This is a genomic window from Erysipelatoclostridium sp. MSK.7.34, from assembly GCF_019041935.1.
GTDB classification, from domain to species: domain Bacteria; phylum Bacillota_I; class Bacilli_A; order Erysipelotrichales; family Coprobacillaceae; genus Thomasclavelia; species Thomasclavelia ramosa.
Window position 1 is genome coordinate 1 of the sequence record NZ_JAHPYJ010000007.1, and the last position, 57,671, is coordinate 57,671.

Here is a 57,671-nt window from a genome sequence, read left to right on the forward strand (position 1 = left end):
ATCCTTCTGGATATTGACGTGTGTTTCTTAATTCTGTTTAGTTTTCAATGATCTCTCCGGCTTCTTTTGCCGACTTGAATATCTTACACTCTTTTCGCTTTTTAGTCAATCTTTTTTTTAACTTTTTTTGCTTTTTCTCTCCGGTCCTTACGTCCCTTTCCTCGAGTGCCTATTTAATTTACCATATCTCTTTTGTCTTGTAAAGCCTTTTTTGTCTTTTTTTGTAAAAAAATATAAAATCAATAAGTTTACTCAATTTGTTAATAAAATAACTCATTACTATCTAAGATAATTGTCACTGGCCCATCATTAATCAATGATACCTCCATCATTGCTCCAAATACTCCTCGTTCCACATTAATTCCCTTTTCTTCTAACTTTTTATTAAAAAAATCATAAAGCGGACTAGAAATATCTGGTTTAGCAGCATCGATAAAACTTGGTCTTCGTCCTTTTTTACAATTAGCATATAATGTGAACTGTGAAATTGATAAAACACTTCCTCCTACATCTAATAAAGATAGATTTAATTTATCATTTTCATCTTCAAATATTCTCAAATTCACTAATTTATCAACCATCTTTTCAACTAATAACTCGTCATCGCCATTAGTTATCCCAACTAAAACCATATATCCTTTATCAATAGCTCCTACAATTTCTCCTTCAATCTTAACACTACTTTGACTAACTTTCTGTACAACTAATCTCATTTTAATCCACCTATCTTTCAATCTTTAAAAATGTTATAATTATTATAACTGATTTTAAAAACGAAAGGAAGATAATATGTCATCAACCCTTGCCAATAGAATGCGACCTCAAAATTTAAAAGATATAATCGGACAACAACATTTAGTTGGACCAAATGCTATTTTAACTAAATTTGTTCAAAAAAGTCATCCATTTTCAATTATTTTATACGGTAGCCCCGGCTGTGGCAAAACAACAATTGCAATGGCCCTTGCAAATGATCTTGACATTCCATATCGCATCTTCAACGCTTCAACCGGAAATAAAAAAGAAATGGATGCAATTATTGAAGAAGCTAAGTTAAGTGGTAGTCTTTTTGTAATCATTGATGAAGTTCATCGACTTAATAAAGCGCGCCAAGATGATCTTCTTTCACACATGGAAAGTGGATTATTAATAGTCGCTGGATGTACTACAGCCAACCCATTTCATTCAATTAATCCAGCGATTCGTTCTCGTTGTCATATTCTCGAAGTTAGACCTTTAACTGTTGATGAAATTGTAGCTGGTTTAAATAAGGCAATGACTTCACCAAATGGTTTAAACAGCAAATATACGATTGAAAAAGAAGCATTGCATAGTATTGCAAAATTATGTAGTGGCGATATTCGCTATGGTTATAACTGTTTAGAAATTTGTACAATTGTTTGTGAAAATAATCATATTACTCAAGCTGATTTGAAAACTGCTGCTATTAAAACTAATGTTGTCTATGATAAAGACGAAGATAATTACTACGATACATTAAGTGGTTTGCAAAAATCAATCCGTGGTAGTGATCCTAATGGTGCTATGTATTATTTTGCTAAACTGATTGAATCAAAAGATATTGAATCTTTAGAACGGCGACTTATCACAACTGCTTATGAAGATATTGGTTTAGCCAATCCAAATGCGTGTATGCGTACGGTAATTGCTATGCAAGCCGCTAAAACAATCGGTTTTCCAGAAGCTCGAATTCCTATTGCTAGTGCAATTATCGATTTATGTTTATCACCAAAATCAAAATCTAGTGAAAATGCAATTGATGCTGCGTTAACTTCACTAAATGAACGTTCTTTAAAAACCCCTTCTTACTTACGTCTTACGCCGGTTGGTTTAGAAGATGATGAAAAGTATGATTATAGTCGGCCAGAATTGTGGGAATATATTCAGTATCTTCCAAAAGAACTAGGAAATACACAGTTCTATGTACCATGGATGACCAGTAATTATGAAAAAGCTTTAGCTGAGAATTATCGAAGAATTTTGAAACACGGGCGTACCAGTGATATAAAAAAACTAAATCAACAAAATAAGTAATAAAAATTGACATTTGCGTGCAGTAAAGGTAGACTTATTTATATAGAAAGGGAGCTCGTATGCGGGCTGAGAGGAAGTAATCTAACTTCGACCTGTATAACCTGATTTGGGTAATGCCAACGTAGGGATCTAGCCACTATTTTTGTTTATGTTCGGTTTGAACCTATTTTGGTCCAAACCTTTTTCTATACAAAAAAAGAATGGAGATAAAAAATGAATTACACAACACAAATGAATGCAGCAAAAAAGGGAATCATTACTCCTGAAATGAAAATTGTTGCGGCTAAAGAGAAAATGAATATTGAAGAATTGAAGACACTAATAGCCCAAGGAAAAGTTGTTATCCCAGCCAATAAGTATCATACCTGTATTAATGTAAATGGGATTGGTTCAATGCTTAAAACAAAAATTAATGTAAATCTTGGAACTTCTAGAGACTGGAAAGATTTAGATATGGAACTTAAAAAAGCTAATGATGCTGTCAATATGGGAGTTGAATCAATAATGGATTTAAGTTCATATGGCGATACTCAAAAATTCCGTCGCAAATTAACCAAAGAATGTCCCGCAATAATTGGAACAGTGCCAATCTACGATGCTGTAGTTTATTATCATAAGCCCTTAAAAGAAATTACTGCTCGACAATGGATCGATATTGTTGAGATGCATGCTCGCGACGGAGTAGATTTTATGACAATTCATGTAGGAATTAATAAAAATACAGCTCAACGTTTTAAAGAAAATAAGCGTCTTACTAATATCGTTTCTCGAGGCGGTTCAATTATTTTTGCTTGGATGGAAATGACTGGTCAAGAAAATCCTTTTTATGAATACTATGATGAAATCCTTGATATTTGTCAAAAATATGATGTAACAATAAGTTTAGGTGATGCTTGCCGTCCTGGTTCAATCGAAGATGCTGGCGATATAAGTCAAATTGAAGAATTGGTGACTTTGGGAGAACTTACAAAACGTGCATGGCAAAAAGATGTTCAAGTAATTGTTGAGGGTCCAGGTCACATGGCTTTAAATCAAATCGAAGCTAATATAAAAATTCAACAAACCATTTGCCAGGGAGCCCCATTTTATGTTCTTGGTCCACTAGTTACTGATATTGCCCCAGGTTATGACCATATCACAGCTGCAATTGGCGGTGCATTGGCTGCCGCTAATGGTGCTGCTTTTCTATGTTATGTAACTCCTGCTGAACATCTTCGTCTCCCTGATCTAAATGATGTTAAAGAAGGAATCATCGCATCTAAAATTGCAGCACATGCTGCCGATATTGCGAAAGGTATCAAAGGGGCAAAAGATTTGGACTACCAAATGAGTTGTGCCAGAAAAAATTTAGACTGGGAAAAAATGTTTGAATTAGCCATTGATCCTAAAAAAGCACGTACATACCGCCAACAAGCAAAACCTGAAAAAGAAGATACTTGCAGTATGTGCGGTAATTTCTGTGCTATAAAAAATATGAATCGAATTTTAAATGGAGAAATTGTTAATATTTATGATGAATAAAAAAGTCGTCTGTTTCCAGACGGCTTTTAATATATAAAGAGTAATAAAAATTCAACTATTTTAGCATTTAGATTATGCTGTCGCAAGATAAAATTACTAATCATTTCTAGTGAACAATTAGTGCTAACTAATGTATGAACACCATTTGCAGAACTTCCAATTGCAACATAACCATGAGCCATACCCCCAATTGCGAGTTTGGAGGCAATTGCCATACCTCCAATTGCATAGATTCCTATTGCCATTCCACCTACAGCAAAATAGCCAATACTTAGCCCTCCTAAGCTAATTCCCCCTATAGCAATTCCTGCTAATGTCAATAAACCAATTGCCAGACCGCCAAGACTAAATACACCAAGTGCTAAAGCCCCAAAACTAAAAAGCCCTACCGCAATATTGCCAATTGCAATAATTCCTTTCGCAATTCTAAAACCACGACCTAAATTAATATGAATTAATGGAACATTTCCAATTTTAAATTTACTCTTATATTCATAAGTAAAGAGATGACGCACTACACTTCTCAATTCTTCACGGTCAACTGTAACATAATCATTACTTTCATGTCTAATTAATTCATCTAAAGATATACCAAATAGATCAGCAATTTCAATTATTCGTTCTAATTCAGGTGTAGATTGACCTGATTCCCACTTACTTACCGATTGTCTCGATACTCCTAACCGAAAAGCTAATTCCTCTTGCGACAATCCCTTTTGTTTTCGATATTTATTTAAGTTGTCATTAAACATCATTTATTTCTTCCTCCTGACAACCATGATTATAGTTTTTTTATTCCAAATCACAATAAACTACGGCTAGGCAATCTGTCAACTAACAGTTGCATAAACAATAAAAGGGTATAATTACCCTTCTAATTCACTGATAACTGCATTAATCGTCTCATTAAAATTATTTAGATTCACATTAAACCAAATAACCGGAACTTGATTATTAAACCAAGTATATTGACGCTTTGCATAATTACGAGAATTCTTTTTTATCAACTCCAAAGTTTCATCAAGTGTTTGAGTTCCCTGATAATAAGCAAACCATTCCTTGTACCCGATTGCTTTCATGCTTTGCATTTCACGGGTATAATTCTTTTTCATTAAGCCATCTATTTCTTGAAGCAATCCCTGCTCCATCATCAAATCAACACGTTGATCGATCCGCTGATATAAACTTTCACGTTCTAATGTCAGCCCAATAAATTTAGCATTATAAATTAATTCATGATTTTGTTTGGCAAGTGTTTCACTTTTTTTTACCCCTGTACTTTCATAAATTGCAATTGCTCTTAAGACCCGTTGACGATTATTAGGATGAAGCTCTTTAGCACTTGCTTTATCAATCTCAATTAAATAATTGTATAACTCTTCATTTGAATAATCTTGATACTTCTCAACATATTCTTGATGATTAGTTTGACTTTCACTAAATTCATAATCATAAAGTGCTGCTTTAATATATAATCCTGTACCACCTACAATAATCGGCAATTTACCACGTGATATTATTTCTTTTATTTTTAAACGAACTTCATCTTGAAAATCTTTTACACTATAGCTTTCAGTTGGTTCCTTAACATCAATCAAATGATGAACAATACCTTCCATTTCATCATCTGTTACTTTAGCCGTTCCAATATCCATTGTTTTATATATTTGCATCGAATCACCGCTAATCACTTCGCCATTAAAATGCTTAGCTAGAGCAACGCCCATCCTAGTTTTTCCAACCCCAGTCGGACCAACTACAACAATAACTTTCTCCATTACACGACCCTCTTAAATAACTTTTCAATTTCATAAGTTGAATAATATATAATTGTTGGTCTTCCATGCGGACAAACGTATGGATTATCACAACGCATTAAATTATCAATAATATTTTGCATCCCCTCGGTTGATAAATGTGTATTTGCTTTTAATGAAGCTTTACAACTAAGCGTAGCAATTGCATGATCTTGTAATTTGATGACATCGATTTTATTATCATTTAATAACTGCGTCATCATATCTTCAATAAATACTTGCTCATCAATATTTTGCATCCATAACGGTAATTGCTTTATTACATAACCGCTATTACCAAAAACCTCAAGATTAATTCCAACTTTAGTCAATAAGTCTTTCCTTTCCTCAATAATCAAAAATTCACTTAAAGGATATTCAAGTGTGATCGGTACTAATAAATCCCGCATTGATAGATCAAGATTTTGATATTTTTCCAAAAAATACTCATAATTGATTCTTTCTTGCCCAGCATGCTGATCAACAATATACATTCCTGTTTCATCTTCACAAATTATATATGTACCATGAACCTGTCCTTTAACAAATAACTTCTTTTTCATTAATTTTTCACGTGGCTCAACTTTTGTCTCAATAATTTGTTGATCGGGGATAATGTATTCACTAGTTTCTTCCTTAACAAAAGTAAAATCATCGAAAGATGCGTCTTTAAAAACAACTTCTTGATCATTTTGAGGAAAATCAGCTTCAAATCGTGGTTGCTCTATTGTTTTAATGGGTACTGACTCATAAGTTAAATCAAGACTAGGTTGTTCCAAATTCAAAGGCGCCTTAGTTTTTTTATATTCAGCGGTCGCATCGTAAGTCAAATTAACTTTTGCAAGAGCATCACTAACACCTTGATAAATTAATTCACGTAATTGACTTTCTTTAGAAAAACGTACCTCCAGCTTTGAGGGATGCACATTAACATCTACTAAATAAGGATCTATTTCAATATTAACAATCGCAATTGGATAACGTTTATCAGCTAAATATCGACGATATGCATTATTAATACTATCAACACTCACTTTATTTTTAACTACCCGTGAATTTACCATTGTCACCATATGATTCTTACTAGCACGATTCACATCAATTTTTGAAACATAACCCGTCACATGAAATTCATCATCTTCAAAATCCACTGGAATCATTGCTTTGGCAACATTTAATCCATAAATGTTCGAGATAACTTCCAACAAATTACCATTTCCATTGGTCTTATAAATTGTTCTGCCATTATGAACTAACATAAAAGCAATGTGCGGATGAGATAAAGATAGCCGTTCCAAATATGTTTGAATATTAGCAAACTCAGCATTAGTCGATTTTATATATTTTAATCGAGCTGGGACATTTTGAAATAATTTTTCAACTTTGATATTAGTCCCTTTTTTACTATCACTTTCATTACACTCAACAAAGCGTCCATATTCATAAGTAACAGTTGTCCCTGTTCCTCCTGTACTCGTTTTCAATTCAAAATTACTAATTGAAGCAATCGAAGGAATTGCTTCACCTCTAAACCCTAAAGTTTGAATGCAAAACAAATCTTGATCATCTTTGATTTTACTAGTAGCATGACGTGAAAAACATAGTAAGGCATCTTCTTTGACCATTCCCTCACCATTATCAATTATTTGAATCAAGTTTAATCCACCTTCTTCAATAATCACATCTATCTTCGTACTGTTTGCATCAATACTATTTTCGACTAGTTCTTTAACTACATTTGCCGGTCTTTCAATCACCTCACCAGCAGCGATTTTATTAGCCAATACATCATCTAGCTGTCTTATTTTTTGCAAATATATCACCTACTTTTCATTTAATTTCTTTAATTCAATCAATGTTGATAAAGCATCAATTGGTGAAAGCGCCATTGGATCAATACCTTCTAAATATTTTTCCACTACACTTACGGTTACTGGTGGAGCTTCTTTTAAAGTATCATCGCTTAAATGATGCTCAATATTATTTTCCTCTAAAGCTTCTAATAGTACATTAGCACGATTTAATACTGCATCTGGTAATTTTGCTAATTTAGCAACATTGACACCATAAGATTTATTTGACCGTCCTGGTTTGATACGGTATAAAAAGACAAGATCATCATTTTCAATTGAAGCACTAGCATGGACATTTTTAATTCCAAGATTCTTTTCTTCTAAGAATGTTAATTCATGATAATGAGTTGAAAATAATGTAATACACTTAATCTTTGCAGCGATATACTCGATCATAGCTTGAGCAATTGCCATCCCATCAAAAGTTGCAGTCCCTCGACCTATCTCATCAAAAATAATCAATGAATTTTCTGTTGCAAAGCGTAAAGCATTATTAGCTTCTAACATTTCAACCATAAAAGTTGACTGCCCGGAAATTAAATCATCACTAGCCCCGATTCGAGTAAAAATTTGATCAAAAATTGGAATACAAGCTTCGCTACATGGAACAAAACACCCTATTTGTCCCATCAGTGCAATTAAAGCAATCGTTCGCATATAAGTCGATTTACCACCCATATTAGGTCCTGTAATCAACATCACTGGATTAGCAGCATCAATATTTACATCATTCGAAACATATGTTCCTTGTGCCATAACCCGTTCAATTACGCCATGACGACCATCAACTACTTTAAACACTTTATTATGATTGAAAGTTGGCCGAACATAACTATTCTCACTAGAAATCATTGCTAATGATTGAAAAACATCAATTTTAGCAATAATTTTAGCAACATCCTGAATAGCATGAACATCTTTTTTTATGTAATTTCTAATTTCTGTAAATAATGCATATTCTAGTTTTATCATTTTATCTTGTGCACTAAGTAATTTTGATTCCATCTCTTTTAATTCTGGTGTCACAAAACGTTCAGCATTAGATAAACTTTGTTTACGAGTATAATTAAATTCATCTTTAACTAATGATAGATTTCCTTTAGTCACTTCAATATAATATCCAAAGACACGGTTATATCCTACTTTTAATCCTTTTATTCCTGTTTTATCACGCTCATTTTGCTCAAATTGAGCTAACCACTGTTTACCATGATCACGGATATAACGAAGTTCATCAAGTTCTTCATTAAATCCTTCCTTGATTAAATTTCCTTCTTTTACAGTTAATGGCGGATTATCAACAATTGCTTGATCAATCAAATTAGTAATGTGACTTAAATCAGTAAAATGATCTGCCAAGGCACTAATTAAAGGTTCATCTAACGATAATAATTGATTTTTTAATTCTGGAACTACTTTTAAGGAACTGCTAATCCACTTTAGATCACGAGCATTAATATTTCCAAAAGCAATTCGTGAAGATAGTCTTTCAAGATCGTAAATATCTTTCAGAATTTCTTTAATACTTTCTCGTTGAATAAAATGATTAGTAAAGATCTCTACGATATCCAAACGTTCTTCTATTTGTTCTTGATTAATTAGAGGTCGTTCGATCCATTGTTTTAACATCCGTGATCCCATTGCTGTTTTAGTTTGATCTAAAAGCCAAAATAGACTTCCATATTTATCATTACTTTTAGCACTACTCGTCAGTTCTAAAGCTTTTTTTGTATAAAGATCCATTGTCACATAATCTTCATTATTAATTTCTTCAATTATCTGTAAATGTTCCAATTCTCTTTTTTGTGTATCTAATAAATAATTAAGCAGTAATGACGCTGTTTTAATTTGTTTTAAATCATTGATTTTGCTAAAAATCTTATCATACTTTTCATTATAATTATCGTGTGCAAATGGTGAAGATAAAATATCATCAAATTCACGTATTTGATTTGGTAAAGTGACAATTTCCTTAACTGCCATTGTTTCTAGCTGATTCAATAATAATTTCTCTTTCTTTTCAATATTGACCACACTAAATTCGCCGGTTGTGATATCACAAAAAGCTAAAGTATAAGTAAAATCAAATTCTTCTAAGGCAGCAATATAATTGTTTTTATTATTTGTCAGAGATTCATCAAAGATAGTTCCTGGAGTAATGATCTGTACCACCCCACGTTCTACGATTCCTCGTTTCCCAGGTTCTGTTAACTGTTCAACAATCGCAACCCGATGTCCATTATCAACTAATTTTTGAATATATCCACTAGCCGAATGGAAAGGTACCCCACACATTGGAACCCGTTCAGGAGCTCCAGCATTTTTCCCTGTTAAAGCAATTTCTAATTCTTTAGAAACCATTATGGCATCGTCAAAGAACATTTCATAGAAATCCCCTAATCTAAACATAACGATTGAATCTTGATTTTCTTCTTTTATTGATAAATATTGCATCATCATTGGACTATATTTTGGTTTCATCAATTAACCTCACTTCTAAAAAATTACTATCACATTATAACACAAGTAACCTCAAAAGAAAAAAGGCTTCCGCCTTTATTTGATAAAATTTTCATCGACTGTTAAATTTTCTAATTCATCCCATGTCTCATTCTCTGCTTTAGTTTCTACTCGCATTGTTGTTTTACCAACAACACTTAATGAGATTTCTTTTTCAATCTCAATGACAACTTTATCTTCCAACTTATTTACACTAATACATTTTGGTTCACGATTACAGGTAACCATTAATTCATCACCCTCATCAAAATTTCGGGTTTCTTTTTTCACTAAATCTAATTCGTTTAAGTAGCTTACAGTTTGCTTCAATAGACTACTATCATCATTGATACTGTACCATAGATGAACGTCAAAAGTTCCCAAAACAACAGGTTTCCCATCTTTAAAAGCTGCGTTATAACGATGGTTAGTAATCCAACACCCTAGAATTTTGTCATATCCTTCAATCGAAAACGGATATTTATTAAGGGTTCTTTTTTTCCCTTTAGCAATTACTGCCTGAGTAATGATTTCACGAATATTATTTGCCATGTTCTCACCTATTTTAATATATGTTGGAAATTAAAAAAAATGAACAAAAAAACGCGAATTAATCGCGTTTTAGTTTTGATGTCCATTTCCAGATGTAGAATCTTTTAAAACTACATCATGTGCGCCACCTTCAACAATACTAGTTGAGGAAACAAGCGTAATTTTTGCTTTCTCTTGTAATTCTGGAATAGTTAAGGCTCCACAGTTACACATTGTTGACTTGATTTTACTTAAAGTTAAACCAACATTATCTTTTAAGCTACCGGCATATGGTACATATGAGTCAACTCCTTCTTCAAAAGAAAGTTTAGAATCACCACCCATATCATAACGTTGCCAGTTACGAGCACGAGCAGAACCTTCACCCCAGTATTCCTTCATATACTGACCGTTGATACTAACTTTATTAGTTGGAGATTCATCAAATCTTGAGAAATATCTACCTAACATGATGAAATCAGAACCCATAGCTAAAGCCAATGTCATATGGTAATCATGAACGATCCCACCGTCAGAGCAGATTGGAATATAAATTCCTGTTTCTTTAAAATATTCATCACGTGCTTTAGCAACTTCAATTGTAGCCGTTGCTTGCCCACGACCAATTCCTTTTTGTTCACGAGTGATACAGATTGATCCACCACCAATACCAATCTTAACAAAATCTGCTCCAGATTCAGCTAAAAATCTAAAACCATCCGCATCAACAACATTACCAGCTCCAACTTTAACGCTATCACCATAATGTTCTCTGATCCAGTCAATCGTAATTTTTTGCCATTCTGTAAAGCCTTCTGATGAATCAATACATAAAACATCAGCACCTGCTTCTACTAAAGCCGGTACACGTTCGGCAAAATCACGAGTATTGATTCCAGCGCCTACCACATAACGTTTCGAATCATCTAATAGTTCGTTTGGGTTTGATTTTCTTGTTTCATAGTCTTTTCTAAAGACAAAATATGCTAATTTTTGATCATCATCAATAATAGGTAAAGCATTTAACTTATTATCCCAAATAAGATCATTTGCTTCTTTTAAAGTAATTCCAATGTGCCCACAGATTAATTTATCATATGGTGTCATGAACTCAGTTACTTTTGTATCTAAATCCATTCTAGAAACTCGGTAATCTCTGCCTGTTACGATTCCTAATAATTTTCCATTGGCACTACCATCCTCAGTTACTGCCATTGTTGAATGTCCAGTTTTCTCTTTTAAAGCAATTACATCTGCAAGTGTATCACTAATACTTAAATTAGAGTCACTTGGAACAAATCCTGCTTTATAAGTTTTAGCTCGTTTAACCATAGCTGCTTGATCTTCAATCGTTTGTGATCCATAAATAAATGAAACCCCACCCTCTCTTGCAAGAGCTACTGCCATTTTATCATCAGATACAGCTTGCATTACCGCTGAAACTAGGGGAATATTTAATGATAACGCAGGTTCTTCACCTTTTTTAAATTTAACTAATGGTGTCTTTAAGCTAACATTTTTAGCTTGACACTCAGCAGATGAATATCCAGGTACTAAAAGATATTCATTAAATGTGCGTGATGGTTCATCAAAAAAATATGCCATTTTCTATCTCCTTTTCTATGTCGTTTTGTGTAATATTTCATAAATTATAATTAGGATCAATCGTTAAGTCAAGCCCTATTTTAATAATTGTCCGTTTATATATGTATTTATCGATTGCAAAAGACTATCTACTTCTTCCTTCAAGTATAAATAATTAACAACTAATGGATGATTCTCAAATTCATCTTTAATTTTTTGATATTCTTCAATTGTTTTAACAACTGTTTCATCTTGTTTTGACTTTTGATTTACAATCTTCTTTTGATATGCTTTCATCTTTGCTTCAAGTTTTTCTATCTTATCATCCTGATGAATTAGCTGCTCATACTTTTGATATTCTTTAATGACATCAAGATTCAATAAATATTTATTTAACTGTTTAGCACAATCCAAACTACGATTCAATTGATTCACCTTTCAAAGCCCATGTTTTGGCTTCAGTTATTTTTACTTTAATAATTTTTCCAATATCTTTAGGATCACCTTTAAAGTTTACCAATTTTTGATGCCGAGTATACCCAGTCAACATTGAATCATCCTTCTTAGATGTTCCTTCAACTAATACTTCGACAATCTTATTTAAGAAACGTTGATTTTGCTTATACGCTTTTTCATTAACGATTTCATTCAATTTATATAATCGTTGGTCTTTTTCATCACTTGCTACATTATCAACCATTTTCGCGGCTGGTGTTCCTGCCCGAGGTGAGTAGACAAATGTATAAGCTAAATCATATTCACACTCTTGATATAAAGACAATGTATCTAGATATTGTTCATGAGTTTCATTTGGAAACCCCACGATAATATCTGTCGTGACTGTGCAGTCAGGAATATATTCTTTGATCTTATGGAATAATTCTAGATATTGTTCACGACTATAACGGCGCCCCATCAACTTTAATACTTCATTATTCCCCGATTGAACTGGTAAATGAATTGCCGGCATGATATTATCATATTTCGCAATAATTTTGATCATATCTTCACTAAAATCCCAAGGATGACTCGTTGTAAAACGAATTCGTGGAATATTTGTTTTAGCGACATCCTCAAGTAAGTTTGAGAAATTATAATCCTCACCTAAATCTTTACCATAACTGTTAACATTTTGCCCAAGAAGCGTTATTTCTTGATAGCCTTCAGCAACCAGTTCTTCAACTTCTTTGATAATATCTTTTGCTAAACGAGAACGTTCTTTTCCACGTGTATAAGGAACGATACAATAAGTACAAAATTTATTACATCCATACATGATATTTACCCATGCTTTATACTTGTTGTCCCGTCTAACTGGTGCATTTTCAATTACATCGCCCTCTTTAGACCAAACTTCAACAATCATCTCTTTACTATAAAGTGCATCTTTTAATAACTCAGGTAATCGATGTATGTTGTGAGTACCAAAAATCAAATCAACATGGGGATGCTTTTCCAATATCCGATTAACAACAACCTCTTCTTGAGCCATACATCCACACATTGCGAAAATTAGATTTGGATTAGTCTTCTTTAAATTTTTGACATATCCAACTTTTCCAAATACCTTTTCTTCGGCATTTTCACGAATTGCACAAGTATTTAAAACAATCACGTCAGCCTCTTTAATTTCTGTAGTCGGTTGATATGACATACTTTCCAATATTCCTGATAAAGTTTCACTGTCACGTTCATTTGCTTGACACCCATATGTTTGAATATAATATTTTTTTCCTAGTCCAACTTTGACCATATCTCCTGGAACATGATAGGCATCATCATAGCGACCAACTTCGTCACGACTTCTTCTTTTAGCCTCATTTAATGAAGGCCCTTTAAAATAATTACTATAATCTTTCATTTATTCACCACTTTTCTATCATATTATATACATAAATCTCTATTATTTCCACAAGAAAAAATTCATTTTTATTAAATCTAATTCTTGCTTTTATCGTAAATAAAAAAAATAAGGACTTACGTCCTTATTATCCGAAGAATCCATCTGGTTGAATAGAGAAGTATAAAACTGCTCCATCAGGTGTCTTTTTAAAAAGACTCTTACAATGTCCAGCTGCTTCATCTGGTGTAAGTTCTGTTTCACATTCAATTTCAGCCTTGATTCCAGTTTTTTTAATGAATTTACATTTTACTTTATCATCTTCATATCCATCAAAAAAATCGATTAATTTTTGTGTTTGTGCAGTTTGCATTAATAATTTACATTTTGCCATAATAAATCTCCTCCTATATCACGCCTACTATTATAACGCAAAACACTAAAAAAAGAAACCCTTTTCATCTAAAGTAGGGTTACTTTTTTTGTTAAGTTTTTATTACTTAAAATTATCGTAATTCTAACAATAACCTAAGTGCTGTGATTTCCTTATCATCAACAATTAGATCATGAAATGAAGGAATACAGACAATTTCATTTCCAGTTGGGATAATATAACCCCGAGCAATTGCAATTGCCTTAATTGCTTGATTTAAAGCAGCAGCTCCAATAACCTGAATCTGTAATTTAGATTCATTTCTAATCATACTAGCAATAGCGCCAGCCACATTATTAGGGCATGACGTTGATGATACTTTAATTGTTTCCATAATTTTCCTCCTAAAAAAATATATGAAAACATTTAATTATTATACCTAATATGGATGATCTTGATTAATTAAGATTCGTTCAATCGCTACAGGTGTATTTTCCTCAAAAGTAATTATTACTCCAGATAACTGACCACTACTTTCAGCTACGATAAATGGCGCTCCAAAACCTCTTAGCCTTGTGACGATTGCATCAAGATCGCAACCAATTGCGCTCATATACGGCCCCGTCATCCCTACATCACTGATGAAAGCTAATTTACTATCAATTATCTTTTCATCAGCAGTCTGGACATGAGTATGTGTTCCAAGAACAGCACTTGCCTTATCTTTAACATAATGTGCAAAAGCGATTTTTTCACTTGTTGCTTCACCATGAAAATCTATGATATGAATATCATGCGGTAAATCAAGATACTCATCAATTACTTCAAATGGATTTGAAGTACGACTATCCATAAAAGCAACACCTAATACGCTAGTTATCCTAATCAATTTACCTTTTACATTAAATACCCGTGATTTAACTCCAGGTAGTACTTTTGGCTGATTGATTGGTACAATCAATTTATCCGCTTCATCAATATAGTCATATAATTCCTTTTTATCAAAAGTATGATTTCCCATTGTCATGGCTTGAATTCCCTGAAATGATAACTCATCATAATGGCGTTTTAGTAAACCTTTTCCATGACTTGTATTTTCAACATTTGCTATTACAAAATCAATTTGATTATCTTTTACAATACGATGCAAATAATCTTCAATCATTTCACGTCCAATTGAACCAAATACATCACCAATAAATAATATTTTCATTTTATTTCCCTTTCAAATAAAAGGATAGGCTATGCCTATCCCTATTTAGCAACTTCACTTGCTCTTACTTCACGAATTACTGTAACTTTGATATGTCCTGGATATGTAAGCTCTTCTTCAATCTTCGTTTTAATATCACGAGCAATTTTATGAGACATCAAGTCATCTACTTTATCTGGCTTAACAACAATTCGAACTTCACGTCCTGCTTGAATTGCAAAAACCCGATCAACTCCATCAAAGCTTTTTGCCATTTCTTCAAGTTTTTCTAGTCGTTGAATATAGTTCTCAATTGTCTCACTACGACTACCTGGGCGTGCTGCACTCAAAGTATCAGCAGCAGCAACCAAAATTGATATTACACTTGTTGCAGGTACATCACCATGATGTGATTCAATTGCATTTACAACTGTAGCATGTTCACCATGTTTTTTAGCAAATTTTGCTCCTAATTCCACATGGCTCCCTTCCATTTCGTGGTCAACTGCCTTACCAAGATCATGTAATAAACCAGCCCGTCGAGCTAGTTGTTGATTTAAACCTAATTCAGCAGCCATGATTCCTGCTAAATGAGCAACTTCCAATGAATGTTGTAAGGCGTTTTGGCCATAACTAGTACGATACTTAAGTTTTCCTAACATCATGATAATATCTTTATCAATTTTTGAAATTCCTAATTCAAAAACGGCATCTTCACCTGTTTTGCGAATCACTTCATCTAATTCATTTTTAGTTTTTTGAACTACTTCTTCGATTCTACCTGGTTGAATTCGGCCATCACGAATCAAAGTCTCCAATGATAATCTAGCAATTTCTCTTCTAACAGGATCGAAGCATGAAATTGTAATAGCTTCAGGAGTATCATCAATTATTAAATCTACCCCAGTACATTGTTCGATTGCTTTTATATTGCGACCTTCACGTCCAATAATTCTTCCCTTCATTTCTTCACTTGGAAGAGCGACAACAGAAACTGTTCTTTCAATTGTTTCTTCTTGAGCATAACGATTAATCGCATTAGCGATTATATCACGAGAAAGCAGACTTGCTTTTGATCTAGCTTCCTCCTCTTGATCTTTAATATAAGCCGTCATCTCTGTAGCAGTTTGTTGTTCAACCTGCTTAAATAATTCTTGCTTAGCTTCATTTGCTGACATTGCAGCAATTTTTTCTAATTCACCAATTTTAGCATTGATTTTTTCTTTTAATTCAGCTTCTAGTTTACCTAGTCCGGCTTCTCTTTCGTCTAATTGTACTACTTTTTGCGCTAAAACATCTTCTTTCCCTTGAACAGCAATATCACGACGATCAACTGTTTGTTCACGTTGTAAAAGTTTATTTTCAAGTTCATTAATTTCTTGTTTTTGTTCTTTAGCTTCTTTTTCAGCTTGAAGTTTTAACTCATATGCTTCTGTCTTAGCATCTAAAATTGCTTCTTTAACAAGATTGTCCGCTTTGGCAGTTGCATCATCTATAATCTTTGCAGCACTTACGTTAGCTTTAGAGATTTTTAATTTATTAATTAAATAATTAATAAAAAAACCTAAAGCCACAGCTAGAACATAGGTTAAAATAGAAAAGGCAATATTTCCTGGCATATTTGTCCTCCATTTTCTTCTATGTAAATTATTTTTATGAATCTATAGGAATTCATTATGTGACAAGCACAATAATATTGTATAATATTTTGACATCATTTACAATGAAAAGTGTTTCGAGGATATTTTTTTGTTAAAGTCCTATAACAACAAATTTTAGGTGATTTTAAGATAATAATTTTTAAAAAGAGAAATATCTATGATTAAATCAACAAAAAAAGATAGCGGTATCATTTTATAATTTAGTTTCATATCAGTAGTTTATTATGATAGAATATTTAAGAAATGAGGTAAAAAAATGTCAAAAACACTAGTATTAGCAGAAAAACCATCAGTTGGACGCGATATTGCACGAGTTCTACAATGCAATAAAAATGTTAATGGTGGTCTTGAAGGAAATAAATATATTGTTACATGGGCTTTAGGTCACTTAGTAACATTAGCTGACCCTGAAAAATATGATAAACATTATCAAAAGTGGGATTTAAATGATCTTCCCATCATGCCTGAAAAAATGCAATTAGTAGTTATTGGTAAAACTGCTAAACAATATAATGCCGTCAAAAACCTTATGAATCGTAATGACGTTAAAGATATCATTATAGCAACCGACGCCGGTCGTGAGGGAGAACTAGTAGCTCGATGGATCATTAATAAAGCACATATTAAAAAGCCAATGCAGCGATTATGGATTTCATCAGTAACTGATAAAGCAATCAAAGAAGGGTTTAAAAAATTAAAAAATGCTCGTGAATATGAAGCTTTATATCATAGCGCATATAGTCGAAGTATTGCTGACTGGATCGTCGGAATCAATGCTACTCGAGCTCTTACCTGTAAATATAACGCTCAACTAGCTTGTGGTCGTGTTCAAACCCCTACACTAGCAATGATTGCAGCTCGTGAAGAAGAAATTAAAGATTTTGTTCCTCGCAATTATTATGGTATAGAAATCATTAGTAGCCAAATTAACTGGACTTGGCTATCTGCCAAAAAAGAAAAACATTTATTTAATGAAGCCAAAATAGATGAAACTATTAAGAAACTTCAAAATCAAAAATTAAAAATAGAAAAAATCTCAACTTTCACAAAAAAGAAATATGCTCCACAATTATATGATTTAACTGAATTACAACGTGATGCCAATAAACTCTATGGTTTTTCTGCTAAAGAAACTTTAGCAACAATGCAAGATTTATACGAGTATCATAAAGTATTAACTTATCCTAGAACTGATTCACGCTATTTAACCGATGATATCGTTCCAACATTAAAAGAGCGTCTAGAAGCTAGTCGCGGGGGGGATTATGACAATATAATTGATAAAATATTAAAAAGTCCAATAAGAAAACAAAGTCATTTTGTCAACAATAGTAAAGTTAGCGATCATCATGCGATTATTCCTACTGAACAGCCTGCTATGTTAGGTTCATTTACAGATCGAGAATTAAAAATTTACGAATTAGTTTTAAAAAGATTTTTGGCAGTTCTATTACCACCTTATCTATATGAACAAACAACAATTAATGCAATTGTAAATCAGGAAATTTTTACTGTTTCTGGTAAAATTGAAACCCAAATCGGCTGGAAAGAAGTCTATGGTCATGAAGAAGATAGTGAAGATCAAACATTACCATCATTAAAGCAAAATCAATTTTTACCAATCACTGAAATAACCAAAACAACTGGTCAAACAACCCCACCAGGTTATTTTAATGAAGCAACCTTATTATCAGCAATGGAAAATCCAGTTCGTTATACAAAAAACACTTCGAAACAATTAAGTTCTACTTTAGTCAACACAGGAGGTTTAGGGACTGTTGCAACTCGAGCAGATATTATTGAAAAATTATTTAATACCTTCTTAATTGAAAAAAGTGGTAATGATATTCATGTTACAAACAAAGGAAAACAATTGTTGAAATTAGTTCCACAAGATCTTAAAGAACCCGAGTTAACAGCAAAGTGGGAAATGGAATTAGCTAAAATTGCTAAAAAAGAACAAAAATCAAATATTTTTATTAATGAAATAAAAAAATATACTCGTTCTTTAATAGATGAAATAAGTTCTAGTGAAGCCAAATTCAAACACGATAATCTTACTACTAAAAAATGTCCAGAATGCAATCATTTCATGTTAGAAGTTAATGGAAAAAAAGGAAAAATGCTTGTTTGCTCTAACCCCGATTGTAAACATCGTGAATCTGTTTCCATCATCACAAATGCTCGCTGTCCTAATTGTCATAAAAAATTAGAACTTGTTGGTAAAGGTGACAAACAGATGTTTGTTTGTAAAACATGTGGTTATCGCCAACATATGAACGCCTTTAAAAAAGAACGAGAAAATAAAAATAAGCTGGCTCGTAAAAGTGATGTGAAAAAATATATGAATCAACAAAAACAACAGCAGACTGCTGTTGAAGATTCACCATTTGCTGCTCTTTTAAAACTCAAAGATGAATTAAAATAGTTCTTATCGTATTGATAAGAACTATTTTTACATCTAAATATTATTGACAAAACCATAAAAAGGGTAAAGCCGTCAAACAGCTCTAGCCCTATCTTTTCTTATTCTTGCTCACTTTTATTATCGCTCTCTAAGGAGTCTTTGATCGCCTGTGTAATTTCTTCCATAATTTCACTATGAGTACTTAAGAAAGTCTTAGCATTTTCACGCCCTTGACCTATTTTTTCACCTTTATACGCATACCATGCTCCACTCTTTTCAACAATGTCTTTTTCTACTGCCAAATCGAGTACTTCACCATCACGAGAAATTCCTTTACCATAAATAATATCTACTTGTGTAGTTTTAAACGGTGGAGCAACTTTATTTTTAACAACTTTAATATTCACTTTATTTCCAACAATTTCTGTTCCTAATTTAATTGCTTCACTACGACGAATTTCGACCCGAACAGAAGAATAGAATTTTAATGCTCTTCCTCCTGTTGTTGTTTCTGGATTACCAAACATAATCCCAATCTTTTCTCTCAATTGATTAATAAAAATAATCGTACATTCAGATTTATTTAATTCTGCCGCAATTTTTCTTAACGCTTTAGACATCAAACGTGCTTGAAGTCCCATTTGCGAATCACCCATTTCACCATCAAGTTCTACTTGAGGCACTAATGCCGCAACCGAATCGACAACAACTAAATCAATCGCACCTGAACGAACCAAAGTTTCAGCAATTTCTAGTCCTTGTTCTCCAGAATCAGGCTGTGAAAGAATTAATTCATCAATATTAACTCCCAAATTTTGCGCATAAACAGGATCAATAGCATGTTCTGCATCAATAAAAGCAGCACGTCCTCCTTGTTTTTGACATTCAGCAATGGCATGTAATGTCAATGTTGTTTTACCACTAGATTCAGGTCCGTAAATCTCAATAATTCTTCCTTTAGGATATCCGCCGATTCCTAAAGCTAAATCTAAAGTTAAAGAACCAGTAGGAATTACATCAACACTAACGGCAGCGCGATCACCTAATTTCATTACAGAACCTTTTCCGTATTTTTTTTCAATTTGCTTAATTGCATCATCCAAAGCTTGGACTTTTTTAGCTTCTTCTTTATTCTCTTTAGTCTTTGCTTCTGCCATAATATTCATCCTCCTACTATTATATACCTATATAAATACTAATTTACTTTTATTTTTTCATTCAATTTTCGAATTACAAAATCAATTGCCTGTTTCTGGATTTCTTCACGAGTTCCCTTTAAATTCAATTCATAGATATTGACACCTTGGTATAAAATCCCAATATAAACTAATCCTACTGGCTTCCCTTCCATTGCATCAGGCCCAGCATTGCCTGTAAATGATACACAGACATCACTATCAAGAATTTGTTTTCCATTAACGCACATCAACGAAGCTACTTCTTTACTTACAACTCCATATTTTGAAATTATTTCATGCGAAATTCCTAATAGTCTTTCCTTTGTTGTACTTTGATATGTTACTAAACTTCCTTTGTAAACCTTAGAAATGCCAGGAATACTTCCTAGCATTGCAGCAAAGTTACCTACTGTAAAACTCTCTACACTAGATATACTTATATTATATTGTATTAATGTTTTAGCTAATTCATCCATCACATTGTCTCCGTAAGCATCTCGCGATTTTTTAAGAAATAATCAATCCCGCTAATAACTGAAATTACTGTAGCTAGCCATGCTAAAGCGTTAGCTACATCGACTCCCAGTACAGTAAAAGGAAAATTATTAACTAATAAAAATCCTAATGCAATCATTTGGCTGACTGTCTTTAGTTTACCAAGTTTACTTGCCGCCACGACTACTTGTTTACTCGCAGCTGACATTTTAATCGCATCAACTATAGTATCCCGAGAAATCATTATAATAGGGATAATAATATTGATTGTCTGGTCACTTGCCAATAATAAGAAAATCGTATTAATTAACAGCTTATCAGCAATTGGATCAGCAAATTTACCAAATGTTGTTATTAACTTTTCTTTTCGAGCTATTTTTCCATCAAAATAATCAGTAATTGATGCGATAATAAAGATAAATAAAATGATAATATTTACTAATGATATATTTGTCTCCAAAACATGATAGACAGGAACCGTAATTCCTGCACTATCATACGGAAACATATAAATAAGAATTAAGAAGGGAACTAACAATACCCTTGTAACTGTTAATTTATTCGGTAGATTCATTATTGCACCCGCGTAATTTTAAGGGTATGATTACCCCCATCATATTCACTTGCATCAATTTCTAGAGGTTGATCGTTAATGTAGAAACGATGTCCCATAAAATATCCTAATTTTAATTCCAAATTTTGGAAATTCTCTACCGGAATATCTAGTTCAACTATTTCTGGAGCTGCATCAGTTGCATTTGATTTATTAGCATTATTGTAAATACCGCTCTTGAAGCCGCTATAATCACTACCATTGACATTTAATTGTGACCATGTCCGACCAACAAATTCCATTTTAAACTTGAAAGTAGTCATACTTGGATCAAGTTTAATACTATAATCTAACTCACCATTTTTAGTTATTTCAACTGTAGGCGTTTCAGCCTTCTTATCATCTTCATTTTTATCATCAGTATTAGAATTTTTGTTGTCATCACTGTCTTGTTTACCAGCATCATTATTTCCTTCGACAGTTGGTGTATTGTTATCTTTAAAATCTGGCGCTTCAGTATTAGAACGCCCTGCAACGATTGCATACCAAACAACAAAAATGATGGCCACACAAACCACACCAACTAAAGCATATTTAAAATATCTAAGCAAATAGCGATCTTCATAAACACGTTTATTAGAGATAGATTTTTTAGGTTTTACATTTTTTAAATCTTTAAATGTATCACTTACCTTACCAGAAATAGTAATGTTCTTTTTATTTTCTTCAACTAACCGTTTATTTAAATCCTCTTGACGAATTTCTTCTAACTGAATTTCTTGTGTCAGTGCTTCAAATTCAGCATCTAATTCTTTTTCTTCTAACCCTAGGTATTTAGCAATTTTCCGTAAATACATTTTCAAATATAATTCGTCACCTTTATATTTGTCAAACTTACCTGATTCTATATCTTTTAAGACAGCTACTGAAATAAATGTTCCTTTGGCCAACTCTTCAATCGTGACCCCTCTAGCCTCACGTTCTCGTCTAACATGTTCACTAATATTTTCCATGAGCTATCCTCCTTTTTTCCATAATTATAAAAAAGCCTATAATAAACACATAAATTATATCATAATTATTATTTATGACAATAACCTAATCACATTTATTTTATGAAAGATTTTAAAAAAATATACCTTAAAAAAACCACCTTATATATGATACTTTATAAATATAAACTATTTATAAACTAATTGAAATTAATTGAGTAATTTTTTTAATCCATTTATTAGTCTACAAGTTGACAATATAAACGGTCAAGTAATTTTTAACAAACACATTAAATCACAAAATCAAAAAAAGGCTATGGATTGATGTGACCCCCAAAAGTTAGCTCAAAAATCTAACTATCAGAATACTGGTACAAAACTTACAGCCTTTTTCTAATACTTATTATAATAAAGATTGATATAATTCTTTAATTTCAGCAACGCTAGTTTCTCGTGGATTACCAGGGCGGCAAGCGTCATCATATGCTGATTGTGATAAAAAGTCAAGATCTTCAACTTTAACAATTTCTTTTAAATCAGCTGGAATTCCCACATCTTGAGATAATTTTTTAACCGCATCAACAGCAGCTTTACGATATGCTTCTTGATCCATTCCTGTAGTATCAACACCCATTGCCTCAGCAATATCTTTATACTTAGTCCCTGTTGCAGGAGCATTATATTCCATTACTGTTGGTAAAATAATCGCGTTAGCCACTCCATGAGGTGTATCGTATAAAGCACCTAATGGGTGAGCCATTGAGTGAACTATTCCTAAACCAACATTTGAAAATCCCATTCCAGCAATGTATTGTCCTAATGCCATACCTTCACGACCCTCAGGAGTATTTTCAACAGCACCTCTTAATGAACGAGCAATAATTTCAATCGCTTTAATGTGGAACATATCACTCATTTCCCATGCTCCTGCGGTAATATAACCTTCGATAGCATGAGTTAAAGCATCCATTCCTGTAGCAGCAGTCAATCCTTTCGGCATACTTGCCATCATGTCTGGATCAACAAATGCAACAACTGGTAAATCATGAGGATCAACACAAACCATCTTTCGATCTTTTTGTGCATCAGTAATTACATAATTGATTGTAACTTCAGCTGCAGTCCCAGCGGTTGTGGGAACAGCCAAAATAGGTGTACAAGGATTTTTAGTTTCAGCTACACCTTCAAGACTTCTTACATCACTGAATTCCGGATTTTTATCAATGATTCCAATCGCTTTAGCAGTATCCATTGAAGAACCTCCACCAATAGCGATCATATAATCCGCTTTGGCTTCCTGTAAAGCTTTTACACCGCTTTGAACATTTTCAATAGTTGGATTTGGTTTAATATCAGAATAAACTACATAGTCTAAATTTGCTGCATCTAATAAGTCTGTGACTTTTTTAGTAACTCCAAATTTAATTAAATCCGGATCTGAGCATACCATTGCTTTTTTAAAGCCACGAGCCTTTACCTCAGTTACGATTTCCCTGATAGCACCACTTCCATGATAACTTGTTTCATTTAAAATAAATCTGTTTGCCATATTAAAATCTCCTTTTGTTTTATTTCTTGATAAAATTTTAACATGGATTTTTCAATATATTCAAGTTACAGATGTAAGCGTTTGTAACATTTTCGTGATTGTCATGCAATTTAGTTGCAGTAATAAAAAAGTATGTTTCCCTACTTTTTTATATTTAAAATAAACGGCTCTAACCGTTGCGGTAATGCTTCAATCAATAATTTTACAATATCATCTATACTAATCGGCATATCACCCAATACCCATTCAACGGTCATATCAATCGATCCTTTGCAATACATCTTTAACAAAAAATCAATATCAGCAGTAACTGATTGCCCCAAATTCTTCTCAATGATGTTTTTATAAAACTCATATATACAATTAAAATCATAATTAACCAGATTATTATAATCATTAGATTTAAATGCTTCTTTAAAAAAGGAATGTTCGCTTTTAATAAAAGCAAACTTTAATTGTAAAGCCTCTTGTAAAGAACACCCATCGCCCATTTGACGAAATGACTTTAAAACCAGCTTTTCGAAGTACCAGTTAACCAAGTCATATTTATCTTTAAAGTAGCGATAAAATGTCTGACGCGTCATCCCGCTGCGTGTAACAATATCAGTTACTGCAATTTTATCCAAGGGATGAACCTTAATTAAACCTTTAATTGCTTGAGCAAATACATATCTTGTTTTATCATGTTTATTCATATTCATACCTCTTTAATAATTATAAACGAGGATAAAAAAATAGACAAATAAAAAAGCTGAAAATATTCAGCTAAATAACGACTCGTTTTGTAAGCCAAGTTCTGTTTTTCAAACGATTATTTATCTATGCACATGCATCCGCCTTCGCGTTCATTTCCGTTTAGACGATTCCCCTACCAAATTTGGGTTTCTTCCTTGCAGAGTTTACCTCTTTTCAGCTAATCTTTCGATTAGAATAGTCTCTGTGGCACTTTACGGCTTATCAACCATACTTACGCTTAGGTCTTAGGCCCGTCGTTAGCTCACGCTACTGTGACTTATTGATTCGTCACATACAAACACTACAAGCATCGCAGCTTGTGGAAGCCTGGACTTTCCTCTACTTTTGTAGCAATCGTTTTCTACGAGTCTATTCTATTTTACTTATTTCTAAATAGAAAACAAGTATTATTTTTCAAACAGTCGTGATAAAACAAATTTATCAATTACTTTTGCAATAGCCTTCCTTATTAGATGCTTTAGTTATATAATCATATTCCACTTTAATCCTTGCTACACTATTTTCAACTTCATTTCTTTCACTTTATCAACACCACGATGATTAAATTCAATATAACGATTTTACCTAAATTACTTACACCAAGATTTTTATCAAAAATCTCTGTTACTTCCATCCTATCAGCTATTCGATTCAATATCATCTTGCTAAAAGTTGCAAATTAATCAGAACTATTATTCTAATAGTTACTCAAAGCGCTTTATTCAGCGATTTCCAAACTTCCAGTTCCTATCCAAATATTTTCCATCCCTACCATGCAATCGCACCTCAAGAATGTTGTATACACCTAAAATAAAAAAATTGTTATTTTTTAAATTGACGTTATTGACAATTCTTTTTTTATGAATAATATATAGTTAATAAAGTTAACTAAGAGGTGGAATTATGAAAGAACCAGAATGGATAAAAATGATAAATTACTCACAAGAAATTCGTTTGTTTTCGCATTTATTAAATCGCCGAGGTAAGCCAAAAAATGTTCTTACTAAAGACGAACTAGATTTATTATCAATACTAATTATCGATGATGAAATAATTACCCCTATTATTATCAGCAAACGAATGGGTGTATCAAAACCATTAGTAAGCCGTCTTATTGAGCAATTAAATAAAAAAGAACTGTTACTTAAAAGTCCACACCCATTTGATAAACGTAGTTATTGTTTAAAAATAACTGCACAAGGAAGAAAACATCTTGATGATATATATACTTATTATTTAGAACCCATCTATCAATTAAAAAAGAAATTACCATCTGATGATTTTACACAATTAATCAACTTAATAAAAAAATCTAATATAACCTTAAAAGGAGGACAATAATGACTATTTATCAAGCAATGCAATTAAATGTTAAAAACTTAAAAGCTGCAATTAGTGATGCACCTACAAAAAAAGATAAACATCGTTATATTGCAGCAATGATCCTAAGAAATATTTTCTGCTTAGCCTTTTGTATTATCTTTATCACTTTTTTTACAACACTTTTTGGAAATGAAAATAGTTCAGTAGGAATAATCGGTCTGTTGGCAGTATTATCTCTTCGCTTTACTGATTTAGATTTTAATATTAAACAAAGTACATTAGCCCTAATTGCCAGTTTTGTAATATGTGCTATTGCTCCGCATTTAGCCAATATAGTCCCATTGGGCTTTGGGTTATTAATAAATTTTAGCGCTTTACTACTAATCTTAATACTTACAAGTCATCAAGTTAGTTACGCTAACCATTTTACCTTTATTCTTGGTTATATTCTCTTATGGGGAAACGATGTCAGCGAAAACAGTTATACTCTGCGGATTATTGCCATGATGGTTGCAGCCATCTTTACAGCACTTGTCTATTATCATTGTCACTATCAACAAACGATGAGACTTAACTTCAAAGACATTCTTAAAGATTTTTTTAGTCCTAGCAAGCGAACATTTTGGTATCTAAAAATCAGCAGTGCGATTGCCTTGGTTATTTTTCTTGGAGAAATGCTTAATTTTTCAAGAACTATGTGGATTGCATTTGCATGTATGTCAATAATCAACATCGATCATGAACAAATTATCTATAAATTTAAACATCGTGCTCTTTTTGTTGTTGTTGGCAGTATAATTTTTGGGATACTATTTACAATAGTTCCTAAAGAATATTTAGGGTTAGCAGGGATTTTAGGAGGAATCATGGTAGGTTTTAGCGGCAGTTATCATTGGCAGACCGTTTTCAACTGTTTTGGCGCCTTAGCAATCACCATTGATTTATTTGGATTTTTAAATGCAATCATCATTAGAATCGTTGCCAATATCGCCGGTAGTATTTTCAGCTTTGTTTATCACCACCTTTTTGAAAAGATTATTCAATTATTAATAAATGAGAATCTAATGTTTGATAATAATTTATAATAGAATATCTAATTAAAAGTGCTCTTAGAGTTTAAACAACTAAACTTTAAGAGTATTTTTATAACAAAAAAAGAGGCTTTCCTCTAATTTTCCTTTAGAAGTCACCCCCAGATATATTTTTATCCTATCAATACCTTATTAATAATCAGTCCAATTGCCCCACTGACAATAAAAATCAAACCGACCCCAACCTTCTTTTTTCGTGAATTCATTACTTCTCTATCTTGATTTGATAATGTCGATGGATATTTATGGCGACCAATTAAATACAAAATCAGCCCGCTAGAATTTTGTCCTCCAATCGCTATAAATCCTAAAAATTTAGGGTGTTTTAACCCTCGACTTCGAGCATCAAGCTCTGCTATCTTAAAAACTTGATAAGCTGTATTTACGGCTCCAGGCAAAACAATAAAAACTAATATTATCTCATACCATTTCATTTTCTTTTCTCCTAAAATTTTTTTATTACCTGATAAAATAAAGCAGCAATACTACACATAGCAATCACCAGGACACTTGCCAGTAAATATTTATTATTTGAAATTATAGTATTAAAAATAACTAAACCAAAAAATAAAATAATATTAATTATAGCAACACAAATTAATTTTTTATTACTACTAACAATATTGGTACTTTCATTCAAATGTTCAATCATCTTATCATCACCTTTCAACAGTTCATCCAAACTAATTTGATATAGATCACTTAATTTAATAATACTAATAATATCTGGATAAGTTTTAGCATTTTCCCAATTTGAAATTGTCTGTCTTGATACTTGCAACTCATCAGCTACATGCTCTTGAGTTAGCTCAACTTTTATACGAGCTGTTTTAATTTTCTTTGCAATTTCCATTAATCCTTCCTCCTGATTGCATCATCACATTTATCCCCTTAATTGTCTATCAAAAACTTTTGACATCGATATTTTTACTGTCAAAACCCTTTTACATCATAATAAAAGACACTTTATTGCTTATAAAGTGTCTTATTAACAATTATCTATTCTGATTAAATACGACTTTTTCTAATAACGATAATCTTTTTAAAATATCAACGTTTGTAGAAAGATTTTCTTCCATCGCATGGATATTATCATCTTGAAGAGCCTTTTCTCTTTCAAGTTTAGCAATCTTGATCTTTTGTTCGCTTAAACGCGCTTCCAGTTGATCAATCTTATCATACGAAGCATTTAACATAGCTGCAAAAGCTTCATAATCATTTACAACCATATCTAAAAAATGATCTACTTCTTCAGCATTATATCCTTTAAAATCTACTTTGAATTCTTTAGCTATTATCTTTTTAGGGCTTAACATTACTTTCTTTTCCAAGTTTATCAACTCCTTATCTCTACTTTATATTGAAACAAAAAATTGTCTTAAATGCAAGCGATTAATCGATTATTAACATAATGTTAGTGATTTTACTTAAATTGACAATGTTTTGGAAACTCATAAGATACTATGATATTTTAAGACAGATATGGTATAATACCTTCGTAAAGTAATAAAAAGGAGCAAGCATGGTTAATTATCCAAATATGAAAAAAACAACTGTTCATCAAACAAAGCTAATTGATGGAAAGTTAAATACTCGTCATCGGGGAATGAATTTAGAAGAAGATTTAAATTTGACTAATAAATATTATTTAGCTAGAAAAATCGCAAATATTCATAAAAAACCTACCCCGATTCAGATTGTTAAAGTAGATTATCCTAAAAGGTCTGCAGCTAGAATTGTTGAAGCATATTTTAAGACTCCTTCAACCACCGACTATAATGGGATATATAAAGGTAAATATCTGGATTTTGAAGCAAAAGAAACTAAAAAACAGAATTTTCCTTTTACGAATATTAGTGTTCATCAAATCGAACATTTAAAAAGCGTGATTGAACACCAGGGAATTGCTTTTGTAATTATTGCTTTTACCCATCTAAATGAGGTATACTTAGTTAATGCATCATATGTAATTGATGCATACTATCAACCTGATCAAAAATCTATCTCTTATCAAACGGTTAAAGAAAAGGGACATTTAATTGAACAGGGATTTAATCCCCGCTTAGATTATTTAAAGATAATTGATCAGTATTATTTAGGAGGTCACGAAAATGACAGATAGCCCTACAAGAAAAAGAAAAACAAAGAAAAAATTAAATTGGAAAAAAGTCGCTACATCTCTAGTAGTTGTAATTTTAATAGTCTGTTTAGGCATGGGTTGCTTCTTTGCCTGGTCAGTATACAAAGAAACCGATGATTTCTCAGCTAAAAAATTACTTTCTGGGGAAGCGAGTAAGATGTATGATATTAATGGTGAATTAATGTATACATTTGGTAGTGACACAAATGGTAAACGTGAAAACGTTACTTATGAAGATTTACCACAAGTATTGATTGATGCCGTTGTTGCCGCAGAGGATTCTCGTTTCTTTGAACATAACGGTTTTGATTTACCACGTATTGCTAAAACAATGATCACTAACTTAGCTCATTTAAGTATTCGTGGGGGAGGATCAACAATTACTCAACAGGTAATTAAAAAATCTTACTTTCCAAAAGAAGAACAAACTTATACGCGTAAACTAAGTGAAATCATTCTTGCAATTCAGGCAACTAAAGAAATTAGTAAAGAAGAAATAATTACTTTATATTTAAATAAAATTTATTTTGGCCGCAGCACTAGCTCAATCGGAATTGCTGCAGCTAGTAAATACTATTTTAACAAAGATGTCTCACAACTTACGCTTCCAGAAGCCGCTCTATTAGCAGGAACATTGAATTCGCCAAGTGCATATGATCCATATTATAATTTAGAAAAAGCGACTCAACGTCGAGCAACAGTTTTAAATTTAATGGTTGATCATGGGTACATCACTCAGGAAGAATGTGATTTAGCAAAACAAGTAAAAGTCGAAAATACTTTATCACAAGGTATTACTTCTTCTGACGATGCTTTAGCTGCTTATGTAGATATCGTCACTAAAGAAGTTAAAGAAAAAACTGGCTTGGACCCTGCAGAAACTCAAATGAATATCTATACATATTGCAATCAAGAAGTACAAAAAATGGCTACAGCAATGGCTAATGGTGAAACTTATAAATATAGCGATGAAGATATGCAAATGGGTGGTAGTGTTCAATCTACTCAAGATGGTCGGATCATCGCCGTTATCGGTGGACATAACTACAAATCCGGTGATTTAAATAAAGCTACCGTAAAACAACAGCCTGGTTCATCAATGAAACCACTATTAGATTATGGTCTTGCCTACAAATATCTAAATTGGAGTACTGTTAATACTGTTAAAGACGAGCCATTGACTCTAGGCGGTAAAACAATTAAAAACTGGGATGGTCAGTACCATGGTTCAATGAGTATTTCTGATGCCCTGCTTAATTCATGGAATATCCCAGCCATTACAACTTTCCAAGAAGTAAAAAAAGCAGCTGGCAGCGATGCGATTATTAAAGACATGGAATCTGTTGGTATCGATATGTCTGACCAAGATAAAGAATTAAGTGATACTTATGCAATCGGTGGCTGGAAAACCGGTGTAAGTCCAGTTGAATTAGCTGGTGCATATGCAACGATTGCAAATAATGGTAATTATATCGAATCTCATACAATCAACTATGTTGAAGTTGTCGAAACAAATAAAACCGTCAAAATTGATGAAGAATTGCAAAAAAATGTTACTCAAAGCATTGGTGAAGACGTATCTTTCATGATTCGTGAAACAATGTTAAGCTATTCAAGCAGTACTACAGGAAGTTATTCATCACTAAGCGGACTTGATAACGTTGGCGCTAAGACAGGAACGTCTAACTGGGACAGTACTAGTCCATATGTTAAAGCAGGCAAGAGCCGAGATTTATGGATGACTGCTTACACCCCTGACTATACATGTTCAGTATGGATGGGATTTGATACAACAGGTATCAAAAAAGGTAAGAATACTTCTGACTATAAAGCTTATCCAGCTAAAGTAGTCGCTGAATTACTAAAATACTTACAAAAAAATACAACCGACAAAAAATCATATCCTGAGCAACCATCTGGTGTTGAACAAATTCAAGTTGTTGCGGGAACATATGATAGTCCGACTGCTAATACACCTGCTAGTCAAATCTTAACAGGATGGGCTAAAACAGGATATGGTCCAACTACAGCAGCTAAAGACCCTGAAATTAATACTTTATCAGCATTCGAGGCTTCTATTAATGGTAATGGTAAAATAGATGTTAGCTTTACCGCCTATGAACCTGCAAATCCTGACATTGTCTATGTTGTTGAAATCTATGATGAATCAAATAATCTTTTATATAGTACTAAATTGACTACAAATAGTGGTACGATTGATTATGCCCCAACCGGTAAAGTAAAGGTTGTTGGATATTATGCATATTCAAGCGGTAGTCCAACATCTAATAAAATCGAAAAAACAATTGGTTCAAGTGCTAAATTAGATAAAGTAAATTATTCAATTACTTCCGGTGGTTCTTCTATTACTAATGGTTCGACCACAGCAACCAGTTCAGTTGCAATTAAAGTAAACGCTCAAAGCAGTAGTAATACGATTACGATTCAATTTATGAATTCTTCAGGAGGAACAATTGGTTCACCTAGTACCTTTACAGGTAGTGCAACTAAAGAATTCGCATTAACACCAGGTGCTCAATATACCGTTAAAATCACTGAAAGTGATGGTACTAATACAGTTAGTGCTTCAATCAGTTTTACTGTTGGTGGTAATTCAAACCCTGGAGAATAATAATAAAAATATCAGCTTTTAATAAAGCTGATATTTTTATTAAAAAGACATCCTCAGGCGCCTATAAGTATTTATTTTTAATCGGATCCTTACACATATCAACCAGTTTACATTCTGTACAACTAGGGTTAGTTGCTTTACAAAAGTATCTTCCAAAGAAAATAAATTGATGATGGGATTTATTCCATCTATTTCTTGGTATAGAACGACATAGTTTCTTTTCAACAGTTAAAACATTGTCATCTCTTTTAGCAAAGCCTAATCGTTTAGAAATCCTTTCAACATGCGTATCAACTGCAAAGGCTGGTATATCAAATGCTACAGAACGCACAACATTTGCTGTTTTACGACCTACCCCCGGTAGACTCTCTAATTGTTTTTGATCACTTGGTACAATACCATCAAACTGCTCAATTAAAACATGTGATAATGCTAGTAAGTTTTTAGCTTTGTTTCGATAAAGTCCAATGGTTTTAATATCCTGCTCTAATTCCGGTAAACTAGCTTGACTTACTGCTTCAACAGTCGGATATTTTTTGAATAAATTTTCTGTCAACTGATTAACTTTTTTATCTGTTGTTTGTGCTGATAACATTACTGCAACCAATAATTGAAAATCACTTTCATGATTAAGTTCACAATAAGCATCTGGAAACAATTCATCAAAATATTCTAATACTCGGTTAGTTTTTTCTTTATTCATTTTCCCACCATTTATATTCACTAATTGGAACTTTTCGCTGTGGTTGTTCACTTTCAACATAGCGTTGTTTAATACCATTTTTAGCCCAATTATTCAATATCCCTTCTACATATCTAAAATTAAGAACTTGGCTCTTCACTGCCTCTTTTAAGGCTTTAACAATCATTTCATCACTATAATCGCTTTCTTTCCAATCTTTAATAATATTTAATTCAATTGGTGATAAAGGTCGTCCAAATTGTTCTTCAAAAATAGTAACAATATTAAGACTCTCCTCCTCTTGTTTAGCACTCGCTGATTCATGATCTTGTAATAGTTTATCTTCAAGATGATTCAAACTAATTGAACCAGCTCGGTTATAAATAAGTTTTTTATTTAATAAACTTTGTAGCACCTTATTAAGATCATGACTTGTCAACATCGAATAATTTTGAATCATCTGTGGCGTTACTGTCTTGATCCCTGCTTCCATTAAAGTATAAATAAGCAGCAAAATATGACATTCATTACCGTCAATCTTTAATTCCTTTGCGCTTAACACCAGTAGTCGTTCAATATTAATGCATTTACTTTCAACTAAACTCTTTAACATCATTCTATCCATTATCAATTCGATATGCCTTTACGAATTCCCCATTATCAATTCCATAAAAAGCATAAACCAGTGAATCCTTTCCTTGATACATTAAACAATAGACAAAGATTTCATTTTCATAACCAACTGAAACTTCACTTGGCTCCTGTTTATATTTTTCTTTAAATGCGTTAATACATACTTGTTGATCCACTACATCACCACTATAAGATTTAATTAATTTATATTTTTCATCAAAAACTGCATATTGTTGTTTTTTGCCCTTGGTTGCACGAATAATATAGTAACTTTTATCACTATTATAGCGGTCAAAATACTTAACATTACTATAATTATTCTCTTTAACAATAACATTTTCAATACTTGTAATCTCATTTTTATGTTTTGAATAGGGAACATGAACCCAAAGCATATAAAAACTAACAACTATTAAAACTAAAACTAAAAAAACAATTAATATATTAAAACGATTTTTTCGTAAAAATTTCAAAATAACACCAACTTTCCTCGCTTAATTATTATACTATCAATTATCATAATATAAAAGAAAAAATCTCTAAAAGAGATTTTTAATCACGATCATTACCTATAACGATCAATACAATTCTTAATAATGACAGTACCGTCGACAACATCGCTGCCACATAAGTAAACGCCGCTGCTGATAACATTGATTTAGCCCCACTATATTCATCGGTAGTGAGATAGTTAGCTTTTAAGATTCTTAATGCTCTTGAAGAAGCATCAAATTCTACTGGCAAAGTAACAATTTGAAATAACAAGATTCCTCCCATTAAAAATACTCCGATCCAAGCAACACTTGTATTTCCCATGATCAAACCAATAAATACAGCAATCCATCCCAAATATTGTCCAACATTGCATAATGGCAAGATAGCATTTCTAAATACGAGCGGCTTATAACCAACTAAATGCTGGATTGCATGCCCACATTCATGACTAGCTACCGCAAGTGCCGCAATCGATGTTCCATCATGAATTTCACGTGACAAATTGATTGTCTTATTTCGAGGGTTGTAATGATCAGATAATTTTCCATTAACAACATGAATTTGAATATCACTCAATCCATTTCGATCTAAAATTTCTCGTGCAACCATCGCTCCGGTTATACCTCGGCTATTGGGGATTCTTTCATAGCGTTTATATGCACTATTAACTTTTATTTGACCATATATCATAATTAATGATCCAATAATAACTAATAAATACCCAAACATATAATAGCTATTCATTGGAAAATAATAAAATGGCATATATATCAACTCCTTTACACTCTATTATACACTATATTATTAACTTATTATTAATAAAATAAAAATGCAATGATTAATTCATTGCATCTTTCAAACGATTACTAGGTTTGAATGTAACTGTCTTGCTTGCAGGAATGACCATTTCTTCTTGAGTTTTTGGTGAAATTCCTTTGCGAGCTTTACGATCATTTACTTTAAATGTTCCAAATCCAGAGATTAAAACTTTATCTCCTTCAACAACACTACGCGTAATTGTATTAAAAACTGTGTCTACTAAAATTTCGGCATCTTTTTTAGTTAAGTTTCTTTCTTTAGATACTGTTTCGACTAACTCTTTCTTGTTCATAACAACCTCCATAATTCTAATACTTCGAAAGTATAACATTAAAAAGTACCGATTTCAAGCACTTTTATAGCACAATTGCAATTACATTACTTTTGCCCTTATTAACAATTTTTGACAAAATATCATGCAGTCTTAAACTGGCATTTTCAGGGATTGCATTTAGCTTAATATACATACCTTCTTCAATCAAATCACCAAGTTTACGACCAAATACATCACAATCAAAAATCGCTTGTTTATCATTTCCACTAGAATTCAAATATTCAATAAATGCTTCTGCTTGTTCCCTCGATCCAATAATTGGTTCAAAAGTACTTTCAATATCAACTTTGATCATATAAGTAGTTCCTGCTTTAGAAACAAGTTTCATCCCATAACGAGGTCCTTGTTTAATAATTTCTGGATCACTCAACTCAATTTCATCTAACTTTGGAATTGCATAACCATATCCTGTCTGCTTTACCATTCTAATAGCATTTGAAAAACCTTCATATTCTTTTTTTATATCTACTAGTTCTTGAATAAAGGTTAAGAAAGTTGCCTGATCAAATCCTTTATCGCCAATTATTTCTTCTAATATTTCATTATATAGCCCTTCACGTTCTTCAATTTTTAAAGTAGCACTTGAAGTAGTTGTATCTATTCCTGTTAAGTAAGCTTTATCAACAAAATCATATTCGCTGATCGTATCACCAATCCGCTCTACATCTTTAAACTTTTTAATTGATTGTAATGATTCTTTTAATGATGTATCTAATGTTTGTTTTAACCAATGACTATTTGACATCATTGCTAACCATTTAGGTACCTCGATACGTACTTCACTGATTTTAAATTCATATAATGCATCTTTTAATAATGAAACAATTTGTGGTTCTTCCATATTTGTAACATCCATAGATAGAACTGGAACATCATATTTAGCGGTTAAACGTTCATACTCTTTTTTACAAGCAGAACTGTTGACATCTTTAGTATTAATTATAATAATAAACGGCTTATCAATGTCTAATAGTTCTTCAACAATACTATCAGTCGCTTCATTATAATTAGCTCCTGGAATATCACAAATACTACCATCACTAGTTATAACGATTCCAATTGTTGAATGATCTTGTATAACTTTTTTCGTTCCGACTTTGGCTGCTTGATCAAATGGAATTGATTCTAAATACCAAGGCGTTTTAACATAGCGTATTCCTTGATCATCTTGATATCCCTTTGCTCCTTCAATAACATAACCAACACAATCAACTAGTCGGACATTAACTTTAAAATTCTCATCCATTAACATTTCTACTGCTTGATTAGGAATAAATTTAGGTTCTACAGTCATAATCATTTTACCTTTACCAGACTGTGGCAATTCGTCAATGGCACGCAGTTTTGCATCTTTATCTTCGATATATGGAATGACCGCCATTTCCATAAAACGTTTGATAAATGAAGATTTCCCACTTCGAACCGGTCCAACCACCCCTAAATATATGTCCCCATCGCACCTTTTTGCGATATCATGTAAGATATTTTTCGTTTCCATTGTAAACTCCTCTCTTCGTATTATTTATATGAAATATGCCTATATTTAGAACACATCTAATTATTAATTTGGTATAATTGATAAAGGAGGTATTTCCATGTACTCATATTTAGAATTAGAGAATAAATCTTTTGAAGATTTTTACTTGAAATTTTGCGGGATGCAAGAATGTAAACCTAATTATTCATATGGTCCAGCTGTTCGTCCAAATTATCTATTACATTACTGTCTCTCCGGTCAAGGTGAATATCACGTTAACAACCAAGTATATCAGATTAAAGCAGGTGATGCTTTTTTAATAATGCCAAACGTTGTCACTTATTATCAAGCCGATCAACATGAACCTTGGACATATTTATGGATCAGCTTTGATGGTTCTAAAACTCGTCAATATTTAAAACGATGTAATTTAGATGAACATAATCTTGTAGTTCATTGTGATTATATCAATGAATTGAGAGAAACAACGATTGCTATTCTTGCACACAATAAACTAAGCTATAGTAACGAGTTATTTATTCAAGGACAACTGTATACCTTTTTTAGTTTTTTAGCCAAAAGTGCTAATATTACTTATAATGATAATGTAGCCCCTAACTACAATCCATATGTTGATAAAGCAATTGAATATATTCAAAATAATTACCAGGAAATGGTAACAGTCAACGAGATTGCTGATTACCTTTCTCTCAACCGCAGTTATCTAACAACATTATTTAAAAAGCATCTTCATTTATCACCACAAGAATTTTTATTAAAGTATCGAATGATGCGCGCCGAAGATCTTCTTACTAATACTGATCTTACAATTAATCAAATTGCCTTCTCTTGCGGATATTCTAACCAATTATCTTTTTCAAAAGCATTTAGTAATTCACATCAAATGGCACCACGTGATTATCGTAAACAATTTAAATTAGTTGATAATTCAAGAATGAATGATCCTCATAAACGCAAAGAATAGATTATTAGATCAATCTATTCTTTTTATTAATTATTATTGCTTTTATTCATGTAAGTAATTGCAATTATAATATATTAATAATGATTACTATTACCTATTTAAAAGAATTAGAAAAGTTAAGTAGTATTTGCGAATTTGTTTATACTAGATCTTTCCACCTGAATTTTGTCCAATTTACAAAATGACAAGTTTAAAATTGTTAGAAGCCAATAATGTGAAAACGAGAGCAAAAGGAAATATTCACCGATACACTAAAGATTACCTTCATTTATACGTTTGTCCTACCAGAGCAAGTGATACACAAGATGATCAAATTAAGGCTTCAAAATGTATTAACGCACACCTGTGATTAAATGCCATTTCTATGGTCCCTTATGACTATCCACCACGAAATAAAGAAGTTAAAATGCTTAATGAGTTAGGTTATTTAACCTGAAGTAAAGCAAAACAAGAAGTAATAGCTCAAAATCTTTCAAAACAAACAAGCAATCCTGTTATTAAGCAAATAGCTAACACTCTAGTCAAATCTAACCGATTAATAAATGAAGACATTGCTCGTAAATCAAGATTTATGCTACCTCAAAGTTTATATACTTGAAACTTTTTAAACAAGTTATTGAAAAATGCTAAAAATGACGTGAGAAAGATTTAATTAATAAACTACTAAAAAATTCCTTGTAATGAAAAAAGCTAATTTAAACATATATCAAATAAAGATTCATAAATTAATAAAATATAAATTGCTTTTTAATTTAATAAGCGTTATAATTAAATAGTAATGATTACTATTTAATAAATTTGGAGGAAAAGAAGATGAAATACGTTTGTAAAATTTGTGGATTTATTTATGATGAAGCTACTCAAGATGCTAAGTGGAATGATTTAGATACTGATTGGGTATGTCCGGTTTGTAAAGCTCCAAAAGAAAAATTTGAAGCAGTAGCAGAAACTAGTACTAGTAAATATGCGGGAACAAAAACTGAAAAGAATTTAATGGAAGCCTTTGCTGGTGAATCAATGGCTCGTAATAAATATACTTTCTTTGCTGAAGCAGCTCGTAAAGAAGGATTAGAGCAAATTGCTGCAATTTTTGAAGAAACAGCTGATCAAGAAAAACAACATGCTAAAATGTGGTTTGCCGCATTTCATGGAATTGGAACAACTGATGAAAATCTAGAAGCAGCCGCTGCAGGTGAAAATGAAGAGTGGACTGAAATGTATGCAAGAATGGCCCAAGAAGCACGTGAAGAAGGTTTTGAAGAATTAGCAATTAAATTTGAAAATGTTGCTATCGTTGAAAAATCCCATGAGAAACGTTATCTAAAATTATTAGAATCATATAAAAACGGCACAACATTCAAAGGCGATGCCCCAAAAGGATGGAAATGTCGTCAATGCGGATTCATTTATGAAGGAGATGAAGCACCTGAACATTGTCCTACATGCGGATATCCTAAAGCCTTTTTTGAAAGAATGTGTGAAAATTACTAATAAGAATTAATATAACTATTTTAAAAAGATGTAATTAAATATAATAATTAAATATTTGGATTGATTACTTTATAAAGAAATCAATCCTTTTAATTTATGACTTTTTGATTATAATATTCTAAATCCATACCTATAAACTATTTTAAATCTGATTAAAAACTTCTCATCTAAACAGTTCTCTTTGATATATAAATACCCCACAAGCTAGAATAACGGTTTACCGTAGAATAGCTCTACACTTAAGCCTGTCTTATCCAACTGGTGAGGTTTACTCAGGATTATTATATTTTTGCTTTTAATACGTAGATTCTAGATAAATAATCTCCATTAGTCCCATCGTATTTTTCTTTATTTTCACCGCAAGAACTATCAGTTGTAATTAAACCCAAGTTCATTAATTCATCACCATAATGAACTGTATTATTAAGATTAACATGATATTCTTTATCCGGATCTAATCCCAACAGCTTTACACGACGGTAACCAACATTAACTTCCTGCAAAGTACGATAATATCCAATAATAGCAGTATTCTGATCCTGTGATACAACCATCCAAACAGTCTCATTACCTTCAAATGGACTTTTTAAACGGTAAAACGTTCCAAACTGAATAATCTCCCGATAGTCCTTCATAAAGGTGATTTCTTCTTTAACTTTTATCTGTTCATCCATGCTTAATTTATTAAGATCTAATTCGTATCCAAAAGTACCAAAATAAGCAACATTTGCCCTTGTTTCAATCGGTGTATTTCTCAACAACTGATGATTTGGCGCTGCCGATACATGAGCTCCAAGACTCGAAACAGGATATACCATTGATGTTCCATATTGGATTTTCAAACGTTCTAGCGCATCAGTATCATCACTGGTCCAACATTGTGGTGCATAATACATCATTCCTGGATCAAAACGAGCACCACCACTAGCACAAGATTCAAATAAAATTTCAGGAAAACGACTTGTTAACAATTCATATAACTGATACACTCCTAAAATATATTCATGCATAACTCGTCCCTGACTCTCACTATCGTGACAACTAGAGTAAACTTCTGTCATACAGCGGTTCATATCCCATTTAATATAAGAAATATTTGCTTTATCAATTACTTCTGTCATCATATTATAAACATAAATAACGACTTCTGGATTTGAAAAATCTAATACAAATTGATTACGTCCATGACTACTAGGACGGTTTGGTGTTTCTAAAATCCACTGTGGATGATTACGATATAAATCAGAATTTTTATTGACCATTTCTGGTTCAAACCACAAACCAAACTTCATTCCCAGATTATTTATTTTTCTTGATAAACCACTAATTCCACTTGGTAATTTTTGTAAATTCGGATACCAGTCACCTAACCCTGCAACATCATTATTACGTTTACCAAACCAGCCATCATCAAGAACAAATAACTCGATTCCTAATTTTTGAGCAGTTCCAGCAATATCCATAATTTTTTCTTCATCAAAATCAAAGTACGTTGCCTCCCAATTATTAACTAAAATAGGTCGTACTTGATCACGATATTTCCCACGAGCCAATCGTCTTTGATAAAGTTTGTGGTAAGTTTGTGACATTTTATTTAGTCCATCATTTGAATACACCATGACTACTTCCGGAGTTTGAAAACTTTCTCCTTTTTCAAGACTCCAGCTAAAACAGTGGGGATGTATTCCCATCATCACTCTTGTAACATCATAAGTATCAACTTCAACCTGAGCTAAAAAATTCCCACTATATACAAAACTAAATCCTAAAACCTCACCAGCATATTCATTACAATTTTCACGCTTTAAAGCGATGAAAGGATTAAAATTATTACTTGAACATCCTCTTAGAGAATATATAGATTGAATTCCATGCTCTAGCTTTCTCTCCTTAATGCTCCTTTCACGAGCCCAAGCACCTGTTAATTCAATCATCTCATATTCTTTGTCGGGTAAATCAAGTGACATACTCATCACTTGCTCTAAAGTTATTTTTTGTTCACCGCAATTTTCAATGTAAGCATTTCTTGTAATTACCGGCATATTTTCAAAAATTGTGTAACTTAAAATAATTTTTGAATCAATTATATTATCATATAAAGTTATTAATAAAGTTGTTGCTTCATCTGGTGATTCAACATATGTCGCGGGTAATTTATCTAATTTAGGCTTACCACTTATAATAGTATGCCCCTGATAGTTAAACGAAATGATTCGACTACCATTTGCTTGAGCGATTTCAATCGCAGGGTGACGCATATCACCAGAGCCATAAGCAGGATATTCCTGTTTAATATGTTCTAAAGAAAATGTTAAATCGCCTTCAAAAGCACATGATGCCATTGGTCGCTGCATAGTTTCAAATAAATGATCAAAATTTTCACGATCTTTGATTGCTTTACCATAATAAAGTTGTCCTAATTGATTATTTTTTAAAATTTTAAAAATATAACTTATCTCTTGATTATATAAATGAAATATCTTAGTTGTTTTATGAAATTTAATTGGCATATTTCTTCTCCTTTAAATCAATAATCGGTTCATTTGAATTTTTTATATCTTCCGTTACATCATCAAGAATCATCTGATTTTCTTCTTTCCTTAAAGCGATTATATTCATAATTCTTTGATAGTACGCTCCGTTTAATTTGTAATACTTTTTATAAATAATATAACTTATTAGCACTAAAATAATTGGTAATGCAACCATAATAATACGCATTCCATTTTGAGTTGCCATAGTTTGAGAAGCTCCAGCAACATATCCTGTGGCATCTAAAGCAAAACCTGTAAATAAAGCACCCATAGCTGAAGCAAATTTTACTAATAAGGTTTGAATTGAAAAAATTACAGACTCATTACGTGTCCCTAGCTTATATTCTCCATAATCTACAACATCGGCTAATACTACTGTCACTGTACCTAATTGTAATCCAGAACCGAATTTGACACAAATCCCTGCTACTGCTGTTAAAATATAATTTTGCGGAGCAATAAATCCTGTTACTAATAAAATGATTAGACCAACTACTGGTATTCCACTAGCTAAAGCATACACCTGTTGTTTACTTAATCTTTGAGATAACTTTGGAAAGATGATCAAACCAAAAATCTCTGCAAATCCTGCAAACATTGTAAAAACAGAAAATAATCCCTTATTGCCTGCAACATAAATAAAATAATAAGTTTGAACCCCAGCAATACAATTCATTCCAAAATTAAATGTTAAAATCGTTGCTATTGCTACTAACAGCTGATCATTTTTACGAATTATTTCGAACATCTTTCTAAACGAAGTCTTTTCTGGTTTCTTTGTTTCTACTCGATCAGCTGATTTAACATTAACTACAGTAATTCCCACAGTTACAATAAAAATAATGGCAATGACAATAGCAAAATTTGTATATCCCACTTGAGCATCACCATTTCCAAGGAAATCCATGATTTGTAATCCAAACCCACCAACTAACAGAGAACCCCCAATCGATGCAAAAATTCTTGGAATAACAGCTACACGATCTCGTTCTTCTGGATTTGATGTTAAATTAGGTAACATTGACCAATATGGGATATCCATGACGGTATATGTCATTCCCCATACGATATACATAATAGCAGCAAATATATACAAACTAGTTCCTGATAATCCCCAATCAGTAAATAAAGCAACTAAAATAATTGCATTAACAATAGTTCCAATTGCTAACCAAGGTCTAAATTTACCCCATCTACTATGGGTGTTATCAACAATCATTCCCATACCTAAATCATTCCCATACCTAAATCATTAACAGCATCCCAAAATTTTGCTAAGAAAAACAATGTTCCTACAAATGAAGCTGATAATTTAAGAACATCTGTAAAATACAACATACAATAAGTAAAGATAATTCCACAGCACATATCCTTACCAATTGCGCCTACCCCATATGAATATTTTTCCTTAAATGATAATCTATCATTATTCATTTTTCTATCCCCTTTCAACGATAATAAATGGTTCATTTAAATTAACCATACCATATCTATTAACAGTTATATTTTTACGATTTAAATTTGTAAAAACAAACGGTGTTGCATCAATACAACGATGTTTTTTTAATATTTCTGAATCAAAAGTTAACAAAATATCACCCTGTTTAACAACTTGATCAGGATCTACAAATATTTTAAAGCCATCCCCGTTTAGTTGATTCGTGTCCAAACCCACATGAATTAGAAAATCTATTCCTTGACCTTTCAAAACAATTGCATGCTTTGAAGAAAAAATAAAATTTATTTTACCATCAATTAGTGCGACAACTCTATTACCAGTTGGAAATATTACAACCCCTTCTCCAGTCATTCCTTTTGAAAAAACTTCATCAGGACAATACTCTAAAGGATAAACTTTTCCTTCTATCGGACAATTAACTTGAATTTCCTTTTTAAATACTCCCATCACTTTCCTCCTCAGTTTACTGTAAGCGCTTCTATATCGACAATTATAACATTTGGATATATTTATAATAGTATTAGATGTATTTTAAATATGTCAATTTGTTATATATTCCCTAATTACAAAAGGAAAGTAATTGAAATAAATTTATTTATTAATATTATATATTTTCAAAATACAACATTAAGACATATTTTTATAACATTTTAACTAAAATTATAAAGTAGCTTTTTTATTTTTTTACCTTTAACTTTAAGATTCATTGTATTAGAATAAACCACGAGGTGAATTATTAAATGGAATTTTCAAAACGAATGGAACTTTTTCAAGAAAGTATTTTTACAATTTTAGCAAAAAAGGCAGCATTAAGACGTGAAAATGGAAAAGAAGTAATTGATTTTAGTACGGGTACGCCAAATATTCCCCCTACCAAAAGAATAAGAGAAGTGCTTGCTAATGCTGCCCTAGATCCTAAAAACTATGTTTATGCGATTAATGATTTACCAGAATTAATCAAGGCTGTAATCGCTTGGTATAAAAAACGTTATGAGGTCATTTTAGAAGATGATGAAATTTGTTCATTACTGGGTTCTCAGGAAGGCTTAGCACATCTAGCAATGACATTGATCAACGATAGTGACATTGTCTTAGTTCCTAATCCTAGCTATCCTATTTTTAAAGACGGGCCGTTGCTTGCTAATGCAAATATTGTCGATATGCCTTTAAAAGAAGAAAATAATTATTTGATTGACTTTGATAAAATTGATCCAACCATTGCTAAAAAAGCAAAATTTATGATTGTTTCATATCCTAACAACCCTACCTGTGCGATTGCAAATGATAAGTTTTATTTAAGATTAATTGACTTTGCTAAAAAGTATCAAATTATTGTATTACACGATAATGCTTATAGCGAACTATTATTTGAAGGCTTAGGTAGAAGCTTTTTATCATATCCTGGCGCTAAAGATGTAGGTATTGAATTTAATTCCTTATCAAAAACTTATGGGCTTGCTGGTGCTCGAATTGGATTTGCAGTTGGCAACAAAGCAATTATTGAACAGCTTAAAACATTAAAATCTAATATGGATTATGGCATGTTTATCCCTATTCAATTAGCAGCAATCGAAGCCATTACCGGTGAACAAAATTGTGTTATAAAAACAAGAGAGGCTTATCAGCGGCGTCGCGATATCTTTTTAAAATGTGCTCAAGAAATTGGCTGGAATATTAAAGAGACAAAGGGAACTATGTTTATTTGGGCAAAAATTCCCAGCTTATATCAAAAGTCAATTGATTTTGTTAATGATTTATTTGAGCAAACCGGTATTTTATTTATTCCTGGTAGTGCTTTTGGCAGCGAAGGAGAAGGATATATTAGAATTGCTTTAATTCAAGATGAAGAAATAATAAAAAAGGCTTTCATTAAAATGAAAGCAACTAATATTTTCAAAAATTAAATTTTAAATATCAATTAGCAAACCTCTTTTTGGTTAGAATCAAAAAGAGGTTTTATTGCTCAAACTACTTTTATCATTATTTATAGATATAATAGAAAAGCAAACCCGTTTGGGCCTTGCTTCATTATGTTAATTTTTCTTACATGTATGTAAATGTTGATAAAAAGCGCCTAATAGATTAGCATCATTACGATATTGACAAGGAACAACTACAGGGCGTGCAATTGGTGAATTAGCCTTTAATCCAGTTTGATACATTTCTTCTATATGTTTCTCAACTAATTCTAATAATAATGGTTGTGCTGAGATACCACCACCAATCGCAATTTTTTCTGGGTCGAAAAGTGCTTGTAAATTATAAATTTGAACAGCTAAACGATTACAGAATTTATCAAGCCCAGCAAGTACCTTTTTATCTCCACTATTTGCCATTTCAAAAATCTCTTTACCATTATATTGTTCTTTTGTTCCAACAGACTCTTGAACTGCCTTTAATAAGCCAGGAATTCCATTCGTAGCTGCCCATACACATTCAGGGTTATTGCCATCTTCCCCATTAGTCCGCATCCATGAAAATTCTCCTGAAGAGAAATGTTTACCAATATGAACTTTACCATCACGAACAATACAACCGCCTATTCCAGTTCCTAAAATTATTACAGCAGCATCATCAACATCTTTTAAACATCCAAATCCTACTTCCGCATTAGCCGCACATTTAGCATCATTACCAATCGTAATAGGCAACGGGCAACGTTCTTGTAAAATTTTTACAATTTCCATATCTTTTATATATTTATATGCACCACCAGTATAAGCAAAGCCCTTTTGAGGATCTATTGCACCCGGCATAGAAATTGCCATACCAACAATTTGTTCAGCATACTTATCATACAGTTCTCCAATTACCTCAACAAACTGCTCAATACTTTGATGAGGTGCAATTGTACTTCCTTTTTCAATAAACTCTCCCGTTTCATTTAATAAAGCATACTTGATTGAACTACCACCAATATCTAATGTTAAATAATTCATATTATCTCCTTTCATATTTCGCTCTTACTTTTAAGTATAACGATATTTCCAACAAGATTCAATAAATTATCAAAACACGAAAATAGATACACATTTGTGTACCTATTTTTTACTATTTCACCATCGTGGCGGACGTGGTGGCGGTCCTGGGGGTCGTGGCCCTGGTCCTGGGGGACCTGGCTGCCATGGTGGTCGTGGTCCCGGTCCTGGTGGGCCTGGCTGCCATGGTGGTCGTGGTCCCGGTCCCGGTGGGCCTGGCTGCCATGGTGGTCCCGGTTGCCATGGTGGAGGAAATAACCACCAAAACCAAAATGGAATAATTGGCTGCCGACTATCTAACTGATTATCAATCATGTAATATTCATCTTGAAGCGGATCCATTTAAACACCTCACTTTATTATACAATATGTATCCCTTTAAAGAAGGCATGGGCTTTTACCAATCAAGATTAACTTTTTTTCCTTTACGATAATATTCTTTATCATAATCATTAATTTCGCGAATTACTCGGCATGGTACCCCATAAGCAACAGAATTTGCTGGAATATCTTGGGTTACAACACTACCAGCTCCAATAACACTATTGTCACCAATCGTAACCCCCGGTAAAATAACACTATTTGCACCGATCCAAACATCATCCCCAATTACAATCGGCAATGAAAATTGCGTTCCACCTCTTCGATATTCCGGATCAACAGGATGACCAGTTACTGATAATGTAACATTTGGAGCAACCATTACATTGTTACCAATATGAACTTCAATATCATCAACAACAACCAAATTAAAATTAGCATAAAAATTTTCACCAATATAGGTATTACAGCCGTAGGCAAAATAAGCGGGAGCTTCAATCCATATATTTTCACCAGCATGGCCTAGTAACCCTCTTAAAATATCCTGTTTTTCTTTTTTATTATCAGGATGACAATGATTATACTCGAACATTCTTGCTTTACAATTTAATCTTTGACGTTCAATTTCTTTTTCATACTCTTGATCTTCTATATTTTCATGGCCAAATTCCCGATATAATTGACCGTTCTTCATTTTATCTTTTAATAACATATATCCTCCTTATGATAAACACCCAGCTAAGCTGGGTGTCATATCCTTAATATTATTTAACACGAACTAACTCTAAATAGCTAGTATCCCCTTTAAGTCCTGGTTTACCACCAGTAACTAAAATAAGTTCTCCCGATTCAACACCATTTTCTTTTGCAATGATTTCAGCATAATCCATCATACTTGAACGTGTTTTCATTGTTTTGCATTTTACTGGTTTTACTCCCCAGTTAATTGCAAGGGCTCTAGTAGTTGCTACTTCAGGTGTAGCAGCAATGATCCGAGCTTCAGGACGATAACGAGACATTTTTCGAGCAGTAAATCCACTTTCAGTAAAAGCAATAATCGCTGCAACTTGGAATTTAGAGGCAATTTCTGCAACTGACATACAAATAGCTTCAGATGTATCTTGTGGAGCAGTTCTTACAGCTTGACGATGTAATGCATCATAATCTAAGCTATTTTCTGTTTTTAAAGCAATCTTACTCATTGTCATTACTGCTTCTTGTGGATATAGGCCTGATGCAGATTCCCCAGATAGCATGATTGCATCTGTTCCATCAAAAATAGCATTGGCAACATCACTTACTTCTGCACGAGTCGGGCGAGGATTTTGCTGCATACTTTCAAGCATTTGAGTAGCAGTAATAACTAATTTTCCCATATCCTTACATTTCGTAATGACTTCCTTTTGAATCAATGGGACATCCTCTGCAGGTACTTCAACTCCTAAATCACCACGGGCAACCATAATCCCATCAGCTATTTTTAGAATCTCATCTATGTTTTCAACACCTTCGCTATTTTCAATCTTAGCAATGATTTGAATATCAGGTCGACCATTTTCAACCAAAAGTTTTTTTACATCAAATACATCTTGTGCACGTCTTACAAAAGAAGCAGCCACATAATTGAATGGTTGTGTACATCCATAAGTTAAATCATCAATATCTTTTGGTGATAGATAATCGAAACCTAATTTAATTCCCGGTACATTGATTCCCCTTTTATTTTTTACAATTCCGTTATTAGCACAAACACATACAATGTCTGTACCTTCAACATGATCAACTAGCAATTCCACTTGACCGTCATTTACCAAAATAAACCCACCAGGTTTTACATCCTTATATAATTCTTTATAAGTGATTGTAAAACGATCACTTGTTCCGACAATATCTTCTTGACAAATTGTGACAACCTGACCTTTTTTAAATTCAGTTGAACCATCGATAAAATCACCTGTTCTAATTTCCGGCCCTTTAGTATCTAATAAAATAGCAACGCTTGTATCCAACTCCTTATTGATTTCAGTAATCAAATCAATTTTTGCCTGATGCTCAGGATGAGTTCCATGAGAAAAATTAAGTCTCATTACATTCATTCCAGCTTTAACTAATTTAGTTAACATCTCTTTGTTATCTGATGCTGGTCCTATCGTACATACAATTTTTGTTTTACTCATTACTTCGTTTTTTAGCATATCGTCATTACCATCCTTTTCCTTCTCAATTTATCATACATGTTTATTATAGCCCATCTAAAAAACACTTGCGAGACTTTTGATAACATTTATCAAAAGATTTTTAGTTGATTAACGCTTACAAATTTCGAAAGCGTATTCAACATCTTCTTCACCTTTAATACAGTATTCTTCGAGTATTGGAGCACCCCAACTATCATCACCGCCAACACCCATTTGAGCAGCTAAAATAGTTACAAAGGTAAAATATGATTTTGGTAATTCTTCTTGATGCATTGCAGCTTCTAAAGTCTGCAAGCTATATGGAAGAACAGTTGCTTCGAATGGCTGATCGATCATTTTGAAACAAATTCCTTGATCTTTTTCATCAGTTATTGCTAAATAACGCAAATCACAGCGATTTCCACATTCTTGTGGAACTAAATATGGCGATAAGTTATCCTTAACAAGACAATCATAAACATCAATTTTTGCTCCATCCTTACGATCAATATAATTTTCTAAAGGTCCACGACCTAAATATTCAAAACGATCAACTTGATCATACAGTTTAAAACACATTCCTATTAATGGTAATTCTGGTAATCCTGCTTTTCCATGATAATGATAATCAACCCTAATAATACCTGGTGCCCGTACTGTAAAGACTATATCAACAGTAGTTGCAGGAATTACCGGTAAAGTATACTCAAAAAATACTTTTACACTACTATAATCAGAGGCAACTTCATAATTAAACTTAGTACAATTATAAAAAGTTGAAGCCCCAAACCACATTGAACTATTCACCTCATGTTTATACCCGCGTTCATTATCAGTTGATGCTCGGCTAAAAACAGGACGTGGAGCTCTTGCGATATATTCATGGTTCCCATATTTTAATGAAATTAATCCTTCACTATTAGCAAACATCACTTCAAAATCATTGTATCTTATACCGATATTACCATCACCAATAATAACTTTTAGCGGTTGTTTAGAAACTGAGAGCGGTTTATATTCACCAACTATAGTTTGACCGAAAGCAACTTCAAAACCAGCTTTAGCCCAAATTTGATCATCTTTCAATAAAGCACTAACTGTCTTAACAGCTTCTTTATCTAATTTTGTTAACCACGGAATCAATATTTCTTTAGAGTCTCCAGGTTTTACATCGGCTATGAAACATCCCTCCTGTAAAACTTTTTTACCTTGTTTTAATTGATAAACAAATTGATATTTACTAGTATTACTAAACATCATTTTATTTGTAATTATGACACCTGCATCTGTCGGCTTAATAATAATATCTTGATATAAATATTTAACTTCTTGAGCTTTTGGCGAAATAGTACGATCAGCAAAAACAATTCCATCGCCACAGAAATTATAATCAGTATAGCGTTCTTTAAAATCTCCACCATAACCAAGAACTTTTTCACCATAACCATTTGTATAGTACACTGCCTGATCAATATAGTCCCAAATAAAACCACCTTGATATTGAGCATACTTATCTTCTAAATCAGTATAATGTTTCATTCCACCTAGAGAGTTTCCCATAGCATGCATATATTCACAACTAATATACGGTTTTGCAGGATTGCCCTGTAAATATGTTTCAATTTCTTTCGCTTTTGCATACATACGTGATTCCATGTCAGTTGCTTCACAATAATCACGATTCCATACACAACCTTCATAATGAACTAAACGAGTCGGATCATTTTCTCTAAAATGATTAGCCATAGCAACAATATTTGTTCCCGCGTATGATTCATTACCACATGACCAAATTAAAATCGAAGGATGATTTTTATCACGTTGTAGCATTGTATTAGCACGATCAACAACGACATCATGCCATTGTGGCAGGTTTCCTGGAATATTCCATGACGGTTCACAAGCACCTAATTTTTGCCATGAACCATGACTCTCTAAATTTGCTTCATCAATTAAATAAATTCCATACTCATCACATAGATCATACCACAATGATTGATTTGGATAATGAGATGTTCTTACTGCATTAATGTTATGCATTTTCATAAATTTGATATCGTATAGCATATCCTCTTTTGTAATAGCCCGACCTTTATCAGCAGCAAATTCATGACGATTAACACCTCTAAAGACAATTCTTTGACCATTTAACTTCATTATCCCTTGATCCATTTTAAACTCTCTAAATCCAATTTTTTGTGGTATAACTTCTACTAAATTATCATCATGATCATAAACGGTTAACAATAGTTTATACAAATATGGATTTTCACTTGACCATAAATTAACATTAGTCAGTCCAAACGAAAAATTAGTTAATGGCAATTGCTTTGCTTGATAAATAATATTATTATTCTGATCATATAAAGCAGTATTTAGATAGCCCTCTTTTTTAGCAATTACATCTAAATTGACCGATACCTGGACATCTTTATAATTATTTTTTAAAGTAGTCTTAACAAACAGATCATTAATATGAATGTCTTCTATAGCATATAAACTTACATCTCTAAAAATCCCTGAAAAGCGCCAAAAATCCTGATCTTCTAACCAGCTGGCACTAGAGCGTTTATAAACCTCAACCGCTAATTTATTTTCACCATCTTTTAAAGCATAAGTTACATCAAAACTTGATGGCGTAAATGAATCCTCACTATAACCAATAAATTCTCCATTTAGCCAAACATAATAAGCCGTTTCAACTCCATCAAAAACCAGACGAGTTGTTTTATTCTTTAATGCTTCATTTACTTCAAAATAGCAAACGTAACTTCCTACAGGATTATCGTCACTTGATATATGTGGTGGTCTTAATTTCTCATGCCCATCCCATGGGTATAAAGTATTAATATACTGCATCTGATCATAACCTTGCATTTGAATATGACCTGGTACATCGATCATATCAAAATAATGACAATCAATATCCTCTTTATAAAAATCAACAAATCTTTCATTAGGATTTTTAGCATAATTAAAATACCAGCGTCCATTTAAAGACTGCTTTAATTCCATTGCATCTCCATTCAATGCTTTATCAATATCGAGATAATAAGAATGATCACTATAAGCATTTAAGCGATTTACCGCAAAAACTTTAGGATCTGCTAACCAATTTAAATCTGCTTGTGTTCCTTTCATAATAGCCTCCAATTTTACTTATATTTTAGTGAAATACATATATATTTTACTAAAATATAATAAATTTTTCAATTCTTTTAATAAGATAATTATTTATATTTTATATAAATAATTATCTTCCGGCTAAGCTGAAGATTTTCATGTGCAGGTATACAGAGTAAATGCTAAAGTTCCTTCATTTCATGCAATCTGTCTCTACCACTTACGCTAATTCTTATTTTAAATCAAGTACAAGTTATTCCACCTTTTAATTGACTCTTTATATATTCTTTGTAACTTTTCCTATTATAACTACATAATTTTCTCTGCACTAAAGCTTTTTCTTGACCCATAGATTATCTGTGAATTTTATTGCATACAAAAAGCGACTTATCCTGTCGCCTTTCTTATTTTTATGTAATTATTTCAACTTATCATTGATAAAACGCTTGAAGAAAATCGCGTTAGTTCCTGTTGTTAATAAATCAGATACTGGTTCTGCCAGCATTACCGCTAATACACCATTGCTAATGAAATTAGGTAAAATATAAATCAAAGGAATTAATAAAATTATCTTGCGATAGAAAGCAAAGAAAAATGATCTTTTTCCTTCGCCCAATGATGTATAGATTTGTTGAAAAGAGCTATTAGCACCAATAATAATATAGCCAAAGATATACACTCTTAACATCTTTACCCCCAATTCCATTAGTTCTGGATCGTTAGTAAACATGCTAACAAAAAGCGCCGGGAACAACTCCATCAAAGTTACCATTATTACTGAAAATGTCAAGGCCACCTTAATTACCATTTTGATTGCCTCAATAACTCGTTCTTTTTGTCTAGCACCATAATTAAAAGAAATTATCGGCTGGCTCCCTTGGGCTATTCCTTCCATTGGTAAAAAGACAATTTGGGCCATTGAAGCCATAATTGTCATAGAACTAACGGCAATATCACCGCCAAAAAATAATAATTGTCGATTAAAACATACTTGTAAGATTCCCTCCGTACTATTCATAAAAAATGGTGAAATCCCTAAACCCAATACTCTTTTCATAATTATTTTATCAAAGAACAAGTATTCTTTCTTTATTTTTATTGTTGACCGTTTCGAAAAAATAAAATGCATTACCCATAAAAAAGAAACAAATTGCGAAATGATCGTAGCCAAGGCCGCTCCCGCTACTCCCATATTTAAAGTAAAAATAAAAATTGGATCTAGAATAATATTTAACGCGCCTCCAATAACTAACGTTAACATTCCAAACTTCGCATACCCTTGGCAATTAATAAAATAATTCATTCCCACACTTAATTGTACAAAAATCGTCCCCAATAAATAAATATTTAAATAATCTTTGGCATATGATAACGTATTTGCACTTGCACCAAACAATAATAAAATTTCTTCACCAAATATATATAAAACAATCATGATAACTATTGAACTTAATACTAAAGAACTAAAACAATTTGAGATTATTTTATTTGCTTGGTCATTTTCATCAGCTCCTAGACTTATTGAAGCTAATGGTGCCCCACCACGGCCAAACAAATTAGTAAAAGCGGTAATTATTGTAATAATTGCACTACACAAACCAATTCCAGCAATTGCTAAAGCTCCATCCTCCATTCTTCCAATATAAATTCGATCCACTAAATTGTATAGCAAGGTTACCATTTGTGCTAAGATCGATGGTATCGCCAGTGATAACAGTAACTTTGAAATTTTTTCATTAGCAAGTCGCTCATTCATTGTTATTCCCTCCTAAATTTTCATAAATTTGGCTAATTAATCGGTTAAACTGTTCTTTATCTTGATCACTTAACCCCTGATAAGCAATTTCATTATAATTATCTTGAACAGCCCGAATTTCTTTAATCAGCTCATTAGCATATGGTGTTACAAACAAACAATTACAACGACGATTTTCATTATCTACTTGGCGTTCAACGAACCCTCTTTTGACTAGTTTGTCAAGCGAACAAGAAACATACGCCTTAGAAATACCACGGATATTGACAATATCTTGAGCATGATGATACTCAGGATTATTAGCTAAAAATGCCAATACATCAATTTCAATTTGAGTGATTTGATACTTTTTTTGTATTGTTTCAAACATAATATTATATTGCTTTAATAAATAAGGATAAATTGCCATTAAAAAGGTTTTCTTCATTTCTCTACTCCTAACTGTTCGTTAATGAACAGTTCTATAATAAACTATTTATTATGAATAAATTACATTTTTTCACAATAAGAAAAAACTAATATTTGTTGAAAGTTAAACAAATATTATTAGGGTGGTTATCTTTAAATATAACAACAAAAATACTTTATCGTAGATTAAAAAACAATGAGCTATATCATTTGTTATCCATTTTTCATAGCGGTATAATATGAATATAGAAAATGAGTTAATCATATATAGCTTGAAAGGAGGATGCTATATGACAAATTGGCAAATAGTGAATCATCGCTTGCAAAATCTATCATTACATAATCTAAAAGAAATCTGTTATGCACATAATATTTCTATGGAAGAACGTGACCTAGAGTTAATTCTTCAAATAATTAAAAATAACCCATATTCAATCGTAAATGAAGAATATACTCCGATTTTGTTTATTGAGATTTCCAATGTGACGAATAAAGCTACCTGTGACAAATTTAAGCCAATTATCGAAAAGGAATATTTGATTCACTAATAAAAAGCACCTAATAAAATTAGGCGCTTTTTAATATCATTAAAAATAGGGTTACTATCTTCTAAACTTTCTGTTATATTTTCTAAAAGATTCCGTAAACACATTATACTCTTCATTAGGAATATCTTCACCTTGAACAATCCTATCAATGACCGGTTTGTTTTCTTCCATCATTTTACGCGCATATTCTTCGGCAGTATTATTTCCTTTACTAATATTTAAGATATAATTACAAACTTGTTCATACATATCTTCTCCGGTAAACAGTTCCCACTGTTGACAATTTTTTACATCTAAAATATTTATTATAATTCTAGCTATTAACTCTCTATCTTTCATTTTTATCACCGCTCAATATTATCCCACAAATGACAATCAAGTTCAAATCATAGATAAAATTTTTAAAAGTTGTATAATATAAATGAGCATAAGATTGTCCTCCCGTTGACAAACTATGCTCATTTTTTCAATATTTTCATTGAGAATAATTGGTAAAATAGTTGAAATAATCACATCATAATCAATAATACTAAAAATATTTAATTTACCCCATATTCATCGTCATACAATAACTTAATTCTCTTATTGACATTTCCAAATAATAATCCACCATTTTCCCCTTGAACCATTTCTACAATAAATTTAATTGCGAGCACCTTTTATATTATTCGTGCAAAAAATTTAATTATCTCCTTTTTTTTATTAAAGATATAAAAAACAATCTGCTTATCAAAAATATTTTTAAGGAAAAATAACTTATTTCCCAGATCAATTGTCTAATTAAATCCTAGTTATTTCAAATGATTAAAAATAGCTATATTTCAAAAATTTATCATTGGCCATTTAAAGCTTATACAGATCACAATCCTCAATTTTTCCTCATTTATAACATCAAGCTTGATAACTTCTATTTCCTAATTTTACTATAAACAAAGAATATTTGTAATAATTACCAAATTTAAAAAGTACAAACTGTTTTCACCTAATTTGTACTTTTTAAACTTTATTTCTTTTCTCATTAAACACAGAGATAAAAAATACTAATCTAATATTAATAAAAAAGATTACTATTGTATGATTTATCTAGTTTAACGACGGCATCATAATATTAGTTTCCTTTTAGCGTATTTAGCTGCACCATACATTCCCGCTTGTTCCCCAAGTTCTGCAACCACTAGATCACAGTTATTACTAGCAATTTCCAAAGCATGAATAGCAGCAACCTCTCGAGTTGAAGCTAATAACCGCTCTCCTGCATTTGATACTCCACCACCAATAATAATACGTTCAGGATTAAATAAGTTAATAAGGTTAGTTATCCCATAACCAAGTATTTCTCCTGTCTCTTTAAGAGTCGCAACGACAATCGAATCATTTAAATCATAAGCTTGGCAGATCATCTTTGCAGTGATCTCATCACAATTATTTACCCATCTATTAACAATACTCATATGATCAATATCCTTTTCTTTAAACGTATTGATCATTCCAACTGCAGAAACGTACCTACCCAAGCACCCACTACTACCACAACGACAAGCTCTCCCATGACGATACATATTCATATGCCCAATTTCTCCGACACTGTCATTTGCACCGTATAAAACATGTCCATCTACTACGATTCCAGAACCTAAATCGGTCCCAATTGCAATTAAAATAATATTTTTAAAACCTTTCCCAGCTCCAAAATACAATTCTTCATAAAGATGCATTCTAACATCATTATCAATTACAGTTGGAATCAGCCACTTATGTTCAAACCATTCTTTGATCTTGACATTGTGCCAATTATTAAAATTAGGAGAAAATAAAGAAATACCGTCATTTCGATTTAACAAACCCGGTACTCCTATACCTAGAGCATCTATCTGTTCAAATGAAAGATTATTCTTTAAAACTAATATTTCTAAACATTTTTCAATTCTTTTTAAAACTATATCTGCACCCAAACTTGCTCCTGTATTTTTTTGAACCATTTTTAATAATTGTAACTGTTCATCAAAGAGTCCTGCTTTAATAGTTGTTCCGCCCAAGTCTACTCCCAAATAATACATTTTTCCTCCTATTAAAAAAGGGCATTTCTATAGTGAAGCTCCATTATTTTAATATGCTCAAATAACAGAGTTCACTTTCTTCTGCCCAACTTTTAAATTACTTTTTTACCGCCATACTTGCGAACTTTTAATACATGACAGCTTCCTTTACCAAAAACTCTTTCAATTTCAGTCTTATAAGCAGTTACAAATTCATCTTTAACAAAAGCTTGAATCGTTCCCGCAAAACCACCACCATGAACCCGACAAACGCCATTTCGGCCAATAATTTTTTCTGACATGGCTAATCCAATTGAAACACTTTGATTCTGAACATCGCAGTTTGCATACACATTTTGCAAGAACTTATAAGAACTATCTCCAGATTCCTTAACAACTTTTTTAAATGTTTCAAAATCACTATTGTTTAAAGCCTTAACTTCTTGATCAACCCGTTTATTTTCTTCAAATAAATGAATTGCTCTTAAAACTGCCCGGTCTTGACAAGCTTTTCTAGCACCTGCTATATCATTAAAGAAATCTTCCTCATCTACTTCACGTAAAAATTCTTTACCAAAATAGTTAGCTACTTTTTTCATTTCCATAGGAATTGCTGCATATTCATCAGTTAAATCAGCATGTGATCCTTTTGTATCAACAATACATAAACTGTGTCCAAATTTAGAAAAATCAACATCTACTTTATTAACAATTGGCTTAGCCACATCATTAAAATCAATATTAATCAAGCTACCTACTGAACTAGCACATTGATCCATTAAACCACAAGGTTTACCAAAGTATACATTTTCAGCATATTGACCAACTTGAGCAATTACAACAGGGTCAATAGTCATATCATTATATAAACCAGAAATAATAGTACCAATAATCGTTTCAAAAGCTGCTGAAGATGATAATCCTGCTCCCATTAATACATCACTAGTAATAAAAGCATTAAAACCACCAACATTATATCCTAATTCTTTTAACCGAGCACATACCCCACGAATTAAAGCCTCAGATGTTCCTTCTTCAGCCTTTTTTATTTCTAAGTCTTCTAAATTAATTGGCGCAATATCAAAATCATCAGATAATACTTTAATTTTATTGTCAACTCTTCCAACAACAGCGATTGCATCAAGATTAACTGCTGCTGCTAAAACACAACCATGCTGATGATCTGTATGATTTCCTCCTACTTCGCTACGTCCTGGAGCACTGTAAATTTCTACATCGGTATCACCATACAATGATACATATTTATTGATTGCTTTAACATATCGCTCACGTTGATAATCTAAAAGATTTGTATCTGCATAAATATCATTTAATAACTCATCATACTTTTTATTATTTAATTCTTCTACTAAAATTGTTGCTTTAATCATTATTTTATTACCTCAAATTTATAT

Annotated in this window: 54 protein-coding genes, 1 other RNA gene and 1 riboswitch (1 of these 56 running past the window's edge); of the genes, 11 read left to right on the forward strand and 44 right to left on the reverse strand. The window is 32.2% G+C overall.

Annotated elements, in window-relative coordinates; translation table 11 throughout:
* Window positions 1-260 precede the first annotated feature (260 nt).
* Window positions 261-713: a D-aminoacyl-tRNA deacylase gene (dtd, locus tag KTF99_RS06550; RefSeq protein WP_003534383.1), complete on the reverse strand. Its 453-nt coding sequence runs from the start codon at window positions 711-713 to the stop codon at window positions 261-263.
* Between the two features lie 76 nt (window positions 714-789).
* On the opposite strand from dtd, the gene KTF99_RS06555 reads away from it, so the two are divergent.
* Together KTF99_RS06555 and thiC are read left to right on the forward strand one after the other, a co-directional pair.
* The gene (locus KTF99_RS06555) at window positions 790-2,055 is read left to right on the forward strand and encodes a replication-associated recombination protein A (protein ID WP_008792712.1); all 1,266 of its coding nucleotides are present in this window, start codon (window positions 790-792) and stop codon (window positions 2,053-2,055) included.
* Between the two features lie 37 nt (window positions 2,056-2,092).
* A riboswitch (TPP riboswitch) is annotated at window positions 2,093-2,200 on the forward strand.
* A 68-nt stretch (window positions 2,201-2,268) separates the two neighbouring features.
* Window positions 2,269-3,576, forward strand: a complete 1,308-nt coding sequence (gene thiC / locus KTF99_RS06560; protein WP_008792713.1) for a phosphomethylpyrimidine synthase ThiC — start codon at window positions 2,269-2,271, stop codon at window positions 3,574-3,576.
* Between the two features lie 26 nt (window positions 3,577-3,602).
* On the opposite strand, the gene KTF99_RS06565 is transcribed toward thiC, so the two are convergent.
* From KTF99_RS06565 to rny, 12 genes are all read right to left on the reverse strand, one after another.
* Window positions 3,603-4,331 carry a helix-turn-helix domain-containing protein gene (locus KTF99_RS06565; RefSeq protein WP_029482479.1) on the reverse strand — a complete coding sequence of 243 codons (729 nt, stop codon included), beginning with the start codon at window positions 4,329-4,331 and terminating at the stop codon, window positions 3,603-3,605.
* A gap of 111 nt (window positions 4,332-4,442) precedes the next feature.
* The gene (gene miaA, locus KTF99_RS06570) at window positions 4,443-5,354 is read right to left on the reverse strand and encodes a tRNA (adenosine(37)-N6)-dimethylallyltransferase MiaA (protein WP_008792714.1); all 912 of its coding nucleotides are present in this window, start codon (window positions 5,352-5,354) and stop codon (window positions 4,443-4,445) included.
* The gene (mutL, locus tag KTF99_RS06575; protein ID WP_008792715.1) at window positions 5,354-7,186 is read right to left on the reverse strand and encodes a DNA mismatch repair endonuclease MutL; all 1,833 of its coding nucleotides are present in this window, start codon (window positions 7,184-7,186) and stop codon (window positions 5,354-5,356) included. The genes miaA and mutL overlap by 1 nt, the downstream gene beginning before the upstream one ends.
* A 9-nt stretch (window positions 7,187-7,195) precedes the next feature.
* On the reverse strand, window positions 7,196-9,706 hold the full coding sequence (gene mutS, locus KTF99_RS06580) for a DNA mismatch repair protein MutS (RefSeq protein WP_008792716.1): 2,511 nt from the start codon (window positions 9,704-9,706) through the stop codon (window positions 7,196-7,198).
* Between the two features lie 75 nt (window positions 9,707-9,781).
* Entirely contained in the window at window positions 9,782-10,276 is a 495-nt protein-coding gene (cotE, locus tag KTF99_RS06585; protein ID WP_003534390.1) for an outer spore coat protein CotE, read from the reverse strand.
* Window positions 10,277-10,345: 69 nt separating this feature from the next.
* Window positions 10,346-11,860 carry an IMP dehydrogenase gene (locus tag KTF99_RS06590; RefSeq protein WP_008792717.1) on the reverse strand — a complete coding sequence of 505 codons (1,515 nt, stop codon included), beginning with the start codon at window positions 11,858-11,860 and terminating at the stop codon, window positions 10,346-10,348.
* Between the two features lie 75 nt (window positions 11,861-11,935).
* The gene (locus KTF99_RS06595) at window positions 11,936-12,274 is read right to left on the reverse strand and encodes a YlbF family regulator (RefSeq protein WP_003534392.1); all 339 of its coding nucleotides are present in this window, start codon (window positions 12,272-12,274) and stop codon (window positions 11,936-11,938) included.
* Window positions 12,255-13,700: a tRNA (N6-isopentenyl adenosine(37)-C2)-methylthiotransferase MiaB gene (gene miaB, locus KTF99_RS06600; RefSeq protein ID WP_003534393.1), complete on the reverse strand. Its 1,446-nt coding sequence runs from the start codon at window positions 13,698-13,700 to the stop codon at window positions 12,255-12,257. Before miaB ends, KTF99_RS06595 begins: the two co-directional genes overlap by 20 nt.
* Before the next feature lie 127 nt (window positions 13,701-13,827).
* Window positions 13,828-14,073 (reverse strand): hypothetical protein, encoded by a 246-nt coding sequence (locus KTF99_RS06605; protein WP_003534394.1) that lies wholly within the window; start codon window positions 14,071-14,073, stop codon window positions 13,828-13,830.
* Between the two features lie 112 nt (window positions 14,074-14,185).
* Complete coding sequence (locus tag KTF99_RS06610; protein WP_003534395.1) at window positions 14,186-14,446, reverse strand: stage V sporulation protein S; 261 nt, start codon at window positions 14,444-14,446, stop codon at window positions 14,186-14,188.
* Window positions 14,447-14,491: 45 nt separating this feature from the next.
* Window positions 14,492-15,265 (reverse strand): TIGR00282 family metallophosphoesterase, encoded by a 774-nt coding sequence (locus KTF99_RS06615; protein WP_003534396.1) that lies wholly within the window; start codon window positions 15,263-15,265, stop codon window positions 14,492-14,494.
* A 41-nt stretch (window positions 15,266-15,306) separates the two neighbouring features.
* Window positions 15,307-16,863 (reverse strand): ribonuclease Y, encoded by a 1,557-nt coding sequence (rny, locus tag KTF99_RS06620; RefSeq protein WP_003534398.1) that lies wholly within the window; start codon window positions 16,861-16,863, stop codon window positions 15,307-15,309.
* Between the two features lie 298 nt (window positions 16,864-17,161).
* On the opposite strand from rny, the gene KTF99_RS06625 reads away from it, so the two are divergent.
* Entirely contained in the window at window positions 17,162-19,333 is a 2,172-nt protein-coding gene (locus KTF99_RS06625) for a DNA topoisomerase III (protein WP_117792041.1), read from the forward strand.
* 98 nt (window positions 19,334-19,431) lie between these two features.
* Here the strand turns inward: KTF99_RS06625 and recA are convergent, their stop codons facing one another.
* From recA to rnpB, 7 genes are all read right to left on the reverse strand, one after another.
* On the reverse strand, window positions 19,432-20,469 hold the full coding sequence (recA, locus tag KTF99_RS06630) for a recombinase RecA (protein ID WP_008792720.1): 1,038 nt from the start codon (window positions 20,467-20,469) through the stop codon (window positions 19,432-19,434).
* Window positions 20,470-20,507: 38 nt separating this feature from the next.
* Window positions 20,508-20,966, reverse strand: coding sequence for a CinA family protein (locus tag KTF99_RS06635; protein ID WP_003534406.1), 459 nt, complete (start codon window positions 20,964-20,966; stop codon window positions 20,508-20,510).
* On the reverse strand, window positions 20,966-21,559 hold the full coding sequence (gene pgsA / locus KTF99_RS06640) for a CDP-diacylglycerol--glycerol-3-phosphate 3-phosphatidyltransferase (protein WP_003534408.1): 594 nt from the start codon (window positions 21,557-21,559) through the stop codon (window positions 20,966-20,968). The genes KTF99_RS06635 and pgsA overlap by 1 nt, the downstream gene beginning before the upstream one ends.
* Window positions 21,559-22,551 (reverse strand): helix-turn-helix domain-containing protein, encoded by a 993-nt coding sequence (locus KTF99_RS06645; protein WP_003534410.1) that lies wholly within the window; start codon window positions 22,549-22,551, stop codon window positions 21,559-21,561. The genes pgsA and KTF99_RS06645 overlap by 1 nt, the downstream gene beginning before the upstream one ends.
* 382 nt (window positions 22,552-22,933) lie before the next feature.
* Window positions 22,934-24,079 carry a lactaldehyde reductase gene (gene fucO / locus KTF99_RS06650; RefSeq protein WP_003534412.1) on the reverse strand — a complete coding sequence of 382 codons (1,146 nt, stop codon included), beginning with the start codon at window positions 24,077-24,079 and terminating at the stop codon, window positions 22,934-22,936.
* 140 nt (window positions 24,080-24,219) lie between these two features.
* Window positions 24,220-24,774: a TetR/AcrR family transcriptional regulator C-terminal domain-containing protein gene (locus tag KTF99_RS06655; RefSeq protein WP_009299853.1), complete on the reverse strand. Its 555-nt coding sequence runs from the start codon at window positions 24,772-24,774 to the stop codon at window positions 24,220-24,222.
* Between the two features lie 87 nt (window positions 24,775-24,861).
* Window positions 24,862-25,181, reverse strand: an RNA gene (gene rnpB / locus KTF99_RS06660) — RNase P RNA component class B.
* A gap of 536 nt (window positions 25,182-25,717) precedes the next feature.
* Here rnpB and KTF99_RS06665 point away from each other — a divergent pair.
* The gene (locus KTF99_RS06665) at window positions 25,718-26,155 is read left to right on the forward strand and encodes a MarR family winged helix-turn-helix transcriptional regulator (protein ID WP_003534415.1); all 438 of its coding nucleotides are present in this window, start codon (window positions 25,718-25,720) and stop codon (window positions 26,153-26,155) included.
* Window positions 26,155-27,222, forward strand: a complete 1,068-nt coding sequence (locus KTF99_RS06670) for an FUSC family protein (protein WP_029482475.1) — start codon at window positions 26,155-26,157, stop codon at window positions 27,220-27,222. The genes KTF99_RS06665 and KTF99_RS06670 overlap by 1 nt, the downstream gene beginning before the upstream one ends.
* A gap of 119 nt (window positions 27,223-27,341) precedes the next feature.
* On the opposite strand, the gene KTF99_RS06675 is transcribed toward KTF99_RS06670, so the two are convergent.
* The 3 genes from KTF99_RS06675 to KTF99_RS06685 form a co-directional block, all read right to left on the reverse strand.
* A complete protein-coding gene (locus KTF99_RS06675; RefSeq protein WP_003534417.1) occupies window positions 27,342-27,662 on the reverse strand; it encodes a hypothetical protein in 321 nt (106 codons plus the stop codon).
* Window positions 27,663-27,673: 11 nt separating this feature from the next.
* Window positions 27,674-28,081, reverse strand: coding sequence for a helix-turn-helix domain-containing protein (locus KTF99_RS06680; RefSeq protein ID WP_003534418.1), 408 nt, complete (start codon window positions 28,079-28,081; stop codon window positions 27,674-27,676).
* 142 nt (window positions 28,082-28,223) lie between these two features.
* Window positions 28,224-28,544 (reverse strand): DivIVA domain-containing protein, encoded by a 321-nt coding sequence (locus KTF99_RS06685; protein WP_003534419.1) that lies wholly within the window; start codon window positions 28,542-28,544, stop codon window positions 28,224-28,226.
* Window positions 28,545-28,750: 206 nt separating this feature from the next.
* Between KTF99_RS06685 and recU the strand changes: the two genes are divergently transcribed.
* Together recU and KTF99_RS06695 are read left to right on the forward strand one after the other, a co-directional pair.
* Window positions 28,751-29,350, forward strand: coding sequence for a Holliday junction resolvase RecU (gene recU / locus KTF99_RS06690; RefSeq protein ID WP_003534420.1), 600 nt, complete (start codon window positions 28,751-28,753; stop codon window positions 29,348-29,350).
* On the forward strand, window positions 29,340-32,000 hold the full coding sequence (locus KTF99_RS06695) for a transglycosylase domain-containing protein (protein WP_029482472.1): 2,661 nt from the start codon (window positions 29,340-29,342) through the stop codon (window positions 31,998-32,000). The genes recU and KTF99_RS06695 overlap by 11 nt, the downstream gene beginning before the upstream one ends.
* Before the next feature lie 61 nt (window positions 32,001-32,061).
* Here KTF99_RS06695 and nth read toward each other — a convergent pair whose 3' ends face one another.
* The 6 genes from nth to spoIVA all read right to left on the reverse strand — a co-directional run bounded on the left by nth (window position 32,062) and on the right by spoIVA (window position 36,461).
* A complete protein-coding gene (gene nth, locus KTF99_RS06700; RefSeq protein WP_008792725.1) occupies window positions 32,062-32,703 on the reverse strand; it encodes an endonuclease III in 642 nt (213 codons plus the stop codon).
* Entirely contained in the window at window positions 32,696-33,307 is a 612-nt protein-coding gene (locus KTF99_RS06705) for a DnaD domain-containing protein (protein WP_003534424.1), read from the reverse strand. Before KTF99_RS06705 ends, nth begins: the two co-directional genes overlap by 8 nt.
* Window positions 33,300-33,788, reverse strand: a complete 489-nt coding sequence (locus KTF99_RS06710; RefSeq protein ID WP_008792727.1) for a hypothetical protein — start codon at window positions 33,786-33,788, stop codon at window positions 33,300-33,302. Before KTF99_RS06710 ends, KTF99_RS06705 begins: the two co-directional genes overlap by 8 nt.
* A gap of 79 nt (window positions 33,789-33,867) precedes the next feature.
* Window positions 33,868-34,575, reverse strand: coding sequence for a zinc metallopeptidase (locus KTF99_RS06715; protein WP_008792744.1), 708 nt, complete (start codon window positions 34,573-34,575; stop codon window positions 33,868-33,870).
* Between the two features lie 73 nt (window positions 34,576-34,648).
* On the reverse strand, window positions 34,649-34,921 hold the full coding sequence (locus KTF99_RS06720; protein ID WP_008792745.1) for an HU family DNA-binding protein: 273 nt from the start codon (window positions 34,919-34,921) through the stop codon (window positions 34,649-34,651).
* A gap of 64 nt (window positions 34,922-34,985) precedes the next feature.
* Window positions 34,986-36,461, reverse strand: coding sequence for a stage IV sporulation protein A (gene spoIVA, locus KTF99_RS06725; protein WP_008792746.1), 1,476 nt, complete (start codon window positions 36,459-36,461; stop codon window positions 34,986-34,988).
* 97 nt (window positions 36,462-36,558) lie between these two features.
* Between spoIVA and KTF99_RS06730 the strand changes: the two genes are divergently transcribed.
* Both KTF99_RS06730 and rbr read left to right on the forward strand, forming a co-directional pair.
* Window positions 36,559-37,425 (forward strand): AraC family transcriptional regulator, encoded by an 867-nt coding sequence (locus tag KTF99_RS06730; protein WP_020994201.1) that lies wholly within the window; start codon window positions 36,559-36,561, stop codon window positions 37,423-37,425.
* Window positions 37,426-38,238: 813 nt separating this feature from the next.
* On the forward strand, window positions 38,239-38,916 hold the full coding sequence (gene rbr / locus KTF99_RS06735) for a rubrerythrin (protein ID WP_003534437.1): 678 nt from the start codon (window positions 38,239-38,241) through the stop codon (window positions 38,914-38,916).
* A gap of 281 nt (window positions 38,917-39,197) precedes the next feature.
* Here the strand turns inward: rbr and KTF99_RS06740 are convergent, their stop codons facing one another.
* Genes KTF99_RS06740 through KTF99_RS06750 form a run of 4 tightly spaced genes read right to left on the reverse strand, consistent with a single transcriptional unit; the run spans window position 39,198 to window position 43,356 of the window.
* Window positions 39,198-41,426, reverse strand: coding sequence for an alpha-galactosidase (locus KTF99_RS06740; protein WP_195991913.1), 2,229 nt, complete (start codon window positions 41,424-41,426; stop codon window positions 39,198-39,200).
* Window positions 41,416-42,669: a melibiose:sodium transporter MelB gene (melB, locus tag KTF99_RS06745; RefSeq protein WP_254210103.1), complete on the reverse strand. Its 1,254-nt coding sequence runs from the start codon at window positions 42,667-42,669 to the stop codon at window positions 41,416-41,418. The genes KTF99_RS06740 and melB overlap by 11 nt, the downstream gene beginning before the upstream one ends.
* A gap of 8 nt (window positions 42,670-42,677) precedes the next feature.
* The gene (locus KTF99_RS17100; protein WP_254210104.1) at window positions 42,678-42,884 is read right to left on the reverse strand and encodes an MFS transporter; all 207 of its coding nucleotides are present in this window, start codon (window positions 42,882-42,884) and stop codon (window positions 42,678-42,680) included.
* A gap of 4 nt (window positions 42,885-42,888) precedes the next feature.
* A complete protein-coding gene (locus KTF99_RS06750; RefSeq protein ID WP_029482470.1) occupies window positions 42,889-43,356 on the reverse strand; it encodes a PTS sugar transporter subunit IIA in 468 nt (155 codons plus the stop codon).
* Between the two features lie 293 nt (window positions 43,357-43,649).
* Here KTF99_RS06750 and KTF99_RS06755 point away from each other — a divergent pair, with 293 nt between their 5' ends.
* Window positions 43,650-44,813, forward strand: a complete 1,164-nt coding sequence (locus KTF99_RS06755; RefSeq protein WP_003534445.1) for an aminotransferase class I/II-fold pyridoxal phosphate-dependent enzyme — start codon at window positions 43,650-43,652, stop codon at window positions 44,811-44,813.
* A 129-nt stretch (window positions 44,814-44,942) separates the two neighbouring features.
* On the opposite strand, the gene KTF99_RS06760 is transcribed toward KTF99_RS06755, so the two are convergent.
* From KTF99_RS06760 to KTF99_RS06790, 7 genes are all read right to left on the reverse strand, one after another.
* Window positions 44,943-45,848, reverse strand: coding sequence for an ROK family protein (locus tag KTF99_RS06760; protein WP_008792750.1), 906 nt, complete (start codon window positions 45,846-45,848; stop codon window positions 44,943-44,945).
* Between the two features lie 117 nt (window positions 45,849-45,965).
* On the reverse strand, window positions 45,966-46,229 hold the full coding sequence (locus KTF99_RS06765; protein WP_003534448.1) for a hypothetical protein: 264 nt from the start codon (window positions 46,227-46,229) through the stop codon (window positions 45,966-45,968).
* A 55-nt stretch (window positions 46,230-46,284) separates the two neighbouring features.
* On the reverse strand, window positions 46,285-46,920 hold the full coding sequence (locus KTF99_RS06770; RefSeq protein ID WP_008792751.1) for a sugar O-acetyltransferase: 636 nt from the start codon (window positions 46,918-46,920) through the stop codon (window positions 46,285-46,287).
* A 52-nt stretch (window positions 46,921-46,972) separates the two neighbouring features.
* Window positions 46,973-48,403, reverse strand: coding sequence for a pyruvate kinase (gene pyk, locus KTF99_RS06775; RefSeq protein WP_003534452.1), 1,431 nt, complete (start codon window positions 48,401-48,403; stop codon window positions 46,973-46,975).
* Between the two features lie 111 nt (window positions 48,404-48,514).
* The gene (locus tag KTF99_RS06780; protein ID WP_118248651.1) at window positions 48,515-51,526 is read right to left on the reverse strand and encodes a glycoside hydrolase family 2 TIM barrel-domain containing protein; all 3,012 of its coding nucleotides are present in this window, start codon (window positions 51,524-51,526) and stop codon (window positions 48,515-48,517) included.
* A gap of 400 nt (window positions 51,527-51,926) precedes the next feature.
* Entirely contained in the window at window positions 51,927-53,264 is a 1,338-nt protein-coding gene (locus KTF99_RS06785) for an MATE family efflux transporter (RefSeq protein WP_008792753.1), read from the reverse strand.
* The gene (locus KTF99_RS06790) at window positions 53,257-53,691 is read right to left on the reverse strand and encodes a MarR family winged helix-turn-helix transcriptional regulator (protein ID WP_029482467.1); all 435 of its coding nucleotides are present in this window, start codon (window positions 53,689-53,691) and stop codon (window positions 53,257-53,259) included. Before KTF99_RS06790 ends, KTF99_RS06785 begins: the two co-directional genes overlap by 8 nt.
* 271 nt (window positions 53,692-53,962) lie before the next feature.
* On the opposite strand from KTF99_RS06790, the gene KTF99_RS06795 reads away from it, so the two are divergent.
* Window positions 53,963-54,220, forward strand: coding sequence for a DUF2624 family protein (locus KTF99_RS06795; RefSeq protein WP_008792754.1), 258 nt, complete (start codon window positions 53,963-53,965; stop codon window positions 54,218-54,220).
* 54 nt (window positions 54,221-54,274) lie between these two features.
* On the opposite strand, the gene KTF99_RS06800 is transcribed toward KTF99_RS06795, so the two are convergent.
* The 4 genes from KTF99_RS06800 to KTF99_RS06815 form a co-directional block, all read right to left on the reverse strand.
* Window positions 54,275-54,559: a hypothetical protein gene (locus KTF99_RS06800; protein ID WP_003534463.1), complete on the reverse strand. Its 285-nt coding sequence runs from the start codon at window positions 54,557-54,559 to the stop codon at window positions 54,275-54,277.
* 761 nt (window positions 54,560-55,320) lie between these two features.
* Window positions 55,321-56,277 carry an ROK family protein gene (locus tag KTF99_RS06805; RefSeq protein WP_029482463.1) on the reverse strand — a complete coding sequence of 319 codons (957 nt, stop codon included), beginning with the start codon at window positions 56,275-56,277 and terminating at the stop codon, window positions 55,321-55,323.
* Window positions 56,278-56,369: 92 nt separating this feature from the next.
* Window positions 56,370-57,647: a galactokinase gene (locus KTF99_RS06810; RefSeq protein ID WP_029482454.1), complete on the reverse strand. Its 1,278-nt coding sequence runs from the start codon at window positions 57,645-57,647 to the stop codon at window positions 56,370-56,372.
* Window positions 57,647-57,671, reverse strand: the final stretch of a protein-coding gene (locus KTF99_RS06815) for an aldose epimerase family protein (RefSeq protein WP_003534469.1). Its footprint extends 986 nt past the window's final position; only the last 25 of its 1,011 coding nucleotides appear in the window; the start codon falls outside the window, past its right edge; it ends in the stop codon at window positions 57,647-57,649. Before KTF99_RS06815 ends, KTF99_RS06810 begins: the two co-directional genes overlap by 1 nt.

Coding starts and splice junctions, on each gene's coding strand:
- dtd (WP_003534383.1), bottom strand. CDS start 713: ATGAGATTAGTTGTACAGAAAGTTAGTCAAAGTAGTGTTAAGATTGAA.
- KTF99_RS06555 (WP_008792712.1), top strand. CDS start 790: ATGTCATCAACCCTTGCCAATAGAATGCGACCTCAAAATTTAAAAGAT.
- thiC (WP_008792713.1), top strand. CDS start 2,269: ATGAATTACACAACACAAATGAATGCAGCAAAAAAGGGAATCATTACT.
- KTF99_RS06565 (WP_029482479.1), bottom strand. CDS start 4,331: ATGATGTTTAATGACAACTTAAATAAATATCGAAAACAAAAGGGATTG.
- miaA (WP_008792714.1), bottom strand. CDS start 5,354: ATGGAGAAAGTTATTGTTGTAGTTGGTCCGACTGGGGTTGGAAAAACT.
- mutS (WP_008792716.1), bottom strand. CDS start 9,706: ATGAAACCAAAATATAGTCCAATGATGATGCAATATTTATCAATAAAA.
- cotE (WP_003534390.1), bottom strand. CDS start 10,276: ATGGCAAATAATATTCGTGAAATCATTACTCAGGCAGTAATTGCTAAA.
- KTF99_RS06590 (WP_008792717.1), bottom strand. CDS start 11,860: ATGGCATATTTTTTTGATGAACCATCACGCACATTTAATGAATATCTT.
- miaB (WP_003534393.1), bottom strand. CDS start 13,700: ATGAAAGATTATAGTAATTATTTTAAAGGGCCTTCATTAAATGAGGCT.
- KTF99_RS06605 (WP_003534394.1), bottom strand. CDS start 14,073: ATGGCAAAATGTAAATTATTAATGCAAACTGCACAAACACAAAAATTA.
- KTF99_RS06610 (WP_003534395.1), bottom strand. CDS start 14,446: ATGGAAACAATTAAAGTATCATCAACGTCATGCCCTAATAATGTGGCT.
- KTF99_RS06615 (WP_003534396.1), bottom strand. CDS start 15,265: ATGAAAATATTATTTATTGGTGATGTATTTGGTTCAATTGGACGTGAA.
- rny (WP_003534398.1), bottom strand. CDS start 16,863: ATGCCAGGAAATATTGCCTTTTCTATTTTAACCTATGTTCTAGCTGTG.
- KTF99_RS06625 (WP_117792041.1), top strand. CDS start 17,162: ATGTCAAAAACACTAGTATTAGCAGAAAAACCATCAGTTGGACGCGAT.
- recA (WP_008792720.1), bottom strand. CDS start 20,469: ATGGCAGAAGCAAAGACTAAAGAGAATAAAGAAGAAGCTAAAAAAGTC.
- KTF99_RS06635 (WP_003534406.1), bottom strand. CDS start 20,966: ATGGATGAATTAGCTAAAACATTAATACAATATAATATAAGTATATCT.
- pgsA (WP_003534408.1), bottom strand. CDS start 21,559: ATGAATCTACCGAATAAATTAACAGTTACAAGGGTATTGTTAGTTCCC.
- KTF99_RS06645 (WP_003534410.1), bottom strand. CDS start 22,551: ATGGAAAATATTAGTGAACATGTTAGACGAGAACGTGAGGCTAGAGGG.
- fucO (WP_003534412.1), bottom strand. CDS start 24,079: ATGGCAAACAGATTTATTTTAAATGAAACAAGTTATCATGGAAGTGGT.
- KTF99_RS06655 (WP_009299853.1), bottom strand. CDS start 24,774: ATGAATAAACATGATAAAACAAGATATGTATTTGCTCAAGCAATTAAA.
- KTF99_RS06665 (WP_003534415.1), top strand. CDS start 25,718: ATGAAAGAACCAGAATGGATAAAAATGATAAATTACTCACAAGAAATT.
- KTF99_RS06670 (WP_029482475.1), top strand. CDS start 26,155: ATGACTATTTATCAAGCAATGCAATTAAATGTTAAAAACTTAAAAGCT.
- KTF99_RS06675 (WP_003534417.1), bottom strand. CDS start 27,662: ATGAAATGGTATGAGATAATATTAGTTTTTATTGTTTTGCCTGGAGCC.
- KTF99_RS06680 (WP_003534418.1), bottom strand. CDS start 28,081: ATGGAAATTGCAAAGAAAATTAAAACAGCTCGTATAAAAGTTGAGCTA.
- KTF99_RS06685 (WP_003534419.1), bottom strand. CDS start 28,544: ATGTTAAGCCCTAAAAAGATAATAGCTAAAGAATTCAAAGTAGATTTT.
- recU (WP_003534420.1), top strand. CDS start 28,751: ATGGTTAATTATCCAAATATGAAAAAAACAACTGTTCATCAAACAAAG.
- KTF99_RS06695 (WP_029482472.1), top strand. CDS start 29,340: ATGACAGATAGCCCTACAAGAAAAAGAAAAACAAAGAAAAAATTAAAT.
- nth (WP_008792725.1), bottom strand. CDS start 32,703: ATGAATAAAGAAAAAACTAACCGAGTATTAGAATATTTTGATGAATTG.
- KTF99_RS06705 (WP_003534424.1), bottom strand. CDS start 33,307: ATGGATAGAATGATGTTAAAGAGTTTAGTTGAAAGTAAATGCATTAAT.
- KTF99_RS06715 (WP_008792744.1), bottom strand. CDS start 34,575: ATGCCATTTTATTATTTTCCAATGAATAGCTATTATATGTTTGGGTAT.
- KTF99_RS06720 (WP_008792745.1), bottom strand. CDS start 34,921: ATGAACAAGAAAGAGTTAGTCGAAACAGTATCTAAAGAAAGAAACTTA.
- spoIVA (WP_008792746.1), bottom strand. CDS start 36,461: ATGGAAACGAAAAATATCTTACATGATATCGCAAAAAGGTGCGATGGG.
- KTF99_RS06730 (WP_020994201.1), top strand. CDS start 36,559: ATGTACTCATATTTAGAATTAGAGAATAAATCTTTTGAAGATTTTTAC.
- rbr (WP_003534437.1), top strand. CDS start 38,239: ATGAAATACGTTTGTAAAATTTGTGGATTTATTTATGATGAAGCTACT.
- KTF99_RS06740 (WP_195991913.1), bottom strand. CDS start 41,426: ATGCCAATTAAATTTCATAAAACAACTAAGATATTTCATTTATATAAT.
- melB (WP_254210103.1), bottom strand. CDS start 42,669: ATGATTGTTGATAACACCCATAGTAGATGGGGTAAATTTAGACCTTGG.
- KTF99_RS17100 (WP_254210104.1), bottom strand. CDS start 42,884: ATGAATAATGATAGATTATCATTTAAGGAAAAATATTCATATGGGGTA.
- KTF99_RS06750 (WP_029482470.1), bottom strand. CDS start 43,356: ATGGGAGTATTTAAAAAGGAAATTCAAGTTAATTGTCCGATAGAAGGA.
- KTF99_RS06755 (WP_003534445.1), top strand. CDS start 43,650: ATGGAATTTTCAAAACGAATGGAACTTTTTCAAGAAAGTATTTTTACA.
- KTF99_RS06760 (WP_008792750.1), bottom strand. CDS start 45,848: ATGAATTATTTAACATTAGATATTGGTGGTAGTTCAATCAAGTATGCT.
- KTF99_RS06765 (WP_003534448.1), bottom strand. CDS start 46,229: ATGGATCCGCTTCAAGATGAATATTACATGATTGATAATCAGTTAGAT.
- KTF99_RS06770 (WP_008792751.1), bottom strand. CDS start 46,920: ATGTTATTAAAAGATAAAATGAAGAACGGTCAATTATATCGGGAATTT.
- pyk (WP_003534452.1), bottom strand. CDS start 48,403: ATGCTAAAAAACGAAGTAATGAGTAAAACAAAAATTGTATGTACGATA.
- KTF99_RS06780 (WP_118248651.1), bottom strand. CDS start 51,526: ATGAAAGGAACACAAGCAGATTTAAATTGGTTAGCAGATCCTAAAGTT.
- KTF99_RS06785 (WP_008792753.1), bottom strand. CDS start 53,264: ATGAATGAGCGACTTGCTAATGAAAAAATTTCAAAGTTACTGTTATCA.
- KTF99_RS06790 (WP_029482467.1), bottom strand. CDS start 53,691: ATGAAGAAAACCTTTTTAATGGCAATTTATCCTTATTTATTAAAGCAA.
- KTF99_RS06795 (WP_008792754.1), top strand. CDS start 53,963: ATGACAAATTGGCAAATAGTGAATCATCGCTTGCAAAATCTATCATTA.
- KTF99_RS06800 (WP_003534463.1), bottom strand. CDS start 54,559: ATGAAAGATAGAGAGTTAATAGCTAGAATTATAATAAATATTTTAGAT.
- KTF99_RS06805 (WP_029482463.1), bottom strand. CDS start 56,277: ATGTATTATTTGGGAGTAGACTTGGGCGGAACAACTATTAAAGCAGGA.
- KTF99_RS06810 (WP_029482454.1), bottom strand. CDS start 57,647: ATGATTAAAGCAACAATTTTAGTAGAAGAATTAAATAATAAAAAGTAT.